Here is a 54,591-nt window from a genome sequence, read left to right on the forward strand (position 1 = left end):
CACCGGGGCCTTCCACCTCAAGGCGAGTCTGAACTATGCACGAGCCACGGCGGGGAAGGCGGCCGAGGCCGAGTTGCAGAAGGCGGAGCGGCTGGCTGCTCAACTGCCCGGGGACCGCAACGACTACCAGTTGCAGTTCGGCCCGACCAATGTCGCCATCTGGTCCGTCTCGCTGCCTGTGGAGATGGGGAAGGGCCGGGATGCGGTGCGCCGCGCGGAGCACATGGCGGGCAAGTTCCCTGCCAAGTACGCGCAGGAGCGGCGCTCGCACCACTACATCGACGTGGGCCGGGCGCGCTACTACAACGGGCAGCACGACCAGGCCCTGGACTCGTTCCTCGAGGCCGAGCGGCTGGCGCCGCAGGCGACGCGGATGCACGCGGGGGTTCGCGAGACCACCAGCACCATGCTGAACACGAATCGCAGTCGGGCGCTACTGGAGTTCGGCATGCGCCTCGGCGTGGTCTGATCGCGGTAGGGACACAAACTGTGTCCCTACCTCTGTTACGGCGCCCTTACGGTCAGTCATCACCTGATAGTCGATGACACCGGGGGCCACCGTGCCGACGAATGCCCAAGCCTTGCCGTGGACACCGCCACCCGCGGTGGACGTAGAGCCGTTACGGGTGGGGAAACACTGGGATGCCGTCCGCGTCTCACCGCCCGTTGCGGAACGCGGCCTCGAGCTCCTGGGCGACGACACCGGGGCCGTCATCCAGGACCAGCGCGGCACCCTTTACTGGCTCGTCGCCATCGGCTCCGCCGCGAGCTGGCACCTCCGTGGCACCCGCGTCCTGTGCGAACTGGCGGACGAGGCGACGTACCTCGGCGTGCCCCCGGCCGACTGGACCGAGCCCTCCCACAAGGGCAACACCCACTGGCGCGTACCGCTCGCCCCCGACCGGTACCTGACCGACACCCGCGCACTGTGGCAGGCACTCGCGGCCGCGGAACAAGCCGAGCTCGGCCCCCGCGTCGAAGGACGCCAGTTGTGCGTCCGCTGCCAGCTGCCCACCGACGAACCGGTCCTCATCGGCGCGGAAGGCGGCAGCCTCGGCGGCGCCGTGTTCGCCTGCCCCCGCCACGCACCGGAGTACCAGCGGCACGACCCGCTGGCGCTGATGGACGCGCTGCGCCGCGGACCGGACGCCTGATGGGCGGCCAGCAGACCACCGCCCTGCCCGCGGCCGAGGAGGAGTGGCGCGCGGCGATCGAGCACGCCGCGGGCTGCCTCGCCTGCCGCACCCCAGGCACCGTGTGCGGGCCCGGCGAGACCCTGCTCGCCGCGTACAACGCGGCCACCCGCCGGGCCCGGGAGGCCACCCCGTAGACCGGGTGGGCCGCTGGGAGCGTCCGGGCTTCCCCCGTACCGGACAGATGTCCCCAGCGGTCCACCCTCCAGACCCCCGCCCCGGTCGCTCGCTGATGGTGAGGACGGCCGGCCGGGGCGGGTCGCAAGACGGCGCGGGGACCGACTCCCCGCAGCACTGCGAAGGGACACACACCATGGCCGGACCGTCGTTCGACTTCGTGAGCACAGCGTTCTGCCGCGACAAGAAGGTGGGCAACTGCCCGCAGGTCGCGTTGAACGTCCCCGGCGTCGTCGCGCTTCGGGAAAGCGCGCGGCCCGGGGAGGTCGTTACCATGACGGCCGATGCCTGGCGGCAGCTGACCGACGCCGTGAAGGCTGGCGAGTACGACCTGAGCGCCTGAGAGCAGGACTCCGTGAAGTGTCCCCGCTGTTCCGATGAGTGCCCTACGGACCCTGAGAGCGGAGTCCCGTGGTGTCCTCGGTGCGGGGCACACTTCGGGCTCACGCCGCCGAAGTGCCGGGGCCTGTGGTCGCACCGTAACGCGGCCACCCGCGCCCCCGTCCAGCGACGGGAGCACTGACTCGGCGGCGGGACACAGACGGCCCCGGGAGCGATGGACGCTCCCGGGGCCGTTGCGCTGCTGGTGGTGAAGGGACCCGCCCACGCGCGCGAGGTAGCTCCGATCTGCGAGGTGTCGGAAATCCGACACCTGCCGACCCGCCCACGCGCGCGAGGTAGCTCCCGGTCGTGTCTACCACGGTAGACACCGGGCTGCCTGCCCCCGCGGACCCGCCCACGCGCGCGAGGTAGCTCCTCTATCTTAAGAAGACAAGCTATTCCGTGACCCGCCCACACGCGCGAGGGCGAGGTCAGGTGAGGAAAATTCCTCACCTGAAGCGGCCAGACCCGCCCACACGCGCGAGGTGCGAGGTTCCTCGCACCTGCACCTGCACCTGCACCCGTCCCGCCCCCGCGCGCGAGGGCGAGGGGACCTCCGTGACGTGGGTCAGACTGACCCACCTGCCCACCCCCCCTCGCCTACGGGTCAGTGGCCGCAGCTGGGCCGGGTCCACCAGCCGCACTTGGCGCAGTACTCATGGCCGTTCATCGCGGGTCCCCCTTCCGCGGCTTCTCGACCCGCTGCACGGGCGGCTGTATGGACCACGCAACCCCTTCTACGATCGGGAAGGGGTGCCACTCTTCACTCTCTTGACCAGCCTCTTCGCCCCCGAGAGGGGTACCGGGGCCCGGTGGGGGAGTGGCGGACGAATCGGACAGTCGCCACGCGGCGACCGCCCACACGACCGGCACAGCGGCGATGAAGTACGGCGCCCGGCCGAGCAGCTGGCCGTAGAACGCCACCCCCACCAACGCCCCTCCGGAGCGGGCGAGGAACCACGCTCCTGAGCTCTCAGGGGCGAGCCAGCCGCCCGCCCCGTGGAGCGCCAGGCCGGTGCCCAGGACGAGCCGCTGCCCGACCGCGCGGGCCGAGGCGATCCCGGCCCGCGCTGCCTCCCGGACGTTCACAGCAGGCCCACCGTCCAGTCACCAGCCGTGGAGACGACCGGCGAGAGGACGAACCCCGCGGCTCCGGCGACACCGGACGACAGGCCCAGCGAGATACCGCAGATCAGGTTGAAGAAGATGTCCCAGCGGAACCCCTTCTTGCGCGTCCACACCGCCACCAGGACAACCGTGGCGATGATGACGACCGCGTGACCGCCATCGCTCAGGACGAGGTTGGAGTGCCGGGTGACGTTCGGGGAATCGCCGCCCACACCGTGCTTGAGCGCGGCATCCCCGATGGCGGAGGAGCCCCACAGACCGATGTCGGCCCCGCCGCCGAGCATGCCGCCGGCGGACAGGATGAGCAGCATCCCGTAGAGCGCGGTGATGGCGAACGGGACGAGGTCCTTGAGCGCGGCGAGGTTGCGCTTCTTGTGGCCGGTCCACCAGCAGGTGATGTTCCAGGCAGCGATGGACAGGCCAACGGTGACGCCGCCGAGGCTGACGACGTTGTGCGTGAAGTTCATGGTGTTCCTCAGTGCGAGAGTGCGGCGAAGCTGGCCGCGGCGAGGGTGAGTACGAGAGCGGTGGTGCCGAGCACGGGCACCAGGGCGCGGCGGTCGACGGCGGCGAGAAGGCCGAGGGCGACCGCCGCACCGCCCGCGAAGAGCGCGAGCAGCACGACGGGTGCCTTCCGTCAGACGGGTGCGAGGGCGGCGCGGCGTACGCGCCGGCCGTAGGAGTCGGACGCGTCGAGTCGCTTGCCGATGGCGGTTCCGGTCAGTTCCGGTTCGGTGGCCAGCCAGCCGCGAGCGGTGTCGACGTGGCGGGCGAATCGGCCCGCCTCGGCGTCCTCGGCAGGTTCCTCGGCGTCCTCGTCGGAACCGCCGGAACCCTGCTCGGTTCCGGCGGTTCCGCCGACCGGTTCCGGTGTCTCGTCCGGCCCTGTATCGGGGTGCGGTTTCGCCTGGTCAGCATCGGTTCCGCCGCTGGTTCCGCCCTGGTTCCGCTCCAGGGCGGCGAGGGCGACGAACGGGCCGAGCACGGGCACCCCCGGGGCCGCTTCCACAGCGGCCGGAACCGGCTCCGGCTTGATCGGTTCCGCCGCTGGTTCCGCCGGAACCGGCGGGACGTAGATCGGTTCCGCTGCCGGTTCCGGCCCCCGCCCGTCGGCAGTCGTTGCGATATCGCTACGACTGGCCCAGGACCGCTCACGCGCCTTGCGGAGGGCGTGCACCCGCCACAGCACGAGCGGAGCCACCGCCGAGACGGCAACCACCAGCCACGGTGACACCGTGAGCATGCCGCCCTGGACGAGGTGCGCGGCCGCGTTGCTGGCGATCATCGCGAGGACCGCGGGGAAGACTTCGCGCCCCACCTCCATCGCGCGGATCGCGTACGCGTCGATCGCGACCGGCACCCCGGCCGCCACGACCGGGTGGTATCCGGCCGCCAGGGCGAGCGACCACTCGCCGTGGGCGGTCACGGAGATGCCGGCCGCCATGGCCAGCCAGCCCAGAAGGTCACGGTCGCGGGTGCTCACTGGCCGCTCCCCTCGGTGAGGAGCGCGGCGAGGTGCCCGGCGAGCGCGTGCAGCTGGGCGCCGTGCCGGATCAGGGACTCGGCGATGTCGTGCAGCTGCGCGGGGTCGGACGGGTAGAAGTCGCCCTCCAAGCCGACGTTGATGAACACGCCGCGGCCCGGGGGCCGCTCGGTGAACGGGCGCTGCTCCAGGAAGGTCGGCATGAGGTAGACGCGGCCGCGGGTGGTGTCGAGGGTGAGGCCGGTCTCGTCGCCCTCGTGGAAGATGTCGATCCGGTAGCCGCCGTTCTGCTCGGCGTGGCGGGTGGTGCACCAGGTCGGGCAGGTGAGGGTGACGGGGCCGTGGTCGCGGGTGTGCACGGTGACCGTGCGCGGGCCGGTCACGGCCGGTTCCCGCTGCCGCGGCAGGTGGTGCAGGTGCGCCAGGTCTGGCGGGTCACACCGCCGTCCCGGGTGGTTTCGGTACGTCCGCCGTCGCCGTCGCAGGCGGTGCAGGGGCGTCGGCTCATCGCCGGACCCCCTCGGCGGCGCGGGCGCGCAGCAGCTCGGCCGCGGGCTCGGGTACGTTCTGCATGGGTCTGGACTCCCTTGATGCGAAGGGTGTTCGGATCAAGGCCCCGACCGGTGGTTGCGTCATCGGTTCGGGGCCGTCCCATGTCTCACGGATTTCTCACAGACTCCGTGTGACTGTGGGGCTTTGGGTGTCCTGACCTGGGCGGGACGTGCTCTCTGTGGACTGTGCGGACCTCACGGACGCCGTTTGGTTCACTACGGATCAAGAGGTTGCAGGTTCGAATCCTGCCGAGCGCGCAGCAGCTCAGAGGCCCCTTCCAGTTGATGGAAGGGGCCTCTTGCGTATGCGGTGACAGCAACGTTGACGGCAACCGCCGTATTGCTCGTCAGACTGCTGCCGGGACTTCGCTCCATCCCCCGTCGTCCTCGCCCGCGTTGTCCATCGCCACGCGGATCGAATGGGCAGGGATGCTCCTCGCATCACTCGCTCTGGTCTTCAACGAAGTGGGGAGTTTCCTCACCCACGGCCACACCAGCGATCAGCTTCCTGCGGAGAGCTCCTCGGCAAGGAACTGTGCCGTGAGTTCGATGCACCGCGTCCGGGCCGCGGAGAAGCCGTAGGGCATCGTGGTGACCGCTTCGAAGGCGCTCATCCGGGCGTCCTCCTCGCCGCTCGCCTCGGCGTCGTAGATCTCGAAGAGCTTCTCCTCGGCCGCGTCCAGTCCGACCGCTTCAATGGCCTGGAGCAGGGCCTTGTGGTGGGCGCAGTGCTGCGCGGCGAGTTCCTCGACCCGCGGGTCGTGGGGGTCGACGGTGTCATCGAGGGCGGCGTCGGCCGCGTCGAGGCGGTCTGCCTCGGCCCGTAGGCCGGGGTGGGTGGCCAGGGTGATGAACGCGCTGGCCTGAATCGCGGCTCCCAGTGGACCGAAGATCCGTTCCGTGACCAGCAGGGCGTCCAGGTCGGAGGGGCGCACTGCGCCAGAGGGCAGGTGGCTGAGCCGGTCCGTGACCAAGGGGGAGAGCAAGCCCAGTGGGCTGCCCACGACCCGCAGGCGCTGGACTGCCGCGCGCTGACGCTTGATGGCGGCCTCCTGGGCGGCCAGGGTCTCCTCCAGCCGGCCCAGGACGTCCTCAATGCCCCGGGCTTCGTCGAAGGCGGCCCGCATGTCGTCCAGGCTGATGCCGGCCTCGGACATCTTGCGGATCCACAGCAGGCGGATCATGTCGTCGTAGCCGTAGCGGCGGCGTCCGTCTCCGCCTCGCCCGGGCTCCGGCAACAGACCGATCTGGTGGTAGTGGCGGATCGCGCGCGGGGTGGTCCCGGCGAAGGCGGCGGCATCACCGATCTTGACCTCGCGGGGAGGCGTGATGGAGGGGTACATCGCAGACGGGGCCTTTCGTGCTGTGGTGCCCTCGACGACACCACATGCCGCTACGGCATGTGCAACTACACACGACCCAGATCCTGACGGGCTATCGGGCGGATGGCGCCCCGAGCGGGGCGGCTCCCGGAGGCTCAGCGCAGGCACTCGAATCCTGCCGAGCGCACGGCAGCTCAGAGGCCCCCTCCAGTTGATGGAAGGGGCCTCTTGCGTATGCGGTGACATCCGAACTGACATCAGCCGTCGAGCGGACGGGCTCGGGCGGGACCGGCGCTTCGCCTCGGGTCCTCGGACGGCTTATGGGAGCGCGAGGCGTCCGATGCCGACCGTGGGTCCTGCCGGTCGGGCGCGGCGCGCCACCCTCCACTTCACGTGCTGAGCGGTGATGAGGGCCCGCGGGGCGGAGGCCTGTCGGCTCTGCAGCAACGCTGCCGGTGATCACGCCGTCGGTAGATGTCGTCGGTTTCCGCCGATCTCATGGGTTTCTACGGGAAGTGGCCCAATAGGTCCTGAAGAACCGCGGGTCCGGAGTTCGGTTTGGCGCCGCCGCTCCGCGTTTGATCCTTGAGCGCAAAGGAGTGGGCCATGCGCGTACGCACCGTTCTCGCGATGACAGCCGCTGGCTGTCCGTTCTCCGTCGACAACTCCCTTGGCTATTAAACCCCTTCAGGTGACGCTGTGTAAGCGGGTAGCGTGCGTGGGGTAGTTGAGCGTGACGCAGGGGGGAAAGAAGTTGAGCCTTCAGCATCAAGCAGGGAACTTCGTGAATGCCTCGTGGTCCATGGTGGGGCTGCGGGACTTAATCTACGAGATGGTCGGCCTTCTCTTCGTCGGCCTCGAGGAGAATGGCGGGATGGCCGGTGATGATGAAGCCGGCCGGGCATTCGCGGCTGTGTATACGCCAGCTGTGAAGACGGTCTTTGAGAAGGCCGGCTTCGCCCATCAGGTCATGGCCACCGGGGCGGGCACGTTGCTGATGGCCGCTGAGGAATTCCTGAAGCAGGACAGCAAAGTCGCCGCGTCCCTCCTCGACCAGAGCCCCGAGGGCCCCGGCATCGGTGCCCAGCCCTCTGGGCCCGACTGCAATCCGCGCGCCAGTCACAATGCCGAGGACCTGCCCGATGTAGTGGGTGAGACGAGCTGGTCGGACCAGTATCTGAAGGGTCGGCGCTTTCACGGCCAACGCGACAAGCTCCGTAAGGTCGCGAAGACCTGGCGTGCGGCGGCCAAGATCCTGGAAGATGCCTACTGGGATTCTGATACCGCTTGGAAGACCGCCACTCTTGACCAGGCCGGAGAGACCGCGGACGCGGCCCACAGCTTCTTCAAGACCTTCGTCGGCAAGACTGCTCCCCCTGCAGTGGTGGGTGAGAGCGAGACGCTCCTGGCCAATCTGCCAGCAGCCTGCACGATGCTCGCCAAGGCGTGTGACGCGTACGCGGACCACATCGACACCGCTCTCGAGAAGATTCCCTGGGATTCTGATCCGCTGTTCGGTGAATCTCTGTTGCCCTGGGAGAAACCCCAGTTCGGTGGCGACGGCCACGATGGGGGCCTTCACGAGCTGATCGCGTCCGACACCCACATCAACAGCCTCGGCAACATTCCTGGGGCGTTGGACAGTTCCAAGGGGCGCGTCCCCATGCCACAGCCGGATGGCGGTGGGTCACTCCCGGGTCTGCCCATTCCCATCGCCCCGCTGATCCGGGTGCCCGTTCTCGTCCCGGTGGGCTACCGGCCACCGAAGGGGCCACGCGTACAGCCGATCCCGCCCCCCGCGCCACCGGATCCCCGCTTCCCGCTCCTCACCCTTGGGCAGCAGCAGAAGTTCCGGACGTGGCTGAACTCGCTGCGCGCGGGCGACGTCTCCGGTGGCAGGCCCGCGGAGGTGGCGTACCAGAAGCGCGTGGCCGGATACCCGGAATACGAAGTGCCCATCCCACCCGGGGTCGGCAACAGTAAGGGGAACACGCTGATGGTCGATGGCTTTCGTGAGAGCGACGGCATGGCCATCGAGGCGAAGTACGTCAACAACGTGAAAAAGCGGTGCTACCGGTCCCTTGATGAGCTTCGCGAGAATCATCAGACGAGCAAGAGGAACTTCCTCTACATCAAGGACCGTGATGAGCTCGCCAAGTACGCGGCTGCCCTCAAAGATCCCAGGAACACCGAGATGCGCGGAGTGGAGACGGTTACCAACCACCCTGACTCGGTGGCCTACTGGCGCGTGATGATGGCTGCGTACGGTGTCAAAGGGTACGCACGCTACGTTCCCTGACCGCATCGAAGCAACGTACTGGAGCCCATCACGTGGACGCGTCCGAACTCGCAGAACTCCGCACCATGTACATCTTCACGCCCGCTGAGGGAGAAACGTGGGGCCTCACCTACCAGAACCTGGAAGCCAAGCTGCGTGAACGGAACCCCAATGAGTTCGTCCGCGTTCAGGACGACCCCGGTGGCCCGGTCCCGGGCACCGACATGCTCTTCGGCATCACTCTGGGCGATGACGAACTCGAGGGAATGGCGCAACTGTCGCCTGAGGGCGTGGCCATCAAGGAGTGCTCCGCGCATTCGGCCGCGGCGTTCGTTAACTGGCTGCGGGAGAACGTCGTGCCCGATGGGATGGCCCTGACGTTCAACACTGAGTGGGGACTGGAGGAGGAGGTGCCTGACGCGCTCGTTCCCGATGTCCCACGCCCGCGCCTGATTGCTGCCTTCTTCGCACACCTCGAGCAGACACTCTGAGCTGGGTGAATGCTTCGTTCAACCTCCTGTTGCCTATGACCGCAAGCAGTCCAGAGGCCCCTTCCGGTGATCGGAAGGGGCCTCCGGGCTGGCGGGTGGAAGCTAGATGCGGCCGAAGAAGAGGCTGCCGGCGGCGTCGGAGTCGGCGGAGAAGAAGTGCTCGCGGGTCGCCCGGACGAACTCCTGGCGCGAGATGACCCCGTCCCCGTCGGTGTCGAGCACCGTGAAGGTCTCCAGCGTGTCCGGCGCGGTGAGCTGCCAGACCTCCTTGAGGTAGTACGCGAACTCTTCCTTGGTGATCTGGTTGTCGCCGTCCGCGTCGACGCAGTCGAAGATGGCGTGGGCGCTGCCGTCGACGATGTTCACCCGGCTGCTGTCCACGCTGGCGAGCCGGCTGGCCTGGACGAACTCCTCCTGGCTGAGCTGTTGGTTCTTGGCGCCGGCGTGGCGGAGCAGTTCCTGCCAGTACATGTGTAAGAACGCCTGGAGGCTGGAGCCGCGCGGGTCGTCCCTGTCGATGCCGAATGCCTGGTGGTAGCGGTCGATGAGGAGCTGACAGTCCTCCCATTCCAGGTAGCCGTCGTTGTTCCGGTCGAGTGCCTGGAACTGCCGTCCGAGCTTTTCGCCGATGAGATCGGCTGCCGCGGTGCTCATACCGTGTCCCCTCCCATGGTTCCGTACCGGTCTGGGCAGCTTTGTTGATCTTGCGGTCGACTCGCTCCGCAATGGCCATGGTTCACCCACTTCGGCGGCTCCCGCAACGGCGCCGAATGCTGGTGGGGCTGGCGTTGGTGGCGTTGTCCAATGGGGTTCGCGGCAGGGGGGATTCCGGTGGTATTTCGCACGTGTGGGCGATTGTGGTCCGTCGGTGGCGGCCACGGGGATTCATTCATTCATTTCATGATCATCTTCCCCGTATGCTGTTGTCCTGTACGCGCCGAGCCCGACCAGGCTCCGTTGTTCCACATGATGGGGGAAGGCCAACGACAAGTTCCGTGGCATGGGATACGGGCGGGTGATGGACGGCGGCGGTATGCGGAAGGTTGACTCCTTCAAGATCGAGACTCGCCTCGAACGGCACAACCGCACCGTGACCAAGCGCGTTTGCGATTACACGCGTGCGGTCAACGCCGGGGACACGAACGCCGACTGCCGTTCGCCGTGGGCTCGTGGTCGGGGTGCCCACACCGGGGACGGCCGCATCTACATCGATGTGGACAGTGACGGCGAGGGTGGCAAGTGGCACACCCTGGTCGACTCCGCTCCGCTCTCCTGACCGGAGGAATCACCGCACTCGGCCGTGGTGCGCGAGGCCCCTTCCCGCCGGGAAGGGGCCTCGCGCGGTTCACCGGGGCCGACGGAGCCGGCGGGGCTTCGGTGTCACAGGAGCGTGTGAGCATGCTGCCATGAGCAATACAACGGGGCGCAGCCTCCGCGAATTCGCGGAGAAAATGGTCGAGTTGGACATCGCGACCGAGGAACAGGCCACGACAGGGCTGGCCGAGGCCGAGTCGTTCGGAATGGACCTCGATGAGAAATACGAGAACCTTGAGGAACTGACCTTCCTCATCGGCGAATGCGGTCTCGGGTTCACGACGCCCGAGAAGGCGGTGGGGGACCTCGAGGAGGGGTACGAGGACCTGTTGCGCGACGCGGCGGCGTGTTCGGGCGGCTCGGTGGTCGTGGACGACGTCGCCCTGGTGAAGGTCGAGGACGGGGCGGAGCGGGAGGAGTATCTGCACTTCCGCCGCAACGGCCGGTCGATCTGGCACCGGACGGAACATCTCTCCGACAGCACCCGCTACATGGACTGGACCACCCTCTTCGACGCCATCGGCGATCTCGTGCCCGGCAACGAGGATCCGCGCGGTTTCCACCAGGTGGACGAGGACTCCTATGACGCCCAGTGGCTGCTGCTCACGTCCGGGCAGGCCGAGGGGCTGAAGGAGTTCGGGCTTTCGGTGCCGGTCGGGCTGGGCAACTGGGTGCGGGACGGGCTGCCCTCGGCGGAGCCCGAGACATCCGCCTGGTACGTCGAGGACGACCGTCTGCATGCGAGCGAGGAGTCCCGCCGCTGTCTGGCGGAGTGGCTGGCCCCCATGGATGACGCCCTGGCCCGGTGGCGATCGGCCCATGTGCCCGCCGGGTTCCCCTTCGACCACTCGCCGGACTCGCTCACGGCGCTGGAGCGGCTGGTGCTGGAGCGGTTCGACGGCCCCGCCGCGCTGGAAGCGGCGGGGGCGGGGGACGCGTTCTTCGAGGGCGCGGTCCGGTACCTCGGGGAGACCGCGCTGCGGCTCTGGCCGTGCCGGTGGACGTACCGGTACTCCGACGACGCCACGTCGGTGTTCGGCAACGAGCCCAGGATCTCCGTCAACGCCCCGGACGGCTTCGGGGGCGGGTTCTCCCCGGACCACGCCCTGCGGACCCTGGTGCGGGAGCGTACGCACGGCGTGGTGCGGGAGTGCGTGGACGACCTGGGCGAGTCGGTGGAGAGCTACCGCGCGGCCCTCCGGGCCCTCGACGCCCACAGCCGGTACTAGGTTCCCAGGCCGTCCTGGTCCCGTCGCTCCGGCTTGCGGGCCAGGAAGCTGGCGACCGTTCTCCTGGCGCCCTCGCCGGGCGCCTGGGTGAGCTGCGCGGTGAGGGCGAACCCGGCCCGGTCCAGGAGGTCGGCGAGGTGGTGCTGCGGGACGAGGTGCGACTCGAAGGAGACGGGGTGGTCGCCGTACGCCTTGGCGGGGCGCAGGATCTCGTGGTCGCCGACGTAGCCGCACAGCATCAGGCGTCCGCCGGGCGCCAGGACGCGATGGAGCTCCGCGTAGACGGTGGGCAGCAGCTCCGGCGGGGTGTGATGGGTGGAGTAGTAGGCGAGGACACCGCCGAGGTGGTCGTCCTCGAGCTCCAGGGCGGTCATGGACCCCACGGTGAAGCGCAGGTCCGGGTGGGCCGCCCGGGCCACCTCGACCATCCTCGGTGACAGGTCGATGCCGAAGGCCGGGACGCCGAGGGCGGCCAGGTGCGCCGTGACCTTGCCGGGGCCGCAGCCCAGGTCGGCGACGGGGCCGAGGCCGGCGGTCCGTACGAGTTCGGCGAACGCGGTCAGCATCGCGCGGGACAGGGGGTCCAGCTCGGCGGGGGACGGGATGCGTTCGGTGTAGGCGTCGGCGACGGTGTCGTACGAGTTCCGTACGGCGGTGAGGTAGGAGGGTTCGGTCACATGCCGACGGTAGGGGAGGGCACCGACGACGGCACCGACGACGGCGCCGACGGCCGGCGGCTCATGAGTCCGTTGAGTCCGCGGGGAGTTCGCGGGCGAAGCGGCGGATGGCGTCGGTGAAGGCGGCGGGGGCGTCGAAGTTCGCGAGGTGGCGGGCGCGTGGGATCAGCTCGATCCGGGCGTTGGGGTGGGCGCGGGCGAACTCGCGCTCACCGGCCCGGAAGAGGGGGTCCCGTTCGCCGTTGAGGATGAGCACGGGGGCGTCGACGTGACGCATCGCGCTCGCGTCGAAACGGCCGAGGACCTCGCCCCACGCGGCCGGGAGGGTGTGGAAGGCGTAGCCGGAACGGATGGTGGCGTCCACCACCTCCGGCGGGTAGAGACGGCGCAGGAACCGGTTGTTCCAGCGGGTCAGCCGGTCGGCCGGGATACGGGGGACGAGCCCGGCCACCCAGCGGTAGGGGGCCGTGAGCGGCCCCCGCGTGGTGGCGCTGGCACCGGCGAGGACCAGTCCGCGCAGCCGCTCGGGGAAGTGCCGTGCGAACTCCAGCGCGACATAGCCGCCCAGCGAGTGCCCGACGACCAGGGCGGGTGCGCCGCCGAGGGAGTCCACGGCGTCCGCCACGATCTTCGTCGCGGCGGTCAGGCTCCAGGGCTCCGCGGAACGTGCGCCGTGACCGGGCAGATCGGGTGCGGCGACCGGGAAGTCGGAGGCAAGGGAACGGAGTTGGCAGCTCCACTGTCCCGCGCTGAAGCGTGTCCCGTGGACGAGGACGATGGGCGTCGATTCCATGGCTCTCAGAGCTCCCCCAGCTCGACACGGCGCGATGATCGCGCGTGAACGGACTCTATAGGCCGGGGTGATGTGGTGTGCGCGAGGTGTCCCATGTGCGGTTCCAAAGCACGGTGCGGAATGCGCGGGGAACGTATACCGGGGTGTTCGGGCTGGTCAACGGGTTGGCGCGGGAGGGACGGCTGAGTGCCGCGCAGGAGCGGTTCCGCCGGCTCAACAACGACTGGTACAACGCCGCGTACCTCGATCCCAGTGACGTCGACCCGAGCGTGTACGACCGCGAGGTGAACCCGGAGGCGGCGGCGTGGTTCAAGTCCTCCGCGCGGCATCTGATCGAGCGGGTGGACGGCTATCTGGAGATCCTCGCCGCACATGGGGTGGGATGCCGCATGGTGCGGGCGGTGGATCCCGGGCGGGTCGTCTATGAGGACGCGGATCAGGTCGTGGTGGTGCCCTACGGGGCGTGCGGGGCCCACGGCGAGCGGTGAACGCGGAGGTGGCCGGTCCCCGGTGGGGGAGCGGCCACCTCGGGTGTGCGGGACGGACGTCAGTCCTTGGTGGCCTTCCAGTAGACCGGGCCCTTGTCGAAGTCGCCGGTGTAGGAGACGAGGGACGGGGCCTCGCCCTTGGGGAGCAGGAAGATCTTGCAGATGGTGGCGTCGTCCCCGGGGGCGAAGGTGTCCGGGTCCTTGCTCGGGCAGGACTGCACGGCGTCGTCCGAGGTGATGAGGGTCTTGGCCGGGTTGCCCTTGCTGTCACGGACGTTGGTGGGGGTGTTGAGGAAGGGGTACTTGACGGACTTGTCGCCGATGTTCTTGAAGGCCATCGTGACGTAGTACGGCTGGAGCGCCTTGGCGTCGGATTCCAGGCGCAGCCCGGAGAGGTCCGACTGCGAGCCCTTGGCCACGCTCCGGGCGGTGACCTCGAGGGTGGCCACCTTCTTGGAGCGCTTGTAGGTCAGGGCGGACTTCTGGCCGAGGGGGATGGTCTTGTTGGCGTCGGCGTCGACGCCCTTGCCGCCGGAGCCGCCGGACCCCTGGTCGTTGCCGGCGCCGCCGGTGTCCTGTCCCTTGCCCGCCGGGTCGGTCGGCTTCTTGTCCTTGGCGGCGGGGCTCTCGCTGCTGCCCGTGTCCTGGGCGGCGTCCTCGTTGCAGGCGGTGGCGCCCAGGGCGAGACCGGCGGCGCAGAGGAGGGCGGCGGCGGTGCGGCGCGTACGGCGTGCGGATCGGTTGCGCATGGTTCGGGTCCCCGTTGTGAAGAGCTCGGTAGGTGTGAGCCAAGTCGTGATGAGGGTGTTGCGGTAGTGACGGGTGGTGCTCCGCATCAGCATGACCGTGACAAACGCGCCGGTCGGCCGGGGGGATCCGTTCGCAGCGGGGCTGGGACGAGCACGTTGCAAAGTAACCGGCCGTCCTCAATGGATTTCCCTGAACGGAAACAATGACGTAGTGTTGCTTTCACCGACGCGGGGTGGAGCAGCTCGGTAGCTCGCTGGGCTCATAACCCAGAGGTCGCAGGTTCAAATCCTGTCCCCGCTACTGAAAACCGAGGGCCCGGCACAGTCTCTGTGCCGGGCCCTCGGTCTGTGTGGTGCGCCCCCCGGCCCACGGTGAGCGCACCGGGGCCGCGGGGCCGTGGGGCAAGGGGGCGTCAGCCCGTCGCCCGGGTCCTGCCGGTGCCGCCCGCCACATCCGTGGCCCGTTTCACATCCGCCCTGCCCGTGCCGTCCCGCTCCGCGACCTTCCACCGGACCGGCCGCTCCGGCGCGCCACCTGTGCCGTACGTCACGGCCGCGGGCTCCATCCCGTTCGGCACCAGGAACACCTTGCACAGGGTGATCCGCGCGCCCACCGCGAAGTCGTCCGGGTCCTTCCCCGGGCACGCCGCCACCTCGTCGTCGGTGACCAGCGGCTGGTCATCGGCGCCGCTGCTGTCCTGGAGCCCGGTCGGGGCGTTGAGGAAGGGGTAGTGGAGGGAGTGGTCGCCGGTGTTCTCGAAGCGCATGGTGACGTAGTACGGCCGCGCCGTCTGCGTCCGCGTCCCGGACCGCTGCCCCGCCGTCCGCGGACCGGCCGACGTGCCATTCCGCACGCTCACCGCCGTCACCTCCAGGGTGCCGCGCTGATGGTCGGAACCGCGCTTGTAGGTGACGTGGGTGGGGGTTCCGAGGGAGAGCGTCCGGCCGCCGTCGGCCGCCTGGTGTGCGGAGCCCGGGGACCGTGCCGCCCCCTTCGCGCCGTCGTCGGCGCAGCCGGTGGCCAGGAGGGCGACGCCGAGGGCGCCGATCGCGCAGGCGACTGCGGTTGCGGTGCGCATGCGGACCGGTATGTGGTGCATCGGTGTCCCCCGTTGAGGTCGGTTCGGCTGTACTGCCCCCGGGCGGCGGGCCGTTGGGCGACGCGGCACCGGGCGGTGGTGGCGGTGGCGCCTCGGTCGGTGGCGCGGGTCGGCGCCTACCCAGGGATCCGGCCAGGATCCCGCACTCCCGTGATCTTCTGTCCGACTCCATCATGCGGGTGACAAAATCCCCGTTCCCGTATGTCATCAAGCCACAGCGTGGCTGCTACGCCGCTGTAGCGCGCCGGGGGCCGGACGCGAGGGGTGGGACACACGGTCGTACGGTGACCCGTATGAGCGACCCAGGCGTGACCGACGCGGACGCGGTGGCGGTGCGACGGTTCTGGCAGGACCTCGGACTGCCCGGACTCATCGACGTGCACACGCATTTCATGCCCCAGCGGGTACTCGACAAGGTCTGGGCCTACTTCGACGCCGTCGAACCGCTGGTCGGCATCCCCTGGCCCGTCAAGTACCGCGACGAGGAGGACGAACGGCTCGCGGTGCTGCGCGGCTTCGGGGTACGGGCCTTCACCTCGATGCTCTACCCGCACAAGCCGGACATGGCGGTGTGGCTCAACCAGTGGGCGGTCGGGTTCGCGGAGCGCACGCCCGACTGTCTGCACACCGCGACCTTCTTCCCCGAGCCGGGCGCCGAGGGCTATGTGCGCGAGGCGCTGGCGAACGGCGCCCGCGTCTTCAAGGCGCATGTGCAGGTGGGCGGTTACGACCCGGCGGATCCGCTGCTCGACCCGGTGTGGGGGCTGCTCGCCGAGACCGGTACGCCCATCGTCGTGCACTGCGGTTCGGGCCCGGCGCCGGGCACGTACACCGGCCCGGGACCGGTGGCCGCGGTGCTCGCCCGCCATCCCCGGCTGCGGCTGATCATCGCGCATATGGGGCTGCCGGAGTACGCGGAGTTCATGACGCTGGCCGAGCGGTACGACGAGGTGCACCTGGACACCACCATGGTGTTCACGGACTTCATCGAGAAGCGCTGGCCCTTCGCCCCGGCGGACCACGGGCGGCTCGCGGCACTGGGCGACCGGGTGCTCTTCGGCAGCGACTTCCCCAACATCCCGTATCCCTATGGGCACGCGCTGGAGGTCCTGACCCGGATCGGCCAGGACGAGGACTGGCTGCGCGCGGTCTGCTACGGCAACGCGGCCCGGCTGTTCGGGATCTGAGGCCACCGGCGGAGACGCAGGGGCCGCCCGCACCCGGGTGCGGACGGCCCCATGACGCGCCCTCCGCCTCAGCTCATCCGCGCAGCGGCAGCGCCTCGGCCAGCGTGCGCCATGCCTCCAGCGGGATGTCCTCGAAGGTGTTCGCCGTCACCACCTGGACGGCCAGGTGGTCCGCGCCCGCGGCGAGGAACTCGTCCACCCGGCGCCGGACCGCCTCCGCGTCGCCCAGGGCGAAGACGGATCCGATGAGGCGGTCGCTGCCGCCGTCCTTGAAGTCCTCCTCGGCGAAGCCCAGCCGCAGCAGGTTGTTGGTGTAGTTGGGCAGCCCCAGGTAGAAGGAGAGATAGTCGCGGGCGGTGGCGCGGGCGCGCTCCAGGTCCGTGTCCAGTACGACCTTGAGCTCGGGGGCGAGCAGGGCCTCGCTCCCCAGGGTCTCCCGGGCCGAGGCGGTGAACTCGGGGGTGACGAGGTACGGATGTGCGCCGGCGGCGCGGTCGCGCGACAGCTCCAGCATCTTCGGGCCGAGGGCGGCCAGGACGCGGCGGGAGGCGGGCACCGGGGTCGGCGCCGAGTCCAGCGCGGTCAGATAGTCCCGCATCGCGGAGTACGGGCGTGCGTACCGCTCGACCATCGTCCCGTGGCTCACCCCGAGTCCCAGCAGGAAGCGGCCCTCATGGCGGGCGTCGATCGCGGCGTAGCGCTCGGCCACGTAGCCGGGCTCGTGGTCCCAGATGCTGAGGATGCCGGTGGCCACGGTGAGGCGGGAGGTCGCGTCCAGCAGGAACGCGGCCTCGTCGGGGCCGGGGCTGCCGCCGAGCCAGAGCGCGCCGTAGCCGAGCTCGTCCACTTCCGCCGCCGCCTCCCGGACCCGTGGGTGATTCGCGGGGTCGGTGGAGTGCAGTGCGCCGGTCCAGACGCCGATGGTGCCGAGTGCGGGATGAGATGCCATGCCCGGGGAACCTGATGATCCTTTCGAGAAATTCCCCCTGTGGTCCGTTCGGACCACGCGGGGCGGGCCAGGGGCATCCCGGGACCCTCTTCTCAGCCTCCTCTTTCTCAGGCTCCTCACAGAATGCCGAAAGGGATCTCTCAGACGGGTCCCACAAGCTGTGGGCCATGATGGCGACCCCGCCCGCTGGGCGTACCGAGCTGCTGCGTCCCGACGGGAGCCCCGTGCGGGTGCTGGTGGTGGACGATGAATCGGCCCTCGCCGATCTGCTGTCGATGGCCCTGCGCTACGAGGGCTGGGAGGTGCGCACCGCGAGCGACGGCGCCGAGGCGGTGCGGACCACCCGCGAGCTGCGGCCCGACGCGGTGGTCCTGGACATCATGCTGCCGGACATGGACGGGCTGGCGGTGCTGGGACGGCTGCGCAGGGAGCTGCCGGAGGTCCCGGTGCTGTTCCTGACCGCCCGGGACGCGGTCGAGGACCGGATCGCCGGGCTGACGGCGGGCGGCGACGACTACGTGACCAAGCCGTTCAGCCTGGAGGAGGTCGTCGCCCGGCTGCGCGGTCTGCTGCGCCGGTCGGGGGCAGCCGCGGCGCGCGCGGAGTCGGTGCTCGCCGTCGGTGACCTGGTGTTGGACGAGGACAGTCACGAGGTGTCGCGCGGGGGCCAGGAGATCCACCTCACCGCGACCGAGTTCGAGCTGCTGCGCTATCTGATGCGCAACCCCCGGCGGGTGCTCAGCAAGGCGCAGATCCTCGACCGGGTCTGGAGCTATGACTTCGGCGGTCAGGCCAATGTCGTCGAGCTGTACATCTCCTATCTGCGGCGGAAGATCGACGCGGGACGGAGCCCGATGATCCACACCCGGCGGGGAGCCGGGTACCTGCTCAAGCCGGGGGAGTAGGGACGTGGTGCGCCCCGGTCCAGCGGCCGGTACGGACGGCCCGGCCCGCTCGCGGGACCGCTGTCGTCGCTGGTCGCTGCGGACCCGTCTGGTGGTCTCGTCCGTCGTGCTGATCGCGGTCGTCTGCGCGGTGATCGGCACGGTCACCACGATCGTTCTGCGGTCCTACCTCCAGGGCCAGGTGGACGATGAACTGCGCGCCTCGGTCGGGCGCTTCATGAACCGGCCCGGTCAGCACGCCCCTGACGACCTGCTGTTCATCGCCTCCCCCGGTCAGCCCATCGGCACCGTCGGCGGGCGCTACGACGACCGGGGCGCCATCGTCCAGGCGGGCCGGAGCAATGACACACCGATCACCGCGGACCTCGACCCCAGCAGCAGGGTGGACGCGCTGTCCGGCGGACAGACGCGCGCGCTCGGGACCGTGGCGCGGGACGGACGCGTGCACACCGTCGCACTGCCCGGCCTCGGCGACTACCGCGTGATCGCCCAGCCGGAGGATGTGCGGGACGGGTTCGTGCTGGCCTTCCCGATGCGCCAGACGCAGCAGACCGTCAACACCCTCATCCTGGTGGAGGTCTGTGTGACCGCCGCCGGACTGGTCGCGGCCGGGATCGCCGGTGCCGCGACCGTCGGCATATCGCTGCGCCCGCTGCGCCGGGTGGCCGCGACCGCGACCCGGGTCTCCGAACTCCCGCTGCACAGCGGTGAGGTCGCGCTGCGCGAACGGGTGTCGCCCTCCGAGGCCGATCCGCGGACCGAGGTCGGACAGGTGGGCGCGGCGCTCAACCGCATGCTCGGACATGTGGAGTCGGCGCTCGCGGCGCGGCAGGAGAGCGAGACCCGGGTCCGGCAGTTCGTCGCCGACGCCAGTCATGAGCTGCGGACACCGCTCGCCTCGATCCGCGGCTACGCCGAGCTGACCAGGCGCGGCCGGGAGGAGATCGGACCGGACACCCGGCACGCCCTCGGCCGGGTGGAGTCGGAGGCCGGGCGGATGACCCTCCTCGTCGAGGATCTGCTGCTGCTCGCCCGGCTCGACGCGGGACGTCCGCTGGAGTGCGCGGAGACCGATCTCTCGCCCCTGGTGGTGGACGCTGTGAGCGACGCCCGCGCGGCTGGTGCCGACCATGCGTGGCGGCTGGAGCTGCCCGATGAACCGGCGGTCGTCCACGGTGACGGCCCCCGGCTGCACCAGGTGCTCGTCAACCTGCTCGGCAACGCCCGTACGCACACCCCGGCCGGGACGACGGTCACGGCACGGGTGCTGCCGCGCGGCGTCGGTACGGCGGATACGGCCTCCGCGGCCCGGCCCCCGTACGTCTCACTGGAGATCGAGGACAACGGACCGGGTATCCCGCCCGATTTGCTGCCGCATGTCTTCGAACGGTTCGCGCGCGGTGACGCCTCGCGTTCGAGGTCGGCGGGCAGTACGGGGCTGGGGCTGGCCATCGTGCAGGCGGTGGTGACGGCGCACGGCGGCACGGTGACGGTGACGAGCGTCCCGGGGCGCACGGTGTTCGGCATCCATCTGCCCGTGCTCCCGTCCCCGCGGCGGATCGCTCTCCAGGGCTCTGACCAGCGGTCCGGTTAGGTACGGCCGAGGGCTCGCGGACTCACAGGCGGTCCACAGGGCGACCACACGGCCGTGACAGCGCCGCTGGCGAATGTCGAACCATGCGAACCGACACCTCTCCCTTCCCGCCCGGCCCTCCCGGGCCCCCGGGACCGTCCGGGTACTCGGGACCGTCCGGGCCCTCCGGATCTCCCGGGCTTCCGGGGGCGACGTCCGGAACCCCTCTCGCCACCCTGCCCGCCCGTGGCCCGGTGGCGGTCGCCGGGGACCGGCCGGTGCTCGACGTCGTCGTTCCCGTCTACAACGAGGAGGCGGATCTCGAGCGCTGTATCTGGCGGCTCTGCGACCACCTGGTGCGCACCTTCCCCTACCGCTTCCGGATCACCATCGCTGACAACGCCAGTACGGACCGCACCCCCGAGATCGCGGCCCGCCTCGACGACACGCTCGACGAGGTCACGGCGGTCCGGCTGGAGCAGAAGGGGCGGGGGAGGGCGCTGCGCACCGTGTGGTCGCTGTCCGACGCGCCCGTACTGGCCTATATGGACGTCGATCTGTCGACCGACCTCAACGCGCTGCTGCCGCTGGTCGCCCCGCTGATCTCCGGCCACTCCGACCTGGCGATCGGGTCGCGGCTGGCGCGCAGTTCGCGCGTGGTGCGCGGGCCCAAGCGGGAGTTCATCTCGCGGGCGTACAACCTGATCCTGCGCGGCAGTCTGGCCGCCCGCTTCTCGGACGCGCAGTGCGGGTTCAAGGCGATCCGCAAGGACGTCGCGGAGCGGCTGCTGCCGCTGGTCGAGGACTCCGGCTGGTTCTTCGACACCGAGATGCTGGTGCTGGCCGAACGGGCCGGACTGCGGATCCACGAGGTGCCGGTGGACTGGGTCGACGACCCCGACAGCACCGTGCACCTGGTGCGCACCGCCACCGATGACCTCAAGGGCGTCTGGCGGGTGGGGCGTGCGCTGGCGACGGGCGCGCTGCCGCTGGACCGGGTGCGCCGTCCCTTCGGGGACGATCCGCGCGACCGCGAACTGAGCGGCGTGCCGGGCGGACTGCCCCGTCAGCTCGTCGGGTTCTGTGTGGTGGGTGTGCTCAGCACACTGGTCTACCTGCTGCTGTACTCCGCCTTCCGGCTCGGCGCCGGTCCGCAGACGGCCAACGCGCTGGCACTGCTGGTATCCGCGCTCGGCAATACCGCAGCCAACCGGAGGCTCACCTTCGGGGTGCGCGGACGGGACCGGGCGGTGCGCCACCAGGCGCAGGGGCTGGTGGTGTTCGGCATCGGACTCGCGCTGACCAGTGGTTCGCTGGCGGCGCTCGCGGCCGCGCCCGGCACCCCCGCGCACGGCACCGAACTGGCCGTGCTGATCGCGGCGAACCTCGCCGCGACCGTGCTGCGCTTCCTGCTCTTCCGGGCCTGGGTCTTCCCGTCGGACCGCGAACGCGAACGGGACCGAGACCGCGAGCGCGACCGCGACCGCGACCGCGATCGGGACCGGGACCGGGACCGGGACCGTGTGAGCGCCGCCGGCCACACCCACCCGGGGGACCACCGATGACCACCTCCTACGACCAGCGACAGATCGGTCCCGCCATGCCACCCCCCGAAGCCACCCCCGAAGCCACCCCTGATGCCGCCACGCCCCGTACGGACGACCCGCGGTGGGCGCGCCCCGCGCTGTGGGCCCTGCTGGCGGTGACCGCCGCGCTCTACCTGTGGAGCCTGGGCGCCTCCGGCTACGCCAACCAGTTCTACTCGGCGGCCGCCCAGGCGGGCGGTGAGAGCTGGAAGGCGTTCTTCTTCGGCTCGTCCGACGCGGCGAACTCCATCACTGTCGACAAGCCCCCGGCCGCGCTGTGGCCGATGGCGCTCTCGGTGCGGCTCTTCGGGCTGAGTTCCTGGGCGATCCTCGTCCCCGAGGCGCTGATGGGCGTGGCCACGGTCGGGGTGCTGTACGCGGCCGTCCGGCGCAGGTCCGGTGCGGTCGCCGGGCTCATCGCGGGTGCGGTGCTGGCGGTCACCCCGGTTGCGGCGCTGATGTTCCGCTTCAACGACCCCGACGCGCTGCTGTGTCTGCTGATGGTCACGGCGGTGTGGTGCGTGCTGCGCGCGCTGGAGGACGCGCGGACCAAGTGGCTGGTGCTGGCCGGGGTCTGCTTCGGTCTCGGCTTCCTGACCAAGACGCTCCAGGCGTGGCTGATCCTGCCGCCGCTGGCGCTGGTGTACCTGGTGTGCGCGCCGACCGGGCTCGGCCGCCGGATCCGGCAACTGCTGCTGTCCGGGGCCGCGATGGTGGCCGCCGGCGGATGGTGGGTCGCGATCGTCGAGCTGTGGCCCGCGTCCTCGCGCCCGTACATCGGCGGCTCGCAGGACAACAGCTTCCTGGAGCTGACCTTCGGCTACAACGGCCTGGGGCGGATCAACGGCAACGAGACCGGAAGCGTCGGCGGCGGCGGACGCGGTCCTGGTGGCGGTGGCGGGGGCGGTATGTGGGGCGAGACCGGTATCGACCGGCTCTTCGGCTCCGATATGGGCGGTCAGATCGCCTGGCTGCTGCCCGCGGCGTTCATCCTGCTGGTGGCGGGGGTCTGGCTGACCCGGCGGGCCGCGCGGACCGACGTGTGGCGGTCGGCGTTCCTGGTGTGGGGCGGAGCGCTGCTGATGACGTTCGTCATCTTCAGCTTCATGTCCGGGATCTTCCACCAGTACTACAACGTGGCGCTCGCGCCGTACATCGCGGCGATCGTCGGCATGGGGGCGGCCCTGCTGTGGGAGCGGCGGTCCTCCGGGGCACTGGCTCCGGCGGTGCTCGCGGTCACGGTGGCGGTGACGGCCGTCTGGTCGTACGTCCTGCTGGGGCGGTCCGCGGACTGGTACCCGTGGCTGCGCTGGGTGGTGCTGGCCGGTGGTCTGGTGGCCGCGGTCGGGCTGCTGTGGACGACCCGGCTGGGGCGCGGTGCGGCGCTGGGCGTGGCCGGACTCGGTCTCGCCGTGGCGCTGGCCGGACCGGTGGCCTACACGCTGCAGACGGTGGACACCCCGCACAACGGCTCGATCGTGACGGCCGGTCCCGCGGTGTCGGGCGGCCGGGGCGGACCCGGCTTCGGGCCCGGCGGCGGCCGTCCCGGGGGCGGCTTCCCGGGCGGTCCGCCGGGGATGGCGGGCGGTCAGCAGGGCCAGAACCAGGGCGGCCAGGGCCAGCCGGGTCAGGGCGGCCAGAACGGCGGGATGCCAGGCGGCGGCTTCCCCGGCGGTACGCCCCCGCAGAACGGCAACGGCAACGGCAACGCCAACGGCAGCACCCCGGGCGCGAACGGGCAGCAGGGCGGCCCGGGTATGCAGCGCGGCGGCGGCAAGACCGGTGGCCGGGGCGGCGGTATGGGCGGCGGCATGGGCGGACTGCTCAACGGCAGCCAGGTCAGTGCGAAGGCCAAGGCCGCGCTGGTGAAGGACGCCGACGACTACACCTGGGCCGCGGCGGCGATCGGCTCGCAGAACGCCGCCGGCTACCAACTGGCGACCGAGAAGCCGGTGATGGCCATCGGCGGCTTCAACGGCAGCGATCCCTCGCCGACCCTCGCCCGGTTCAAGGAGTATGTGAAGCAGGGGAAGATCCACTACTTCATCACCTCCGGCACCGGGAGGGGCGGTGGCCCCGGTGGCCCCGGCGGTCGCAGCTCGGGTACCTCCTCGCAGATCACCTCATGGGTCGAGAGCACCTTCAGGAAGGTCACCGTCGGTGGCAGCACCCTCTATGACCTGACCTCGCCCCGGACCTAATTCCCTGTACGACGTAGAGCGTCGCTTGTACGGTGTATGGCAAGCCCTGCCATGCACCGTACAAGCACGTCCCCGGGAGAACCCCATGACGGCCTCGACCGCCGATACCGCCCCCGCCGCCCCGCCGGACAGACCGGTCGGTGGTCATCCGCGGCGCTGGCTGATCCTCGGCGTCATCTGTCTGGCCCAGCTGACCGTGCTGCTGGACAACACCATCCTCAATGTCGCGGTCCCCTCCCTCACCGAGGAGATGCACGCCTCCACCGCAGACATCCAGTGGATGATCAACGCCTATTCGCTGGTGCAGTCCGGGCTGCTGCTCACCGCGGGCAGCGCTGCCGACCGCTACGGACGTAAGAAGATGCTGGTCACCGGGCTGGCGCTCTTCGGTGTGGGGTCGCTGTGCGCGTCCCTGGCACAGGGGCCGGGAGAGCTGATCGCCGCCCGCGCGGGAATGGGCATCGGCGGGGCGCTGCTGATGACCACCACCCTGGCCGTGGTGGTGCAGGTCTTCGACGAGGAGGAGCGCACCAAGGCGATCGGGATCTGGGGCGCGGTGAGTTCGCTGGGCTTCGCCACCGGACCACTGATCGGCGGCTCCCTGCTGGAGCACTTCTGGTGGGGCTCGATCTTCCTCATCAACCTCCCCGTGGCGCTGCTCGGACTGGCCGCCGTGGTGCGGCTGGTGCCCGAGTCCCGTAACCCCACCGGAGACCGGCCCGATCTGCTCGGCGCGCTGCTCTCCACGATCGGGATGACCGGTCTGGTCTTCGGGATCATCTCCGGTCCGGAACACGGCTGGACCTCGATCCGGGTGCTCTGCTCGGCCTTCATCGGCGTGAGTGTGCTGACCGGGTTCGCGCTGTGGGAGCGTCATATCCCCCATCCCATGCTGGATATGCACTTCTTCCGTGACCGCCGCTTCGTGGGCGCCGTCGCCGGGGGCGTTCTCGTGGCCTTCGGGATGGGCGGTTCGCTCTTCCTGCTCACCCAGCATCTGCAATTCGTACTCGGCTACGACGCGTTGGACGCGGGACTGCGCACCGCGCCGCTGGCGCTCGCGGTGGTGCTGGTCAACCTCTCCGGTCTGGGCGCCCGGCTGCTGCCCAGGCTCGGCACCCCGCTGACCGTCATTCTCGGCATGGGTCTGCTGGCCACGGGTCTCGCCGCCGTCGCGGTGTTCGGCTCGGACGGCTACGGCGGGATGCTCCTCGGCCTGGTGGTGATGGGCCTCGGTATCGCCGTGGCCATGCCCGCGATGGCCACGGCGATCATGTCGGCCATCCCGCCGGAGAAGGCGGGGGTGGGTGCCGGGGTCAACGGCACCCTCACCGAATGCGGCAACGGTCTCGGTGTGGCGGTACTCGGTGCCGTGCTGAACTCGCGCTTCGCCGCACTGCTGCCCGCCGTGGCCACCGGTGCGGGGTCGCTTCCGGCCGCCGTGGCGGCCGCCCGGACCCCCGAGGAGCGGGCGTCGGTGACCGATGCCTTCGCCTCCGGCGTCGAGACCAGCCAGCTGGTCGGGGCGGCGGCGGTGCTGGCGGGCGGACTGCTGGCCGCACTGCTGCTCGGACGGGCCGAACGATCTTCACGGAACGCCGTGGCGGCATAGCATCGGACATGTATGACCCGCTGCCCGCCCGGGGGTCCCGGACGGGTGGCGACAGCGCATCGAAGAAGGAGAGCGCGCCATGGCAACCGGCAGCCGTGCCATCAGTCCGCGGTCCAGTGTCTGGCTCTCCGAACCCAAGACACCGAGGCGCAAGGGAGCTCAGCAGCCGGTCGGTCTCGACCGTTTGAAGATCGTCGCGGCGACGGTCCGGCTGCTGGACGCCGAGGGGCTCACGGGGTTCTCGATGCGACGTCTGGCGGCGGAGCTCGGTGTCACCGCCATGTCCGTCTACTGGTACGTGGACACCAAGGACCAACTTCTTGAGCTCGCCCTCGATGCCGCCATGGGCGAGATCGTGCTCCCCATCGAGGCTGTCGACCCGGGGCGGGTGCCCCCTTCGGCGGCGGAGGCGGCGGAGGCACCGGCCGCGGAAGGACCGGCGGGGGCGGCACCGGCGGCGGGCGTCGAGGGCCGTCTCCCCGCCGAGCCACGTGACTGGCGTGATCAACTGCGCCAACTCGCCACGGAGTGCCGGAAGGTACTGGTCCGCCACCCCTGGCTCTCCCCGCTGATGGGCGAGTTCCTCAATATGGGGCCCAACTCGATGGCGTTCAGCAACGCCGCACAGGCTGTGGTGCGCAACAGCGGGCTGCCGCTGGAGAAGGTGTCCAGCGCCCTCGCACTGGTCACCCAGTTCGTCTATGGCTTCAGCACCATCGAGGGCCGGTTCGCCGTCCGCTGCCGTGAGGAGGGCATCGCCCAGGACGAGTTGTTCGACGAGGTGATGACCACGGTCAAGGACCGTCCCGACTTCGACGGCACCCGGGAGATGTTCGCCGCCCAGGGCGATGTCAGCGTCGATGAGATGCGGAACCGGGACTTCACCTTCGCCCTGGACATCGCGATCGCCGGTATCGAGGCCCTGCGCGACACGACACTGCGCGACTCGGCCCTGCGCGACACGGCTTCGCCCACCCGCGAGAGCTGACCCCTCGGTCCGGCACCGGCCGCCCGTGCCGCGCCCGCCGCAGCGGCTCCGGCCCGGGCCGCCGTCCCGTCCCGCCGCCCCCTTACGCCACCGGCAGCTCCTCCCCCTGCACCGCCTGGATGTCCAGCTCCACCCGCAGCGTGGTGCCGATCGCCGCGATACCCGCCGCGACCACCTGGTTGTAGTTCATCGCGAAGTCCTCCCGGCGCAGCTCCGCCGTGGCCCGGAAGGCCGCCCGCACCCCGCCCCAGGGGTCAGGACCGGTGCCCAGATAGGTCAGATCGAGATCCACTTCCCGGATGACACCGTGCATCGACAGCTCACCGTGCACGGTCCAGCGGTCCGGCCCCGCCGCGCTCAGATGGGCGCCCCGGTACGTCAGCATCGGGTACTGCTCCACGTTCAGGAAGTCGGGCGACTTCAGATGGCCGTCCCGCATTCCGTTCCCGGTGTCGATGCTGGCCGCCTGGATCACCGCCTCCACGGTGGACTTCTCGATGTCCTTGGCTATCCCGATCCGCCCGCCGAAGTCGGTGAACCGGCCGTGCACACTGGATATCCCCAGGTGCTGGGCCGTGGCGGCCACGGTGGAATGCGCCGGATCCAGCGTCCACGCCCCCGGCGGCGGCAGCTCCACCCCGCCCTGCCGCGCCAGCACCACCGTGCCCAGATCGGCCCGGCCGGAGCCGGTGACGATGGCCGTCGAGGCGATGGGCGCATAGCCGACGGCGGTGGCGATGACCGTGTACGGACCCGCCGCGAGCGGCTCCTCCGTACGCACCGAACCGTCCTCCGCGGCCTGGGCGCGCAGCACCTGCGCACCCGTCATATCCGTGACGGTCAGCACCGCGTGCTGCACCGCCCAGCCGTCCCGTGTGCGGATCCGGGCCCGCAGCCCCGCTGCCCCGCCCGTGCCCGCTTCCGTGGTCGTCATGCCGCCTCTCGCTCCCGCTCCCGTGTGACTGGTCTTCGTGCGCCGGATCCAGGCGCCGGTGTGAGGCCGTCCCCTGCCTCTAGTACACCGCCGCCCGGATCCGGGTTCCGGGTCACGGCGGACGATTCCGCCGTCCCGGTCCGGGCCGGGGCGTGTCTCCGCTCGTCACGCCCCGGCCCGGAGTCTCAGTCGCCCGGGTGGGCGAGGTCGACGTCGTGTCCGTCGACCCCCTCCCCGGAGACCGTCAGCGCGCCCGCGACCGGCGGATAGCCGCTCGCGATCACGGTGTAGTCGCCCGCGTCCAGGTCGGTGAAGGCGTAGGCGCCGTCCGTCCCGGTGGTGGCGGTGGCGATCACGTTCCCGGCGGCGTCCACCAGGGTGACCCGGGCGTCCGCGAGCGGCCGCTGACCGGAACCGGCCCGTACGGTGCCCTGCACCCGGGCGCCCGCCTGGAGGGGTATCTCCACCCGGGTCAGCCCCTGGGCGCCGACCTCGACCGGCAGCGCGGCGGGGCGGAACCCGGCGGCGTTCACCGCGATGGTGAAGGTCCCGGCGATCAGCTCCTCGAAGCCGAAGTCGCCCTGCTCACCGGTCTTTCCGGTGGCCAGCACCTCACCGCGGACATCGGTGACCACGACCATCGCACCGTCCACCGGGCGGCCGTCGGCGGCGCCGCGTACGGAGCCCACCAGTCCGCTGGTGGCCGACAGCACGATGTCGAAGCCGAGCGGTTCATCACCGATCATCACGGTGGACGCCTGTGGCTGGTGACCGTCGGCCGCCGCGATCAGGACGTAGGAGCCGGAGCCCGGCGCGTCCAGGGCGTACGAGCCGTCGCCGTGCGCCACCGAGCGGCCCAACTGCCGTCCGGCCAGCGAGATCAGGGTGACCGCGGCACGCGGCACCGCGCCGCCGTCCCCGTTGCGCACGAAACCGTGCACACCCTGCCGGGGCGGCTGGTCCGCGCCGCCGCCTTCGGCGGAGGCGAACGCCGCCAGGCGGTGCGGTGCGGCCTGGGCGGCCGGCGCACCGTCGGAACGCGGTTCGGGCACCGCGGCGGAGGGCGCGCCCACCAGCGCGGGCTCGAGGTCCGCGAGCTGGGCGGCGGCGGCCGCCTCGGTCTCGGCCCCGGACTCGGCCTGGGCCTCGGTCACCGCCGGAGCGGTGTCCGCCGGGACGTCACCGGACGCGGTCGGGGCGTGCCCACCGGCCTCCTGGGAGCCCGAACTGGTCTTCAGCGCGACCTCCTTGATGAACAGGGTCAGCAGGAAGGCGAGCAGCGCGGACGGCGCGGCGTAGAGGAAGACATCGCCGATGCCGTGGCCGTAGGCGCTCTCCATGACCGTCCGCAGCGGCTGCGGCATCGTGTCCAGGTCGGGGATGCCCCCGCCGCCGGTGCCCGCGTGGCCCAGCGCCGCGCCCTTGGGGCCGAGGTCGGCCAGGCCGTCCTTGACGTAGTGGGTGACCCGGTTGGCGAGCACCGCGCCCAGCGCGGAGACACCGACCGCACCGCCCAGGGAGCGGAAGAAGGTGACGACGGCGCTGGCCGCGCCGAGGTCCTGCGGGGCCACCTGGTTCTGGGTGGCCAGCACCAGGTTCTGCATCATCATGCCGATGCCCAGGCCCAGGAGCGCCATGTAGACGGCCAGGTGCCAGTACGGGGTGTCGTAGCGGATGGTGCCGAGCAGCCCGAGGCCCGCGGTCACCAGCACACCACCGCTGACCAGCCATGCCTTCCAGCGACCGGTCTTGGTGATGATCTGGCCGGAGATGGTCGAGGAGACGAACAGTCCGCCGATCATCGGGATCGTCATGACACCGGACATGGTCGGCGACTCACCGCGCGCCAGCTGGAAGTACTGGCTGAAGAAGACGGTGCCGGCGAACATCGCGATACCCACGAAGAGCGACGCCAGCGCGGTGAGGGTGATCGTCTTGTTGCGGAACAGCCGCAGCGGGATGATCGGTTCGCTCGCCCGCGACTCGATGAGGATGAAGATCAGCGCCAGGACGAGCGAGCCGCCCACCATCGCGTAGGTCTGCCAGGAGATCCAGTCGTACTTGTCGCCGCCGAAGGTCACCCAGATCAGCAGCAGGGAGACCGCGGCGCTGACGAACAGGGCGCCGGCCCAGTCGACCTTGACGTCCCGCTTCACGACCGGGAGCTTCAGGGTCTTCTGGAGCACGATCAGCGCGATGATCGCGAACGGGACGCCGACGTAGAAGCACCAGCGCCAGCCGAGCCAGTCGGTGTCGGTGATCACGCCGCCGAGCAGCGGACCGCCGACGGTCGCGACGGCGAAGGTGGCGCCCAGGTAGCCGCTGTAACGGCCGCGCTCACGCGGGGAGATCATCGCCGCCATGACGATCTGGGCGAGGGCGGACAGACCGCCGACACCGATGCCCTGGACCACCCGGCAGGCGATCAGCATGCTGGTGTTCTGCGACAGACCGGCGACCACCGAGCCCGCGACGTAGATCAGCAGCGCCGACTGGACCAGCAGCTTCTTGCTGAACAGATCGGAGAGCTTGCCCCACAGCGGGGTGGCGGCCGTCATGGACAGCAGGGCGGCGGTGACCACCCAGGTGTAGGAGGACTGGCTGCCGTGGAGGTCCGAGATGATCTCGGGGAGCGCGTTCGAGACGATCGTGGACGACAGGATCGCCACGAACATTCCGAGCAGCAGCCCGGACAGGGCCTCCATGATCTGGCGGTGGGTCATCGGCTCCGAGGAGTCGGAACCGTGGCCGTGATGGGCCCGGTGACCTCCTCCCGCGTGCTTGGCGTGGGCGGGGTGCCCCGCGGGTCCCCGCACACCGCCGTCCGGTGTGGTCGTAGCCATGGATGTCCTTATCGTTGCGAAGGTGTACGGGTTATTGCCTCGCCCTGGTGGGCCGGGGGCCGACAGCGGGTGTCGCCGAAGCCGGTCCGCAACCGGGCGAGAAGTTCATTGAGACGGCCGACGTCATCGTCGGACCAGTCGCTCAGACAGCGGGCGAGCGCTTCGGTATAGCGCTCGGAGACCTCTCTGAGCAGCTCTTTTCCATCGGCGTTAATGCTCAGCAGCCGCGATCGCCGGTCCAGCGGATCGGGTGTGCGGTCCACCCAGCCGCGGTCGGCGATATGCGCCACATGGCGGCTGGTCACCGACATATCGATGTCGAGCAGCTCGGCGAGTTTGCTCATGCGCATCTCGCCGTAGCGGTCGAGCAGCATCAGGACCACGGCCGAACCCGAGGGGCAGTCGGGCGGCAGCACCCGGCCCAGACCCCGTTTGACGGCGCCGATGGCGCTGAGCTGCCGGGCCAGCTCCTCGTACTGGCTCTGTGTGGCCACGGCACCTCCCGGATGGTGATCAGTTGCTTGAGGCAACCATAGAAGGAGTTGGTTGCTACAGGCAAATGAAAGGGCGATCTGGGCGGTAAACAGCCGTTAAAGAGTCGGGCAGGTTGTTAAAACACGCTGGTGAGGGCGCCGCTCGGCCGTGATGGATGGGGTGGCCGGAGCGCGGGATGCGTGACGGGGACCGCAGGGCCCCGGGGGTGGGCGGGATTACGCTCGTTCGCTAAGGTCGGGGGCCATGGCGAACAACCCCCAGGGCCCCAACGGCAACCACGACCCGGCCGGTTCCACACAGATGTTCCGCGCCTTCGTCGACGACGGCGGCCGACAGCCGCAGCCGACCACCGCGCCGAGCGGTGGATCGCGTATCGGCGTGATCGTCGGCGTGATCGTCGCGATCGCCGTCATCGCCGGGGTGGCCTGGCTGGCGCTTTCCTGAGCGAGGCCGGCCGGCGCCTTCCCGGGGGCGGGTCGTGCGGTGCCCGGCTCATGCCGGGCGGTCGGTGTTGTCGGCTACGGCCGGGGCGATGAGGTCTCCCGCTCCGGCTTCCAGCTGACCGAGACGTCCCGCGTCTCGATGTGCATACCCAGCGGCACCCGCCAGGCGTCCACGCACACCGTCCAGGTCTTCTCCTTCTTCTGACCCGCGCCGATCGGCACCGGCAGTTCTTCCTTCGACTCCCGGGTCGCCCAGTCGATGCCGATCGAGTCGATGATGTGCGTCGCGAAGGTGACGGTGCCCGAGGTCACCGGCTCACCGCCGGTGTTGCGGAACCGTACGGTCACCTTCTCGCACCAGCGTTGGTCCGCCGCCGCCCGCTCCGGGTCGCCGACCACTTCGAGCGCCGCCGGTCCGGGTGGTTCCGGGGGTGTCGTCGGGGGATCGGGAGGCCGGGGTGTGGAGGGGCCGGGAGCCGGGGAGCCGGAGCCGCCCGGCGAATCCGGGCCTGAGCCGGAGCCGGAGCCCGAACCGGAACCCGAACCGGATCCATGGCCGGGGGTGGAGCCGCCGCCCGGCCGTCCGTGGCCGCCGGAGCCGCCCCCTTCCGTCCCGCTGCCCGCCGGGTCCGACCCGTCCGGGCCGTGGGATCCGCCGTTCCGCGTGCGCTCGCCGGGAGCCGCGGAGGAGGGCGTACCGTCCCGGTCCGCCGTCCCCTCGCCGCGTCCGCCCGCGCCATCGCGGTCGTCGCCGTCGCGATCCCGCCCGTCGCGTGCGCCGTCCTGGTCCAGCGGCGTCAGCTTCACGCCGCCCTTCGGCGGTACGGCCCTGGCCGTCCGCTCACCGTCGGGTCCGGCCGCTCCGGCCGCGACATAGCCGTCGCCGCCGCTGCCGCAGCCGCTGAGCAGTGCCCCCAGGCACAGCGCGACCGCCGAGGCGGCGATCGCCTTGCCCCGGCGGTCCGTTGTCCGGCTCGCTGCGTATCGCATCGGGTCAGTGTGGCTGACGACCCGTCAGGTGTACAGATATGTGCCGACCGCCGTATGACGGCGATCGGCACATATCCGCGACGGATCGGTGGCCTGTCGGTGGCCGGGGGACTCAGTCCGCGATGAGTCCCTCGCGCAGCTGGGCCAGGGTCCGGGTCAGCAGCCGGGACACATGCATCTGGGAGATGCCGACCTCTTCCCCGATTTGCGACTGCGTCATATTGGCGAAGAAGCGGAGCATGATGATCTGCCGCTCGCGCGGGGGCAGTTTGGCGAGCAGCGGCTTGAGCGACTCGCGGTACTCCACGCCCTCCAGCGCGCTGTCCTCGTAACCGAGCCGGTCCGCGAGGGAGCCCTCGCCGCCGTCGTCCTCGGGGGAGGGGGAGTCCAGCGAGCTCGCCGTGTAGGCGTTGCCCACCGCAAGCCCGTCGACCACGTCCTCCTCCGAGACGCCGAGCGCCGTGGCGAGTTCGGGAACGGTCGGGGAGCGGTCCAGCTTCTGTGACAGCTCGTCACTTGTCTTCGTCAGCGCCAGCCGCAGCTCCTGGAGCCGCCGCGGAACCCGCACCGACCAGCTGGTGTCCCGGAAGAAGCGCTTGATCTCACCGACGACGGTGGGCATCGCGAAGGTCGGGAACTCCACGCCGCGTTCGCAGTCGAACCGGTCGATCGCCTTGATCAGGCCGATGGTCCCGACCTGGACGATGTCCTCCATCGGCTCGTTCCGGCTGCGGAACCGGGCGGCCGCGTAACGGACCAGAGGGAGGTTCAGCTCGATGAGGGTGTCGCGTACGTAGGTGGCCTCCACGCTGTCCCGGTCGAGTGCGGCGAGCCGCAGGAACAGGGAGCGGGAGAGGGTGCGGGTGTCGATGGTGTCGCAGTCGTCGAGCGCGTGCGGTGCGTCATTGGTGAGCACCTTCGAGCTGCCCAGTTCTACGGACATGCCACCCCCTTGAGGTCGCGGACGGATCCCAGCTGCGCGCGGCGCGCATGCAACGCAGCTTCCCCCTGAATACCGGAGGTCGAGCCGCGGCAAACGCGGTTCCAGCAGAATGTCACATGTCGGCAACACGCTGTAGCGCCAAGTCGACATTAATGCCCCGATCCACCGGGGCGGGCATCGCCCGTCGTGATTAGGACTCGATCCGATTTGCGGATCTGAGCCTGGCGAAGCTCCGGGACAGCAGGCGGGAGACGTGCATCTGGGAGACGCCGAGCTCCGCGCTGATCTGAGACTGAGTCAAGTTGCTGTAGTAACGGAGCAAAAGGATGCGTTGTTCCCGCTCGGGCAGCTGGACGAGCAGATGGCGCACCAGGTCACGGTGTTCCACCCCGGCCAGCGCCGGGTCCTCGTAGCCGAGCCGGTCGACCAGCCCCGGGAGCCCATCTCCCTCCTGGGCCGCCTCCAGTGATGTGGCGTGATACGAGCGGCCCGCCTCGATACAGGCAAGCACCTCTTCCTCGCTGAGCTTCAGCCGCTCGGCGATCTCGGCCGTGGTGGGGGAGCGGCCGTGCAGCACCGTCAGATCCTCGGTCGCCCCGTTGACCTGGACCCACAGCTCGTGGAGACGCCGCGGTACGTGGACGGTGCGGACGTTGTCGCGGAAGTAGCGCTTGATCTCGCCGACGACGGTGGGCATCGCGAAGGTCGGGAACTGCACCCCGCGTTCCGGGTCGAACCGGTCGATCGCGTTGATCAGGCCGATGGTGCCGACCTGGATCACGTCCTCCATCGGCTCGTTGCGGCTGCGGAAGCGGGCGGCGGCGTAGCGGACCAGTGGGAGGTTGGCTTCGATGAGCGCGGCACGCACCCGGGCATGCTCGGCGCTTCCGGGGACGAGGCCGGAGAGCTCGGTGAAGAGCACCTGGGTGAGCGCTCTGGCGTCAGCCCCCCGGCTTCTGCCGCTCTCGCTGCCGCCATCGCCCTGGGGAGGGGTTCTGGGCGCGGTTCGGGCCGACACGGTCACGCCACCCCTTCACGATGTACTCACCCGGCAAAGCGGTCATAGCATCACAAGACATGTGCACTGTGTGCAAGCACCGCTTTACTACGTGTTGATGGCGAAATTGCCACGTAGTGGGGCAAATCTGATCGTGAAGGTGTTCGGAAGCGGTCCGGAACAGGATCAGAAGGCGCTGCGGGGGCGCTCAGAAGGTGCCCGGCGCGCGATCAGTAGGGGTGCGGACCAAAACCAGAAAGAGGCGGGAACGTGATCAGAAGGGGTAGTCCGCGATCACCCAGGTGGCGAACTCCCGCCACTGACCGGCTGCCGCCTGATGGGCCGGGTGCTCGATGTAGCGCTTCAGGGCGTCGACGTCGGCCACCGCGGAGTTGATCGCGTAGTCATAGGCGATCGGCCGGTCCGTGATGTTCCAGGCGCACTCCCAGTGCTCCAGCTCGGGAATGACGCCGCTGAGCTCCTCGAACGCCCGGACGCCGGCCTGGACCCGCGGCTCGTCGCGCGTCACACCGTCGTTGAGCTTGAAAAGGACCAGGTGGCGAATCACGGTGCCTCCACGGGCGGGGCTGTCAGCGGGGTGTCACTGGACCAGTTCAGTCATGAACTCGCCAACGCTCTTGGCGGCGTCCGATATGCCCTCGAACCCTATCTGGACCAGGTCGGCAGCGCGTGCCGGGGTCTTGATGATCGTGTAGAGCACGAAGACGATGAGCATGTAGAGCGCGATCTTCTTCGCCTGTGCCATCGCGTGCTGCCCTCCCCGGCGGTCCCCTGTGGCGTCGCGAGAGTCTATCCACACCCCTGGAACATCAGTCGTACCAGTCCGATCATCGGGGTTTCGTCCTGTGTGCCGTGCCCGCCGAGGTGGGCGTCCCCAGGGAAATGGGTGGATTCTGGGAGGTGGGAGGGGAGACCACAGCGCCCGGCGGAGGAGCGTCCGGAGGAGCGCCGGGAGGAGTGCCCGGAGAAGCGTCCTGAGGAGGAGGGAGCGGAGATGCGTGTCGGTGTCCTGACCGGCGGAGGCGACTGCCCCGGCCTCAACGCGGCCATCCGCGCCATCGTCCGCAAGGGCGCGGAGGTGCACGGCTTCGACTTCGTCGGGGTGCGGGACGGTTGGCGCGGTGCGCTCGACGGCAGCATCGTGCCGCTGGACGTCCAGGCCGTACGCGGCATCCTGCCGCGCGGTGGAACGATCCTCGGCTCCTCCCGCACCAACCCCCTGGCCAGCGAGGACGGGGTCGACCGGATCCGGCGCACGCTCGCCGAGAACGCGGTGGACGCGCTGATCGCGATCGGCGGCGAGGACACCCTCGGCGTCGCCGCCAAACTCTCCGACCAGGGGATCGGCGTGGTCGGTGTCCCCAAGACCATCGACAACGACGTCGCGGGGACGGACTACACCTTCGGCTTCGACACCGCCGTCAACATCGCCACCGAGGCCATCGACCGGCTGCACACCACCGCCGAGTCCCACACCCGCACCCTGGTCGTCGAGGTGATGGGCCGCCACGCGGGCTGGATCGCCGTGCACTCGGGCATCGCGGGCGGCGCCAACGTCATCCTCATCCCCGAGCAGCCCTTCGACGTCGGCCAGGTCTGCGGCTGGGTGGAGAACCGCTTCAAGATCAGATACGCGCCGATCGTGGTGGTCGCGGAGGGAGCGGTCCCCAAGGCCGGGCAGATGGTGGTCAAGGACTCCACGCTCGACGAGTTCGGCCATGTGCGGCTGTCCGGTATCGGGGAGTGGCTGGCCCGTGAGATCTCCGACCGCACCGGCAAGGAGGCCCGCACCACGGTCCTCGGCCACATCCAGCGCGGCGGCACGCCCAGCGCCTTCGACCGCTGGCTGGCCACCCGGTTCGGACTGCGCGCCATCGACACCGTGAAGGACCGGGACTTCGGGACGATGGTGGCGCTGCGCGGCACCGACATCGTGCGGATCCCGCTCGCCGAAGCGGCGGCGGGCACCAGGACCGTGGATCCGGCGCTCTACGCCGAGTTCGGGGTGTTCTTCGGCTGAGGTGCGGTGGTTGCGCGGGGCGGGGCGGGGCCGCCGGTCGTGGCGGACAGGGTGTGCGCGGCGGCTGCGGCGGTCCCGGTCGCGTCCTGCGTACGGCCCCGTGGTGGGCCGGGCGCCACCAGGGCGGTAGCGGCCCGGGCCGCGTGCCACGGTGGTGGCGGCTCGGGGTGTGTACGTAAACGTCGCCGTGGCGGGCGCGGTGGGCCAGGCCGTGTGCGATGGCCGGGTTGCTCATGACGGGCCTCGGCGGCCCGGGCCGCGTGCGACGGCTTCGGTGGGACGGACGCCGTCATGGCTGCGGTGGCCCGGGGTGTGTACGACGCCGTGGCGGGGTGGTGTCACCACTGCCGCAGTGGGCCAGGCTGGTGCGATGGCCGCCTGGCCCGGATCGGCGGCCATCGCGGCTGCGTACGACGGTCGCGTCGGCCCGGGCCGCGTACGACGGCTGCTTCGGGCCGACGCCGTCATGGCTGCGGTGGGTCCGGTCGCGTACGCCGTCGTGAAGGTCACGGCAGCCCGGGCCGCGTAGCGACGGGTGCCCACGCCCCGGCACTCGCGGCCGCCGCCGGGCCGGCGGGCGTGCGGCGGGGCTCATTCGGGGTGCGGCACGACCGCGACCGGGCAGCGGGCGTGGTGCAGCACGGCGTGGGCCACCGGGCCCAGCCGGCGTTCCGCCACCCGGGGCCCGGTACGGCGGCCGAGGACCAGCAGCCGGGCCCGTCCCGACGTTCTGACCAGCGCTTGCGCCGGGTTGAGCAGCACCACGTCGGGCAGTACCGAGACCTGGGGGTACCGCTCCCGCCAGCCCCGCAGCGCGTCCGAGACCACCTGGCTCTCCTGGTCCTCCCACCGCCCGCGGTCCTCCTCCAGCACGCTCAGCATCCAGGCGGACGGGGACGCCGGGGGCAGCGCCCACGCGTGCACCACCCGCAGCAGGGCGTCCCGTTCCGAGGCGGCGCGGAAGGCGAAGTCGGCCGTGGTGCCGGCGGGGGCGTGGGCGTTGAAGCCGAGCTGTACCTCCCGGACGCCGCCGCGGGCCGGATCCGCCCGCCGGGGCTCGCCGGGCACGGTCACCACCGGGCAGTCGGCGGCCGCCGCCACCCGCAGTGCCACCGATCCGACCGCGAGCCCGTCGAACCCGCCCCAGCCCCGCGCCCCCACGACCAGCAGCCCCGCCGCGGAAGCGGCGGTGAGCAGCGCCTGGTCGGGTTCGTCGTCGGTGTGGCGGCCGGTGACCTCCAGCTCCGGGTGGCGGGCGGCGAACCCGGCCACGGCCTGGTCCAGCATCTGCGTGCCCACGTGCTGCCAGGCGTCCACCCCGGGGACCGGGGAGACCCGGCGGGGCAGCGGGGGACACGCGTGCACCAGCAGCAGTCCGACCCCGCGGTGCACCGCCTCCCGGGCGGCCCACTCCGCCGCCGCGAGGCTGCGCCGCGATCCGTCGACCCCCGCCACGACAGGGCCGCTCATCGGGTCCTCCTCTGCTGCGTCCGGTACTGCGTCCCGCTCGGCCGCCGGAGGGTGTTTCCGTCCGTTCAGTGTAGGTACGCGCGGCTCTCCCGGCCGGGCGGGAACGGGGGCGTCCCGGTTCGACGCGCGCGAGTGGGCCATCCGTGGTGCACTGGATGAACCGGGGGGAAGCGAACGACCCGCCGGATCCGTCCCCTCATCGACCTCCCCGCCGGTCCCAGGACCGGCGCACCAGACCGCGAGGGGCGGCGACCGCCCCCGGACCGAGAGATCGGTCCGGGGGCGGTTCTGCGTTTCCGGACGGGCACGGTCCGCGGCGGGCCACGACAGGGCCCGCGCGGGTACGTTCCGGCACCCAACTCCCCCGAAGGTGGGGTGGGATGTCAAAAATTCGGGGGACGCGGGGGCGTGGCGTGCGGGCGCAGCATGGGGCCGAGGAACGGAAGGAGTGGGAAATGCGCTCGAGCACATGGCATCTCACCTCGCGCCGCTCAGCTCTATTCATCGGACTCGTCGCCGTGGTGGCCGCCGTGGTGGTCGTCGGGATGGTCTCCCCTTCCGGAAAGGCGTCCGGCAGGGCCGCGGCGGCCGAGTTCCGCCGGGAGCCGATCGGCAAGACCTCGGTTCCGGCGTTCACCCGGGCCGTGGGCCAGGACCGGACCGATCTGGAGTCACCCTCCAACGGCGGCCGGGCCTTCCTCGGCAACACCCCGGGGCTGTACGCCGGGGCGCCCGACCGGCAGTCCTGCGACCGCGGGGAGCTGATCCGCGGCCTCCAGGCCGACCCGAAGAAGGCCGCCACCTGGAGCCGTCTCCAGCACCTCGGCTCGGCCGACGCCATCCCGGACTACGTCGGCCGGCTGACCGGCGCCGTTCTGCGGTCCGACACCTACGCCAAGGTCTACGGCTCCCGCGCCGGCGCGAAGCCCTCGTCCGCCGTCCTCCAGGCGGGCACGGCGGTCTTCGTGAACCAGCGCGGGGTGCCCGTGGTGAAGTGCAACTGCGGCAGCCCGGTGCGGATGGCGGCTCCGCCGCAGGACGCCCGCCCGACGTTCACCGGCCCCGAGTGGACCGGTTTCTCCAAGAGCACGGTCACCGAGATCCAGGCCGCCCCGAACGCCGTCAAGCGGGTCGTGATGCTGGAAGCGGGCGGTAAGTCCGATCTCTTCAAGCGTCCGCTGGGGGACGGCGGCAAGGGCGGGGACGACAGCCGGTCCGCCGACACGGTGCTGGCGAAGGCCGACTACCCGCCCTACCTGGCGATGCCGGGTGAACAGGGCGCGCCGGACCTGCCGGAGGCGCCGAAGCCGGGCGAGAACCCGTCCGAGGTGGTTCCGCCTCTGGAGACCAAGCGGCCGTCCGGTTCGCCGTCCGGCGGGATGCCGGAGGCGCAGACCTCCGACCAGCCCACCGACCCCAACCAGCAGCCGACGGACCCGGCGCAGCAGACGCAGCCCTCGGATCCGAACCAGCAGCCGTCCGACCCCGCGCAGCAGAGCCAGCCGCCCTCGCAGCCGCAGCCGGACCCGAACCAGACCCAGCAGCAGCCCCCGCCCAACCAACCGCCTCCCAACCAGCCCCCGCCGAACCAGCCTCCCCCCAACCAGCCGCCGCCGGACCAGAACCAGCAGCCGCAGCCGGACCCCAACCAGACCCAGCCCCCGCCGCAGCCGCCGCCGTCCGGCCCGTGAGGCACTGAGGCGAGCCCGAGGCGAAGTGCTCGCTGCCCGACCGGCGTCCGTCCGGTGCACCGTTCGGTGCAATCCGCGGGCGCCGGCCGCGCGCCCCGGCCCCTCCCGGGCCGCCCCGGACGGCAGCATGGTGGCCATGGTCCTGCCCGGATTCCTGACCAGGACGATCAAGCTGCTGCTCGGCCGCGAGGACCGGCCGCTGCACACCCAGGCCGCCGCCGTGGCCACGCTCGGCCTCGCGGCGGTCATGCTGCTGGGCTCGTACGCCGTGGTGGCGGCCGAGCGCGACGCTCCCTCCGCCAACCTCACCAGCTACCCCAAGGCCCTGTGGTGGTCGGCCGAGACGGCGACCACCGTCGGCTACGGCGACTTCTATCCGGTCACCCTGTGGGGACGGCTGATCGCCTGTGTGGTGATGTTCGTGGGCATCACGACCTACGGCATGATCACCGCGGCCATCGCCGCCTGGTTCGTCGGCCGCGAACAGAAGCGCCAGCACCGGCTGACCGAGGCGGTCCACGACCGCATCCTCGGCGGGGAACGCCGTCTGTCCGCCGACGCCGAGGCCCTCTACGAGCGCTTCGACCGCCTAGAGTGCCTGATCGCCACCACCGGCCCCCACCACCCCCACGACGACAACCCCACCCCCTGAGCCCCGTTCCCTGTGCTTCGTCCTCTGAGGGGTGCCCCAACCACCGCTGGGGACCGACCCGTTGGGAAGCATGACGAAGGGCCCGGCTCCTGGGAGCCGGGCCCTTCGTCTACGCGCGGTAGCGGTGGGATTTGAACCCACGGAGGAGTTGCCCCCTCACACGCTTTCGAGGCGTGCTCCTTAGGCCGCTCGGACACGCTACCGAGGGAGAGCCTAGCGGACGGGTGGCCGGGAACCGAAATCGGTTCCGGGTGGGGTGGGGACGAGGGGGGTCAGGAGGCGCGGAAGAAGGCGGTGAGCGGGGCCGCGCAGTCGGCGGGGAGGACCCCGGCGATCACCTCGGGGCGGTGGTTGAGGCGGCGGTCGCGGACGACGTCCCAGAGGGAGCCGACCGCACCGGCCTTCTCGTCCGCCGCGCCGTAGACCAGGCGGTCCACGCGGGACAGGACGATCGCGCCCGCGCACATGGTGCACGGTTCCAGGGTCACCACCAGGGTGCAGCCGGTCAGCCGCCAGCCGCCGAGGCGGCGGGCGGCGGCGCGGAGGGCAAGGACCTCGGCGTGGGCCGTGGGGTCTCCGTGGGCCTCGCGCTCGTTGCGGCCGTGGCCGAGCACCGAGCCGTCCGGGCCCAGCACGACGGCGCCGACCGGCACGTCCCCCGTTTCCGGGGCCCGTACGGCCTCCTCCAGCGCGAGGCGCATCGGGGCGCGCCAGGGTTCGCGCAGGGGGTCGGGGTCGGGACCCGGTGGGCTGCCGGTCAGCGGATCGGTCATGACACCAGTGTGGGCGACCGGACGGGACGGGCGGGGAGCGCGGTCAGCGCACCGCCTCCAGCCCCTCCATGCTGCAGCCCAGCATGTCGGCGATCGATTCGAGCGCGTCCCCCTCCAGGGCCTTCAGCTCCTTCTCCTCCATACCGAGGTCGGCCAGGATGTCGCCGTCGCCGAGCGGGCCCACCGGGGCGGGCGCGTCGGAGTCGGCGTCTTCGTCGTCCCGGTCCGGCTCGCCGTCCTCGGTGCCGTCGAGGTCGACGAGGCTGTCCAGGTCGTCATCGGGGTCACGGCCGAGCAGCTCGTCGGTGAGCATCGAACCGTACGAGGTGCGGGCGGCCGCGGCCGCGTCGGATACATAGATGTGCGGGTCGTCCTCGCCGTCCACGCGGACGACGCCGAACCACGCGTCTTCGTGCTCGAGGAAGGCCAGAACCGTGTCGTCGTCCTTGGAGGCTCCACGGGCCAGCTCGATCAGATCGGTCAGGGTCTCCACATCATCGAGCTCTGTGTCGCTCGCTTCCCACCCTTCTGCGGTGCGCGCGAGCAATGCGGCGAAGTACACCGTGACTCTCCCACTGGTCATAGGCGTGCCGGGGCGGGCGGGACAGTGTCCCGCCCCAATCGGAATCGTGGCAGAAACCATCGCTTCGCGAGAGGTCTTCCGCGCTGCGTCGTGCACCAGTCCAAAGAGATGTCGCTCACGCGGGCCGGGGGTGGACCGGCCCGGAGGCCGCCTCCGGCGGGGCGCGAGCGGTCATCCCGGCTTCACCAGCCGAAGGTCCGCATATGTATCGCCTGGCGCATGCGGGCCGAGCGGGTCCGCTGCGGGCGGACCCGGTTCCTTATCGCCCGGGCCTCGTTGAGCGCCCGCAGGAAGCGGTCGCGGCGGCGGCGCCGTTCGGCGGCGCTCTCGTTTTCCCGGTCTGCCATGGGTTCAGATCACCCCTCGGGCCGAGTCGTCGTCCGGATGGCAACCGGACGCTCCTGCCCACTTTCCCCCGAATCAGCGGTTTGATGCCTCCGAAGCGACACACCGCCCACGCGACGACCTTCCGCCGAGGGCGATCGGAACGGTCGCCGGGGGCGGCGCGGGCCCGCGGCTCGGTTAATGTCGATGCCATGCGGATCCATGTCGTCGACCACCCGCTGGTGGCGCACAAACTCACCACGCTGCGCGACAAGCGCACCGATTCCCCCACCTTCCGGCGGCTCGCCGACGAGCTGGTGACCCTGCTCGCGTACGAGGGCACGCGCGATGTGCGCATCGAGCCGGTGGACATCGAGACCCCGGTGACACCGACGACCGGGGTGAAGCTGTCCCATCCGCGCCCGCTGGTGGTGCCGATCCTGCGGGCCGGTCTGGGCATGCTCGACGGCATGATGCGGCTGCTGCCGACGGCCGAGGTCGGCTTCCTCGGGATGGTCCGGGACGAGGAGACGCTCACGGCGTCCACCTACTCCACCCGGATGCCCAGTGACCTCTCCGGCCGTCAGGTCTACGTCGTGGACCCGATGCTCGCCACGGGCGGGACCCTGGTCGCGGCGATCAAGGAACTGATGTCGCGGGGCGCGGACGACGTGACCGCGCTGTGTCTGCTGGCCGCGCCGGAGGGCGTGAAGGTCATGGAGCGCGAGCTGGCGGGCGCGCCGGTGCGGGTGGTCACCTCGTCCCTCGACGAGGGGCTCAACGAGAACGGCTACATCGTCCCGGGGCTCGGCGACGCGGGCGACCGGATGTACGGGTCCGCGGGCTAGGACGGTCTCGCGGGCCAGAAGGCGCCGCGGGCGGCCGGAGCCGCCCCGCCGTCAGCCGCAGGGTGAACCCGAGGGCGCCGGTTCGGGCTTGGCCAGTGCGGCCAGGGCCTTGTCGGCGTCCTTCTGCTTCACCAGGTCCTTGAAACCGGAGCCGATGATCAGGTCGACGTCCTTGCCCTTGCGTGCGTCGTTCTTGGTCTCGGTCCCGGTCAGCTGGGTGCCGAGCACGCTGAACGCGCCCTTGGCGGCGCCCGGGGCGCCGAGCAGCATCCCGGGGGACTTGACCTTCTTGTCGTACTCGGACGGGGCGTTGCCCACCTTGCCGATCTTGAAGCCGCGCTTCTTCAGCTCGTCCGCGGTGTCCTTGGCGAGCCCGGAGCGCTTGGTGGCGTTGTAGACGTTGACGGTGATGTCGGCGGGCTTCGGCGGCGCCGCGGCGGTACGGCCGGTCCGCGGGTTCTCGTCGTGACGCTGGTCGCGCTTGCAGTCCGCGGTGCCCTTCGCGGTGCGCACGGTGGTGTCGTCGCCGCCCGAGAAGACATCGATGAGCTGGAGCGTTCCCCAGCCGACCAGACTGAGTACCACCACCGAGCCCAGGGCGGCGAACACCAGCCGCCGACGGCCGCGCGGTCGCCTCATACGCGGGTAGCGGTCGCCCGTGATGCGGTACTTGCCGCCCATCCCGGGTGGGGTCAGCATGCTCATGTGCGCAGCGTAGTGCGGCCTGGTGGCAATGCCTACTAAATGATCAATGGTTGGTACCCAGGCCAACCCGAAAGGGCCAACAGGGGGCGCGGCGGAAGGCGGCGGGGCGGGGTCAGCCCAGCTCGAGGACGCGCGCGTGCAGGACCTGGCGCTGCTGGAGGGCGGCGCGGACCGCGCGGTGCAGCCCGTCCTCCAGATAGAGGTCGCCTTCCCACTTCACGACATGGGCGAAGAGGTCGCCGTAGAAGGTCGAGTCCTCCGCGAGCAGCGTCTCCAGGTCGAGCTGCTGCTTCGTCGTGACCAGTTGGTCAAGGCGTACCGGGCGTGGGGCGACATCCGCCCACTGGCGGGTGCTTTCCCGGCCGTGGTCGGGGTAGGGCCGACCGTTTCCGATGCGCTTGAAGATCACACGGAAAGCCTACCGGGCGAGCGGCTCCCGGCGCAGCCAAGGCGCCGGAGTGCCGGGGTGCGGCCCGTTCCCGCCGGAGAGGAAAACGGGAGAAAATATCTCCAAAAGGGCCTTTGCAGTCAGGGGGGTCAGGAGTAACGTGAATATCAGCCTGCGGGGCGAGCGAGGGAGCTCGACCGGAGAGACGTTCAGGACAGAGGACCTTGGTTCTCCGGAACGTCTTCTAGATGGTCTGGCTGAGAGGCCTGAAGGTCGGGGAGACCGGAAGGCGACCTCCACTACCTGATACGGACAATGCCGCCGAAGGAAGCCCACCTCGCAGGTTCCGTCATGCCCGGCCCCGGACGCGCCCGCCGTGTCCGCTTGCGCCGGGCTTCGCCACGTCCAAGCATGGCCGCATGCGCTGTCTGGTCACCGGAGCCACCGGCTACATCGGCGGACGGCTGGTGCCCGAGCTGCTGGCCGCCGGTCATGAGGTGCGCTGTCTCGCCCGCTCGCCCGAGAAGCTGCGGGACCATCCGTGGACCCCTGAGGTGGAGACCGTCCGTGGTGACGTCACCGACGGGGCGTCGCTGGACGCGGCCATGGAGGGCGTGGACATCGCCTACTACCTGGTGCACGCGCTCGGCACCGGCTCCGGATTCGAGGAGACCGACCGCCGCGCGGCCCGGACCTTCGGGACCCGGGCCCGTGCCGCCGGGGTCCGGCGGATCGTCTACCTCGGCGGGCTGACCCCGGTCGGGGTGCCCGAGCGGGAGCTCTCCCCGCATCTGCGCTCCCGCGCCGAGGTGGGGCGGGTGCTGCTGGACTCCGGGGTGCCGACCGCCGTGCTGCGCGCCGGGGTGATCATCGGCTCCGGTTCGGCCTCCTTCGAGATGCTGCGCTACCTCTCCGAACGGCTGCCGGTGATGGTGACCCCGAGCTGGGTGCGCACCCGCACCCAGCCGATCGCCGTCCGCGATGTGCTGCGGCTGCTCGTGGGGTGCGCGGCGCTGCCGCAGGAGGTGCACCGCACCTTCGACATCGGCGGTCCCGAGGTGCTCACCTACCGGGACATGATGCTGCGGTACGCGGCCGTCGCCGGGCTGCGCCGGCGGATCATCCTGCCGGTCCCGGTGCTCACCCCCCGGCTCTCCAGCCTGTGGGTCGGCCTGGTCACACCGGTGCCCAACGCCATCGCACGCCCCCTGGTGGAGTCGCTGCGGCACGAAGTGGTCTGCACGGAGCGGGACATCGCGCGGTACGTCCCCGACCGGCCGGGCGGCCGGATCGGACTGGACCGGGCGCTGGAACTGGCGCTGCGCCGGATCCGTGACGCGGATGTGGCCACCCGCTGGTCCTCCGCCGCCACCCCGGGCGCGCCCAGCGATCCGCTGCCGACCGACCCGGACTGGGCGGGCGGCAGCCTCTACACCGACGACCGCGCCCGGCCGGTGGCCGCCACCCCGCAGAACGTGTGGCGCGTGGTGGAGGGCATCGGCGGGGAGAACGGCTGGTACTCGCTGCCGGTGGCCTGGGCCCTGCGCGGCTGGATCGACACGCTGATGGGCGGGGTCGGACTGCGCCGGGGCCGCCGGGACGCGACCCGGCTGCGGGTCGGCGACAGCCTCGACTTCTGGCGGGTGGAGGAGGTCCGGCCGCCGCGGCTGCTCAGGCTGCGGGCCGAGATGCGGCTGCCGGGGCTGGCCTGGCTGGAGATGCGGGTGGACCGGGGGCCGGCGGGCGGCGCGGTCTACCGGCAGCGTGCGTTGTTCCACCCGCGCGGGCTGGCCGGGCATCTGTACTGGTGGGGCGTCTGGCCCTGGCATGCGCTGGTCTTCGGCGGCATGGCCCGCAACATTGCCGCCAAGGCGGAAGCGGACGGGAACGGCGGGAACGGGGACGGCACGGCCCCGGGCCGCTGACACCAGGCCCCGGCGGGTACCGGGCCGGTACGGCCGCCCGCCGTACGTCCGGCCGGGGCGCGCCCGTTGACGTGCGCCCGACTCCGGCGGGCCCGCGTCCCACTCCTCGGCCGACGGCCGTCCGCCGCACCCGGCGTCCGCCGCACCCGGCGTCCGCCGCACCCGGCGTGCGCCGTCACCCGCCGTCCGGTGGGTGGTCGCTTCGTCAGGCGTCCCTGCCGCGGAGGCCGTCGAAGGCCACCGGGAGGTGGCGGGGGCCGCGCAGGACCGCGTTGCGGCGGTACTCCGGGGGGTCCGCCAGCAGACGGGGGTTGTCCAGGCGGCGGGCCAGTTCGGTCAGCGCGAGCTGGGCCTCGAGCCGGGCCAGCGGGGCGCCGAAGCAGCTATGGATACCGCTGCCGAAGCCCAGATGCTGGTTGTCCTTGCGCCGCGGATCGAACCGGTCCGGCTCCATGAAGCGCTGCGGGTCGCGGTTGCCGGAGGCCAGGACGAGCCAGACCGAGGCCCCCTTGGGGATGGTGACGCCCGCGATGTCGATGTCGGCGAGCGGGGTGCGCTGGGGCAGGAGCTGTACCGGGGGTTCGTACCGCAGCAGCTCCTCCACCAGCGGAACGGCCAGATGGGGGCGTTCGCGCAACTGCTTGAGGACATCGGGGTTGCGCAGCAGCGTCAGCATCCCGTTGGTGATCAGGTTGACCGTGGTCTCGTGGCCCGCGACCAGCAGCAGCGCCGCGGTGCTCAGCAGCTCCGCCTGGGTCATCTGCCCCTCCGGACCGTGTCCGGCGGCCAGCGCGGAGAGCATGTCGTCGCCGGGGGCGCGGCGGCGCTCCTCGATCAGTTCGGCGAGGTAGAGCCCGAGTTCGCTGCGGGCCTGCTGGGTGACGCGGCGGCGTTCGGCGGCGTCCTCGTCCGGGTCGGGGTCCAGACTGGCCGCGAGGGTCTCGGCCCAGTGGTGGAAGCGTGGCTCGTCCTCGCGCGGTACGCCGAGCAGGCGGCAGATCACGGTGACCGGGAAGGGGTACGAGAAGTCGTCGACCAGGTCGATCCGGTCGCGGTCGGCGAACTCGTCGACCAGTTCGCCGATGATGCGGGAGAGCTCCCCGCGCATCGCGTGGATCCGGCGCGGGGTGTGCGGCGGGCCGAAGGGGGTCATCGCCAGCCGCCGCAGCCGGTCGTGCTCGGGCGGGTCGAGCCGGAGGAAGGCGGGCGGCAGCGCGGGGTCCTCCTCGTCGGCGAGGTTCTCGACGGCCTGCGGGCCCAGGTTGCGCGCGTCGGAGCTGAGCCGCGGATCGTGCAGCAGACCGTGGATCTCCCAGTAGGTGCTGACGATGTACGGGCCCTCCTCGTCGTGCAGCACCGGCGTCTTGCGCAGCTCGGCGTAGACGGGGTACGGATCGGCGCGGTTGGCGTAGTCGGTGATCTTCCGCAGCATCGAGCCTTGCGTCATGGCTGAGGTCCTTCGATCATCGGGCTCGGGTCAGGCCCGCGCGGGAGTGAAGGTGATCCGTCGGTCGGTGGGCGAGTAGCCGCTGAGCGTGACGGTCGGCCCGTGGGTGGGCAACGAGGGGTCGGGGAAGTCGGCCGGGACCGGGCGGAGCCCTTCGGCGCGGCGGTCCACGGTGGTCCCCGGCGGCGGGAAGGGGGCCGCGGTCTCGATCAGCCCCTGGTAGTGCTCCAGCCACTTGGTCTGGTCGAAGGTGACCGCGGCGATGACCCGGCCCTGGTAGCCGTAGACACCGGTGAAGCGGTGTTCGGCGAGCGAGCCCTGGGCGATCAGGACCTCGTCGCCGAGGGACGGCACCCCGACCGATTTGATGCTCACCCCGAACTGTGAGGACCAGAAGGCCGGGACCCATACGTGGGGCCGCCGGTCGGCGCTGGCGTTGATCATGTTGTGGGCGGCGGTCTCGGCCTGGGCGACCGCGTTGCCCCAGTGCTCCAGCGACAGGAACTGGTAGTTGAAGAGCGGATGCGGTGACCGGGCCACGTCCCCGGCCACGAAGATGTCGTCGGTGACGATGCCCCGGATGTCGAACGCGCGGCAGCCCGCGTCACAGGCGATGCCCCGGGGCCCGGCGCCCAGCCCGGACCCGGCCAGCCACTCGGTGTTGCGGGTGGCGCCGAGCGAGACCACCGCCACGTCCACGTCCAGGGTGGTGCCGTCGGACAGATGGGCCCGGCGTAGCCGTCCCGCCGAGTCGCCCTCCAGACCGGTGACCATCACCCCGCAGCGCAGATCCACCCCGTGGGCGCGCTGGAGGTCGGCGGCGACCTGGGCGACCACCCCGCCGAGCGCGCCGACCAGCGGCGCCGGGCCGCGTTCGGCGACGGTCACCTCCAGCCCCAGCTCACGGCAGGCGGAGGCGATCTCCGAACCGGTGAACCCCGCCCCGATGACCAGCACCCGCCGCGGCACCGCCGTCAGCCGCCGGTTGAGCGCGACGGCGTCCTGGCGGGTGCGGAGCACGAACACACCGTCGAGTTCGGCCTCCAGTGGATGCGGCCAGGGCCGGGCCCGCACTCCGGTGGTGATCATCAGCCGGTCGTAGGGCACCTCGGTGCCGTCGGCCAGCCGCACCCGGCGGGCCGTCATATCGAGACCGGTGGCGGCCACTCCGAGGCGCCACTCGGCGTCCAGCTCACGGTGGCGGGGCAGTGCCGTGCGGTCCGCGTCGGCCTTGCCCAGCAGCACCTGCTTGGACAGCGGCGGCCGGTCGTAGGGCTCATGGGGCTCGTCGCCGATCAGCGTGAGGGAGCCGGTGAACCCCTCCTCGCGCAGGGCCTCCGCGGCGCGCAGTCCGGCCAGCGAGGCGCCCACGATCACGATCCGCCCCGAGCGGCGCAGCGCCTCCAGCGACCCGTTACCGGACACCGGTCGTCACCGTCCGCGCGGAGAGCCCGTCCACACCGTCGACGTCCAGCCCCTCGGCCATGATGGCCTGCACCGGACATGCCGCCACCGCGCGCGCGACGTTCTCCCGCTGGGTGTCGTCGGCGTACGGGTTGTAGAGCAGCGCCTCGTCGCCGTGCATGGTGAACACATCGGGAGCGAGGAAGGCGCACTGCGCGTATCCCTGACAGCGGTTGAGATCGACGACAATCCTCATCCGGGCCCTGCCCTTCCCACAGCTCGGGCCGTCGGCGCCGTCCCGCGTCCCCTCGGCGGTCGGCCCCGGCAGCGGGACGCCCCCCTGCGGCTCAGCATGGGCGACCGGGCGGGGGCCCGCGCGCACAGCCGGGCCAAAGGGGTGGGTGCGGGCCCGGTGGGGCCGGTGAGCGCTCAGTACGATGTATCGCCGCCCGGCGGGGTGGCGGGCGGCACGGCGCCGCGGGAAGGAGACGGTGTGACGGACCAGGACCGGACCGGTGGACCCGGCTGGCCCCGGCGCCCCCGTCGACGCGGCCAGGGCGAGCTGGAGGCGCAGGTGCTCGGGGCGCTGCGCCGGGCGCCCGGGCCGGTGACCGCCGCCTGGGTGCAGGAGCGGCTGGAGGGCGGACTCGCCTACACCACGGTGATGACCATCCTGTCCCGGCTGCACACCAAGCAGGCCGTGACGCGGGAGCGCGCGGGCCGGTCGTTCGTCTGGCGGGCCGCCTCGGACGAGGCGGGGCTCGCGGCGCTGCGGATGCGGCGGGTGCTGGACGGCCAGGACGACCGCGGGGCGGTGCTCGCCAGCTTCGTGACGGGACTGAGCGACGACGACGAGCGGCTGCTGCGCGATCTGCTGAACGACGCCGCGGAGGAGCCGGAGGAGGGCTGAGCGATGGGCGTCTTCGTCTTCCTCCCGCTGGTCCTGCCGCTGTCGGCGCTGCCGATCGCCCGGCTGGCCGAACAGCATCTCCACCCGCGCACCGCCACCCGGCTGCTGTCCCTGGTGGGCGCCGTACTGGCGGTGTGCTCCACGCTCTGCCTGGGGCTGCTGGTGGTCGTCGGCACCGCCCAGCTACCGGGCAACCCACTGCCGGACGGCTGGTCGGACCCCGAGGTCCGGGCCGCGGTGCCCTGTGACGAGGTGGCGGGCAAGGCGGCCATCGGCGCGCTGGCCGTGGTGGCCGTCGGCTGCGCGGCCACCGTGCTGCGTCATACGCGGGTGCGGCGGCGGTCCAGGCGGGCCCTGGCCGGGCTGCCGGACGGTCCCGTCGCGGTGCTGCCCGACGGCGCGGCGTACGCGTACGCGCTGCCCGGGGGGAGGGCCGGGGCGCCGGACGGTGCGCGGAGCCCGGACCGGATCGTGGTCTCCACCGGGATGCTGGCCTGTCTGGACGTCCGGGAGCGGCGGGCCCTGCTCGCCCATGAGCGGGCCCATCTGACCGCCCGCCACCACCGCTTCCTGCTCGCCGCCGAGCTCTCGGCGCGGGCCAATCCGCTGCTGCGCCCGCTGCGGCCCGCGGTGGGCTACTGCGCCGAGCGCTGGGCGGACGAGGAGGCCGCCCGGGAGGTCGGGGACCGCCGGGTGACGGCGCGCGCGGTCGGCAAGGCCGCGCTGGTCTCCCGGGGCACCCCGGATCCGGCGCTCGCCGGGTTCGCCACCCCCGGACCGGTGCCGCGCCGGGTCGCGGCGCTGCTGGGTCCGGTGCCACCGGCCCGGCGCTGGCCGCCGGTGCGGACGGCGGCGGGTCTGGCGCTGTGGATCGCGGCCGTGGGCACCGCCGCGTCCGCGCTGTCCTCGGCGAACGCGGCGGTCGCGCTGTTCCTCGTGCTGCACGCGGCGACCCCGCTGTAGGAGCGATCCGCCGGCGGCTCCCGACGCCGGGGAGGGCTAAGGCCGTTACAGGTCGAACTCGGCCGGGGGCAGGTCCAGGGCGAAGCACGCCTCGCGGACCACGGCCTGCTCGGTCTTGTCGAAGTCGCCGTCGGCGCCGCCGATGACGATGCCGATCTGGACGACGGCGCGGGCCTCGGCGGGCTTCTTCCGCGCCTTGGCGACCTCCTGGAGCACACTGACCTTGCCGAAGTCGAAGTCGGCGACCAGCTTGTCCAGATATTCGTCGAAGCGCCGCTGGAGGTCGTCGGCGGGGAAGTTCTGGAGCACCTCGTTGGTGGCGATGAGCTGGGCCACGCGCTGCCGTTCGGCCGGGTCGACCGAACCGTCCGCCGCGGCCACCAGCGCGCACATCGCCATGCTGGCGTCGCGGAACGCTCCGCTCTTCAAGTCGTTCTTCTTGGCGAGCAGCTGAGTCTGCATCGTCTGGGCGGAGTCCTTGATGCGGTCCCACAGGGCCATAACCACTCCATCGGAGGTCGTCGGTCGGACGTCAGTATCTACAGTTCTGTAGATCTACAGCACTGTAGAAGCTAACAGACCGGCAGACACCGGAACGCCGCCGCGCAAGCCGGTACGCAAGAGGTGAGCCATTCCGGTCGCGGCCGGAACGCGCCACTAGGGTCCGTGGAATGGCTCACTCCGCATCTTTACGGTCCGGACGCCGAGACCGTGACGCGTTCTTCGACAACGCCAAGTACGCCGCGATCGTGCTGGTGGCGATGGGACACGCATGGGAGCCGCTGCGGAGCGGCAGCAGAGCCGCGGCCGCGCTCTACCTCACCGTCTACGCCTTCCACATGCCCGCCTTCATCCTCATCTCCGGCTACTTCTCACGGAGTTTCGACGCCCGTCCGGACCGGCTGCGGCGCCTGATCACCGGGGTCGCCGTGCCGTACGTCCTCTTCGAGGCCGCGTACAGCCTCTTCAAGCGCTGGGCGGACGGTGATCCGGCCCATCCGGTCAGCCTGGTCGACCCCTGGTACCTGACCTGGTTCCTGATCGCGCTGTTCGTCTGGCGGCTGACCACCCCGCTGTGGCGGATCGCCCGCCATCCGCTGCCCCTGGCCCTCCTCGTGGCCGTACTCGCCGCCTGTTCCCCGGCCATCGGTGATGATCTCGACCTCCAACGCGTGCTCCAGTTCCTGCCGTTCTTCGTGCTCGGACTCCAACTGGAGCCGCGGCACTTCCGGATGGTGCGGCGGCGCGCGGTGCGGTGGCTGTCGCTGCCGGTGCTCGCCGGTGCGGTGGTCTTCGCCTACTGGGCGGCGCCGCGGATGAACCCGGCCTGGCTCTACCGCCGTGACAGCGCCCAGGAACTCGGCGCGCCCTGGTGGAGCGGTGCGGTGATGACCCTCGCGCTCTTCGGCTGCTCGCTCCTGCTGACCGTGTGCTTCCTGGCCTGGGTGCCCGGCCGCCGGATGTGGTGCACCGCGCTGGGCGCGGGGACGCTGTACGGCTATCTGCTGCACGGATTCCTGGCCAAGGGCTCCCGTTTCTGGGGCTGGTACGAGCACCCCTGGGTGCAGCGTCCGCTGGGCGCGGTGGCGGTGACGGCGCTGGCGGCGGCCGTGGTGACGGCGCTGTGCGCACCGCCGGTGCGGTGGCTGTTCCGGTGTGCGATGGAGCCGCGGATGGAGTGGGCCTTCCGGTCCGCCGCCCCGGAGAAGCCACCTGCGCTGGAGGCGCCGCCCGCCCATGCGCGGAACGGGACAACAGGCCGAAAACCACCGGCCGTTCATGTGACTAATGAGGCTGTCGGATAGCCGGTCGGGGCCCCGGGTAGGGCGCAGCCGTTCCACCCGGGCCCCGTACGGTCCCGGACATCCCCGCACGGAGAGGTGCCGGCCCCGCAGTGACACAGCCCTTTCGACTCCCCGACTTCTACCTGCCGTACCCGGCGCGGCTGAACCCCCATGTGCGGGAGGCACGGGAGCACTCCACCCGGTGGGCCCGCGAGATGGGCATGCTGGAGGGCTCCGGCGTCTGGGAGCAGCGGGACCTCGACGCGCATGACTACGCCCTGTTGTGCGCCTACACCCACCCCGACTGCTCGGCCGCGGACCTGTCCCTGGTGACCGACTGGTACGTGTGGGTCTTCTTCTTCGACGACCACTTCCTGGAGACCTTCAAGCGCTCCCAGGACCGTGCGGGCGGCAAGGCATACCTGGACCGGCTGCCCGCCTTCATGCCGATGGACGCGGGCGCGGACACCCCCGAGCCCGTGAACCCGGTCGAGGCGGGCCTCGCCGACCTGTGGGCGCGCACGGTGCCCGCCATGTCGCGGGAGTGGCGGGCGCGGTTCCGGGAGTCGACGGAGAACCTGCTCGATGAATCGCTCTGGGAGCTGTCCAACATCAACGCGGACCGGATCCCCAATCCGGTCGAGTACATCGAGATGCGCCGCAAGGTCGGCGGCGCGCCCTGGTCGGCCGGTCTCGTGGAGTACGCGGCGCGCGCCGAGGTCCCCGCGGCCGTCGCGGGGACGCGGCCGCTGCGGGTGCTGCGGGACGCCTTCTCCGACGGTGTGCACCTGCGCAACGACCTCTTCTCCTACCAGCGGGAGATCGAGGACGAGGGTGAGCTGAGCAATGGCGTGCTGGTGCTGGAGACCTTCCTCGGCTGTTCCACCCAGCAGGCCGCCGACGCCGTCAACGATCTGCTGACGTCACGGCTCCAGCAGTTCGAGCACACCGCGCTCACCGAACTCGGCCCGCTCTTCGCCGCACACGGGGTGGACGCGGAGGGCCGCTCGCGCGTCCTGGCCTATGTGAAGGGGCTCCAGGACTGGCAGTCCGGCGGCCATGAATGGCATCTGCGCTCCAGCCGCTACATGAACGGCGGCGGGGCGGGACCGGTGTCCGCGGCCCGTGTCCCGTTCGGGCTGAGCGGGATCGGCGGCGGTGGTCTGGGGACCTCGGCGGCCGATCTGCGGCTGACCACCGGGCGGGCCGAGGCGGCGCGCGGCCGCGGCTTCGCCCACGTCCCGTTCCAGAAGGTCGGACCGTCCCGGATCCCCGACCTCCCCATGCCGTTCACCCTGCGGCTCAGTCCGCATCTGAACGCTGCGCGTTGCCAACTGACCGCATGGGCGCACCGGATGGGCATCCTCCAGCCGCAGCCCGGGATCCCCGGGTCGTACGTCTGGGACGAGCACCGCCTGCTCGCCGCCGACCTCCCGCTGTGCGCGGCGGGGATCCATCCGGACGGTTCGCCCGAGGAGGTCGCCCTCGCCTCCCTCTGGCTGGCCTGGGGCACCTACGCGGACGACTACTACCCGGCGGTCTTCGGCCGCACCCGTGACCTCGCCGGGGCGAAGGTGTGCAACGAGCGGCTGGGCGCCTGCATGCCGCTGGGCGCGGAGGCCGCCCCGGCCCCGGCGAACGCGCTGGAGCGGGCGCTGGCGGACCTGTGGGGCCGTACCGCCGGTCCGATGACGCGGACCGCGCGCCGCGCGTTCCGCGAGGCGGTCGAGGACATGACCGAAAGCTGGCTGTGGGAGCTGGCCGACCAGGCGCAGAACCGTATCCCTGATCCGGTGGACTACATCGAGATGCGGCGGCGCACCTTCGGGGCGGACCTCTCGATGAGCCTGTGCCGCCTGGTCCAGGGGCACCGGCTGCCGGACGAGGTCCACCGCAGCGGACCGGTCCGGTCCCTGGAGAACGCGGCCGTCGACTACGCGACCCTGCTCAATGACGTCTTCTCCTACCAGAAGGAGATCGAGGCCGAGGGCGAGGTGCACAACGGCGTCCTGGTGGTGCAGAACTTCTTCGACTGCGACTACCCGGCCGGGCTCACCATCGTCGAGGATCTGCTGGCCTCCCGGATGCGGCAGTTCCAGCACGTCGTGGCCCGCGAACTGCCGGTGCTGTGCCAGGACTTCGGTCTGGGTCCGGAGGCCCGCACGGCCCTGGACGGCTATGTCCGGGACCTGCGCCACTGGATGACCGGGATCTTCAACTGGCACCAGGAGGTTCCGCGCTACCGGGACGAGGAACTGCGCCACCGGCTGGCCCCTCCGGCCGGGGGCGTGGTGGTGGCCCCGCCCCGCTGGCGCGGTCCGACGGGACTGGGCACCGCGGCCGCGCGGATCCCGCTGGCGGCGGGAGCGCGTCCGTAGTTCCGGCGTCCCGGCCGCCACGCCCGCGGTGCGTCCCGGCCGCCACGCCCGCGGTGCGGCCGGGATCCGGTGGCGGAGGCCCTTGCCTGCCCGGGGCGAGGGGCGCAAGCTGGGGATATGGGTGCTCAGGCGGGCCCTACGCTCATCACCTCCGTACAGCGAGCCTTCCGCTTGATGGAAGCCGTGGGCGCACATGAGGGCGGTGCGCCGGCGAAACAGCTGGCACGTGAAGTGGGGCTGCCGCTGGCCACCACCTACCACCTGCTGCGGACCCTGGTGCACGACGGCTACGTCAACCGGCTGGA

Annotated in this window: 58 protein-coding genes and 2 tRNA genes (2 of these 60 cut by a window edge); 29 read left to right on the plus strand and 31 right to left on the minus strand. The window is 71.2% G+C overall.

Annotated features, from left to right (window positions below; translation table 11 throughout):
• The 4 genes from NMK44_RS23230 to NMK44_RS23245 form a co-directional block, all read left to right on the plus strand.
• Positions 1–469, plus strand: the 3' end of a protein-coding gene (locus NMK44_RS23230) for a helix-turn-helix domain-containing protein (RefSeq protein WP_254746095.1). The gene continues 767 nt to the left of window position 1, outside the view; 469 of the gene's 1,236 nt are visible here — the last part of the coding sequence; its start codon lies beyond the left edge, outside the window; the stop codon is at positions 467–469.
• A 157-nt stretch (positions 470–626) separates the two neighbouring features.
• Positions 627–1,154: a hypothetical protein gene (locus NMK44_RS23235; protein ID WP_308358489.1), complete on the plus strand. Its 528-nt coding sequence runs from the start codon at positions 627–629 to the stop codon at positions 1,152–1,154.
• Positions 1,154–1,330: a hypothetical protein gene (locus tag NMK44_RS23240; protein ID WP_254746098.1), complete on the plus strand. Its 177-nt coding sequence runs from the start codon at positions 1,154–1,156 to the stop codon at positions 1,328–1,330. The genes NMK44_RS23235 and NMK44_RS23240 overlap by 1 nt, the downstream gene beginning before the upstream one ends.
• 176 nt (positions 1,331–1,506) lie before the next feature.
• Entirely contained in the window at positions 1,507–1,713 is a 207-nt protein-coding gene (locus NMK44_RS23245) for a DUF397 domain-containing protein (RefSeq protein ID WP_254746099.1), read from the plus strand.
• Positions 1,714–2,836: 1,123 nt separating this feature from the next.
• On the opposite strand, the gene NMK44_RS23250 is transcribed toward NMK44_RS23245, so the two are convergent.
• From NMK44_RS23250 to NMK44_RS23270, 6 genes are all read right to left on the minus strand, one after another.
• On the minus strand, positions 2,837–3,346 hold the full coding sequence (locus tag NMK44_RS23250) for a hypothetical protein (protein ID WP_254746101.1): 510 nt from the start codon (positions 3,344–3,346) through the stop codon (positions 2,837–2,839).
• Between the two features lie 8 nt (positions 3,347–3,354).
• Complete coding sequence (locus tag NMK44_RS23255; protein WP_254746103.1) at positions 3,355–3,501, minus strand: hypothetical protein; 147 nt, start codon at positions 3,499–3,501, stop codon at positions 3,355–3,357.
• A 15-nt stretch (positions 3,502–3,516) separates the two neighbouring features.
• Positions 3,517–4,362: a hypothetical protein gene (locus tag NMK44_RS23260; RefSeq protein WP_254746105.1), complete on the minus strand. Its 846-nt coding sequence runs from the start codon at positions 4,360–4,362 to the stop codon at positions 3,517–3,519.
• Entirely contained in the window at positions 4,359–4,745 is a 387-nt protein-coding gene (locus tag NMK44_RS23265) for a DUF6907 domain-containing protein (protein ID WP_254746107.1), read from the minus strand. The genes NMK44_RS23260 and NMK44_RS23265 overlap by 4 nt, the downstream gene beginning before the upstream one ends.
• Complete coding sequence (locus NMK44_RS42100; RefSeq protein ID WP_302888518.1) at positions 4,742–4,870, minus strand: hypothetical protein; 129 nt, start codon at positions 4,868–4,870, stop codon at positions 4,742–4,744. Before NMK44_RS42100 ends, NMK44_RS23265 begins: the two co-directional genes overlap by 4 nt.
• A 543-nt stretch (positions 4,871–5,413) precedes the next feature.
• Entirely contained in the window at positions 5,414–6,256 is an 843-nt protein-coding gene (locus tag NMK44_RS23270) for a MerR family transcriptional regulator (protein WP_254746109.1), read from the minus strand.
• Between the two features lie 712 nt (positions 6,257–6,968).
• Here NMK44_RS23270 and NMK44_RS23275 point away from each other — a divergent pair.
• Together NMK44_RS23275 and NMK44_RS23280 are read left to right on the plus strand one after the other, a co-directional pair.
• Positions 6,969–8,534, plus strand: a complete 1,566-nt coding sequence (locus NMK44_RS23275) for a restriction endonuclease fold toxin-2 domain-containing protein (RefSeq protein WP_254746227.1) — start codon at positions 6,969–6,971, stop codon at positions 8,532–8,534.
• Between the two features lie 32 nt (positions 8,535–8,566).
• The gene (locus NMK44_RS23280; protein WP_254746111.1) at positions 8,567–9,004 is read left to right on the plus strand and encodes a hypothetical protein; all 438 of its coding nucleotides are present in this window, start codon (positions 8,567–8,569) and stop codon (positions 9,002–9,004) included.
• A 102-nt stretch (positions 9,005–9,106) separates the two neighbouring features.
• Here the strand turns inward: NMK44_RS23280 and NMK44_RS23285 are convergent, their stop codons facing one another.
• Positions 9,107–9,658 carry an EF-hand domain-containing protein gene (locus tag NMK44_RS23285; RefSeq protein WP_254746113.1) on the minus strand — a complete coding sequence of 184 codons (552 nt, stop codon included), beginning with the start codon at positions 9,656–9,658 and terminating at the stop codon, positions 9,107–9,109.
• Positions 9,659–10,037: 379 nt separating this feature from the next.
• Between NMK44_RS23285 and NMK44_RS23290 the strand changes: the two genes are divergently transcribed.
• A complete protein-coding gene (locus NMK44_RS23290; protein WP_254746115.1) occupies positions 10,038–10,280 on the plus strand; it encodes a hypothetical protein in 243 nt (80 codons plus the stop codon).
• 130 nt (positions 10,281–10,410) lie between these two features.
• A complete protein-coding gene (locus NMK44_RS23295) occupies positions 10,411–11,547 on the plus strand; it encodes a hypothetical protein (protein WP_254746117.1) in 1,137 nt (378 codons plus the stop codon).
• Here the strand turns inward: NMK44_RS23295 and NMK44_RS23300 are convergent.
• Both NMK44_RS23300 and NMK44_RS23305 read right to left on the minus strand, forming a co-directional pair.
• On the minus strand, positions 11,544–12,224 hold the full coding sequence (locus NMK44_RS23300) for a class I SAM-dependent methyltransferase (protein WP_254746119.1): 681 nt from the start codon (positions 12,222–12,224) through the stop codon (positions 11,544–11,546). The genes NMK44_RS23295 and NMK44_RS23300 overlap by 4 nt on opposite strands.
• A 61-nt stretch (positions 12,225–12,285) precedes the next feature.
• Positions 12,286–13,017 (minus strand): alpha/beta fold hydrolase, encoded by a 732-nt coding sequence (locus NMK44_RS23305; protein WP_254746121.1) that lies wholly within the window; start codon positions 13,015–13,017, stop codon positions 12,286–12,288.
• A gap of 77 nt (positions 13,018–13,094) precedes the next feature.
• On the opposite strand from NMK44_RS23305, the gene NMK44_RS23310 reads away from it, so the two are divergent.
• Positions 13,095–13,505 carry a hypothetical protein gene (locus tag NMK44_RS23310; RefSeq protein ID WP_254746122.1) on the plus strand — a complete coding sequence of 137 codons (411 nt, stop codon included), beginning with the start codon at positions 13,095–13,097 and terminating at the stop codon, positions 13,503–13,505.
• Positions 13,506–13,564: 59 nt separating this feature from the next.
• Here the strand turns inward: NMK44_RS23310 and NMK44_RS23315 are convergent, their stop codons facing one another.
• Positions 13,565–14,254: a hypothetical protein gene (locus NMK44_RS23315; protein ID WP_254746124.1), complete on the minus strand. Its 690-nt coding sequence runs from the start codon at positions 14,252–14,254 to the stop codon at positions 13,565–13,567.
• 227 nt (positions 14,255–14,481) lie between these two features.
• Between NMK44_RS23315 and NMK44_RS23320 the strand changes: the two genes are divergently transcribed.
• A tRNA-Met gene (locus NMK44_RS23320) sits at positions 14,482–14,555 on the plus strand.
• A 112-nt stretch (positions 14,556–14,667) separates the two neighbouring features.
• On the opposite strand, the gene NMK44_RS23325 is transcribed toward NMK44_RS23320, so the two are convergent.
• A complete protein-coding gene (locus NMK44_RS23325; protein WP_254746126.1) occupies positions 14,668–15,333 on the minus strand; it encodes a hypothetical protein in 666 nt (221 codons plus the stop codon).
• A 314-nt stretch (positions 15,334–15,647) separates the two neighbouring features.
• On the opposite strand from NMK44_RS23325, the gene NMK44_RS23330 reads away from it, so the two are divergent.
• On the plus strand, positions 15,648–16,541 hold the full coding sequence (locus NMK44_RS23330) for an amidohydrolase family protein (RefSeq protein WP_254746128.1): 894 nt from the start codon (positions 15,648–15,650) through the stop codon (positions 16,539–16,541).
• A gap of 73 nt (positions 16,542–16,614) precedes the next feature.
• Here the strand turns inward: NMK44_RS23330 and NMK44_RS23335 are convergent, their stop codons facing one another.
• On the minus strand, positions 16,615–17,490 hold the full coding sequence (locus tag NMK44_RS23335; protein ID WP_254746130.1) for an LLM class F420-dependent oxidoreductase: 876 nt from the start codon (positions 17,488–17,490) through the stop codon (positions 16,615–16,617).
• Between the two features lie 167 nt (positions 17,491–17,657).
• On the opposite strand from NMK44_RS23335, the gene NMK44_RS23340 reads away from it, so the two are divergent.
• The 6 genes from NMK44_RS23340 to NMK44_RS23365 all read left to right on the plus strand — a co-directional run bounded on the left by NMK44_RS23340 (position 17,658) and on the right by NMK44_RS23365 (position 26,355).
• The gene (locus NMK44_RS23340; protein ID WP_254746132.1) at positions 17,658–18,395 is read left to right on the plus strand and encodes a response regulator transcription factor; all 738 of its coding nucleotides are present in this window, start codon (positions 17,658–17,660) and stop codon (positions 18,393–18,395) included.
• A gap of 7 nt (positions 18,396–18,402) precedes the next feature.
• Positions 18,403–19,989 (plus strand): sensor histidine kinase, encoded by a 1,587-nt coding sequence (locus NMK44_RS23345; RefSeq protein WP_254746134.1) that lies wholly within the window; start codon positions 18,403–18,405, stop codon positions 19,987–19,989.
• Positions 19,990–20,072: 83 nt separating this feature from the next.
• Positions 20,073–21,533 (plus strand): bifunctional glycosyltransferase family 2/GtrA family protein, encoded by a 1,461-nt coding sequence (locus tag NMK44_RS23350; RefSeq protein WP_374215327.1) that lies wholly within the window; start codon positions 20,073–20,075, stop codon positions 21,531–21,533.
• Positions 21,530–23,755 carry a glycosyltransferase family 39 protein gene (locus NMK44_RS23355; protein WP_374215328.1) on the plus strand — a complete coding sequence of 742 codons (2,226 nt, stop codon included), beginning with the start codon at positions 21,530–21,532 and terminating at the stop codon, positions 23,753–23,755. The genes NMK44_RS23350 and NMK44_RS23355 overlap by 4 nt, the downstream gene beginning before the upstream one ends.
• An 85-nt stretch (positions 23,756–23,840) precedes the next feature.
• Complete coding sequence (locus tag NMK44_RS23360; RefSeq protein WP_254746136.1) at positions 23,841–25,367, plus strand: MFS transporter; 1,527 nt, start codon at positions 23,841–23,843, stop codon at positions 25,365–25,367.
• Positions 25,368–25,446: 79 nt separating this feature from the next.
• The gene (locus NMK44_RS23365) at positions 25,447–26,355 is read left to right on the plus strand and encodes a TetR/AcrR family transcriptional regulator (protein WP_254746138.1); all 909 of its coding nucleotides are present in this window, start codon (positions 25,447–25,449) and stop codon (positions 26,353–26,355) included.
• Between the two features lie 82 nt (positions 26,356–26,437).
• On the opposite strand, the gene NMK44_RS23370 is transcribed toward NMK44_RS23365, so the two are convergent.
• The 3 genes from NMK44_RS23370 to NMK44_RS23380 all read right to left on the minus strand — a co-directional run bounded on the left by NMK44_RS23370 (position 26,438) and on the right by NMK44_RS23380 (position 30,626).
• On the minus strand, positions 26,438–27,289 hold the full coding sequence (locus tag NMK44_RS23370; RefSeq protein WP_254746140.1) for a YceI family protein: 852 nt from the start codon (positions 27,287–27,289) through the stop codon (positions 26,438–26,440).
• 185 nt (positions 27,290–27,474) lie between these two features.
• Positions 27,475–30,012 (minus strand): MFS transporter, encoded by a 2,538-nt coding sequence (locus NMK44_RS23375; protein ID WP_489660296.1) that lies wholly within the window; start codon positions 30,010–30,012, stop codon positions 27,475–27,477.
• A 128-nt stretch (positions 30,013–30,140) separates the two neighbouring features.
• Positions 30,141–30,626 (minus strand): MarR family winged helix-turn-helix transcriptional regulator, encoded by a 486-nt coding sequence (locus NMK44_RS23380; RefSeq protein WP_254746144.1) that lies wholly within the window; start codon positions 30,624–30,626, stop codon positions 30,141–30,143.
• Positions 30,627–30,870: 244 nt separating this feature from the next.
• Between NMK44_RS23380 and NMK44_RS23385 the strand changes: the two genes are divergently transcribed.
• Positions 30,871–31,071: a hypothetical protein gene (locus tag NMK44_RS23385; protein WP_254746146.1), complete on the plus strand. Its 201-nt coding sequence runs from the start codon at positions 30,871–30,873 to the stop codon at positions 31,069–31,071.
• A 74-nt stretch (positions 31,072–31,145) separates the two neighbouring features.
• On the opposite strand, the gene NMK44_RS23390 is transcribed toward NMK44_RS23385, so the two are convergent.
• The 5 genes from NMK44_RS23390 to NMK44_RS23410 form a co-directional block, all read right to left on the minus strand.
• On the minus strand, positions 31,146–32,060 hold the full coding sequence (locus NMK44_RS23390) for a hypothetical protein (protein ID WP_254746148.1): 915 nt from the start codon (positions 32,058–32,060) through the stop codon (positions 31,146–31,148).
• 112 nt (positions 32,061–32,172) lie between these two features.
• The gene (locus NMK44_RS23395) at positions 32,173–33,003 is read right to left on the minus strand and encodes an RNA polymerase sigma factor SigF (RefSeq protein ID WP_254746150.1); all 831 of its coding nucleotides are present in this window, start codon (positions 33,001–33,003) and stop codon (positions 32,173–32,175) included.
• A 190-nt stretch (positions 33,004–33,193) separates the two neighbouring features.
• Complete coding sequence (locus NMK44_RS23400; RefSeq protein ID WP_254746152.1) at positions 33,194–34,027, minus strand: RNA polymerase sigma factor SigF; 834 nt, start codon at positions 34,025–34,027, stop codon at positions 33,194–33,196.
• Between the two features lie 247 nt (positions 34,028–34,274).
• Positions 34,275–34,568, minus strand: a complete 294-nt coding sequence (locus NMK44_RS23405; RefSeq protein ID WP_254746154.1) for a Dabb family protein — start codon at positions 34,566–34,568, stop codon at positions 34,275–34,277.
• 33 nt (positions 34,569–34,601) lie between these two features.
• Positions 34,602–34,820 (minus strand): hypothetical protein, encoded by a 219-nt coding sequence (locus NMK44_RS23410; protein ID WP_254746241.1) that lies wholly within the window; start codon positions 34,818–34,820, stop codon positions 34,602–34,604.
• Between the two features lie 195 nt (positions 34,821–35,015).
• On the opposite strand from NMK44_RS23410, the gene NMK44_RS23415 reads away from it, so the two are divergent.
• Complete coding sequence (locus NMK44_RS23415; protein WP_254746156.1) at positions 35,016–36,041, plus strand: 6-phosphofructokinase; 1,026 nt, start codon at positions 35,016–35,018, stop codon at positions 36,039–36,041.
• 370 nt (positions 36,042–36,411) lie between these two features.
• Complete coding sequence (locus NMK44_RS23420) at positions 36,412–36,570, plus strand: hypothetical protein (RefSeq protein WP_254746158.1); 159 nt, start codon at positions 36,412–36,414, stop codon at positions 36,568–36,570.
• Between the two features lie 62 nt (positions 36,571–36,632).
• On the opposite strand, the gene NMK44_RS23425 is transcribed toward NMK44_RS23420, so the two are convergent.
• Complete coding sequence (locus NMK44_RS23425; protein ID WP_254746160.1) at positions 36,633–37,511, minus strand: universal stress protein; 879 nt, start codon at positions 37,509–37,511, stop codon at positions 36,633–36,635.
• Positions 37,512–37,966: 455 nt separating this feature from the next.
• On the opposite strand from NMK44_RS23425, the gene NMK44_RS23430 reads away from it, so the two are divergent.
• A complete protein-coding gene (locus tag NMK44_RS23430; RefSeq protein WP_254746161.1) occupies positions 37,967–39,202 on the plus strand; it encodes a DUF6777 domain-containing protein in 1,236 nt (411 codons plus the stop codon).
• A 136-nt stretch (positions 39,203–39,338) separates the two neighbouring features.
• Positions 39,339–39,854, plus strand: coding sequence for an ion channel (locus NMK44_RS23435; RefSeq protein WP_302888520.1), 516 nt, complete (start codon positions 39,339–39,341; stop codon positions 39,852–39,854).
• Positions 39,855–39,970: 116 nt separating this feature from the next.
• On the opposite strand, the gene NMK44_RS23440 is transcribed toward NMK44_RS23435, so the two are convergent.
• The 4 genes from NMK44_RS23440 to NMK44_RS23455 all read right to left on the minus strand — a co-directional run bounded on the left by NMK44_RS23440 (position 39,971) and on the right by NMK44_RS23455 (position 41,557).
• Positions 39,971–40,057, minus strand: a tRNA-Ser gene (locus NMK44_RS23440).
• A gap of 69 nt (positions 40,058–40,126) precedes the next feature.
• A complete protein-coding gene (gene tadA, locus NMK44_RS23445) occupies positions 40,127–40,627 on the minus strand; it encodes a tRNA adenosine(34) deaminase TadA (protein ID WP_254746163.1) in 501 nt (166 codons plus the stop codon).
• Between the two features lie 43 nt (positions 40,628–40,670).
• Positions 40,671–41,189 (minus strand): tRNA adenosine deaminase-associated protein, encoded by a 519-nt coding sequence (locus tag NMK44_RS23450; protein ID WP_254746165.1) that lies wholly within the window; start codon positions 41,187–41,189, stop codon positions 40,671–40,673.
• A gap of 203 nt (positions 41,190–41,392) precedes the next feature.
• On the minus strand, positions 41,393–41,557 hold the full coding sequence (locus NMK44_RS23455; protein WP_254746167.1) for a hypothetical protein: 165 nt from the start codon (positions 41,555–41,557) through the stop codon (positions 41,393–41,395).
• Between the two features lie 189 nt (positions 41,558–41,746).
• On the opposite strand from NMK44_RS23455, the gene upp reads away from it, so the two are divergent.
• A complete protein-coding gene (gene upp, locus NMK44_RS23460) occupies positions 41,747–42,382 on the plus strand; it encodes a uracil phosphoribosyltransferase (RefSeq protein ID WP_254746169.1) in 636 nt (211 codons plus the stop codon).
• 51 nt (positions 42,383–42,433) lie between these two features.
• Here the strand turns inward: upp and NMK44_RS23465 are convergent, their stop codons facing one another.
• Both NMK44_RS23465 and NMK44_RS23470 read right to left on the minus strand, forming a co-directional pair.
• A complete protein-coding gene (locus NMK44_RS23465) occupies positions 42,434–43,087 on the minus strand; it encodes a LytR C-terminal domain-containing protein (RefSeq protein WP_254746171.1) in 654 nt (217 codons plus the stop codon).
• A gap of 112 nt (positions 43,088–43,199) precedes the next feature.
• Positions 43,200–43,496 carry a type II toxin-antitoxin system VapB family antitoxin gene (locus NMK44_RS23470; protein WP_030084955.1) on the minus strand — a complete coding sequence of 99 codons (297 nt, stop codon included), beginning with the start codon at positions 43,494–43,496 and terminating at the stop codon, positions 43,200–43,202.
• Between the two features lie 398 nt (positions 43,497–43,894).
• Between NMK44_RS23470 and NMK44_RS23475 the strand changes: the two genes are divergently transcribed.
• The gene (locus NMK44_RS23475; RefSeq protein ID WP_254746173.1) at positions 43,895–45,400 is read left to right on the plus strand and encodes an SDR family oxidoreductase; all 1,506 of its coding nucleotides are present in this window, start codon (positions 43,895–43,897) and stop codon (positions 45,398–45,400) included.
• Between the two features lie 205 nt (positions 45,401–45,605).
• Here NMK44_RS23475 and NMK44_RS23480 read toward each other — a convergent pair whose 3' ends face one another.
• The 3 genes from NMK44_RS23480 to NMK44_RS23490 are packed head-to-tail and all read right to left on the minus strand — an operon-like array spanning position 45,606 to position 48,507.
• Positions 45,606–46,847, minus strand: a complete 1,242-nt coding sequence (locus tag NMK44_RS23480) for a cytochrome P450 (RefSeq protein ID WP_254746175.1) — start codon at positions 46,845–46,847, stop codon at positions 45,606–45,608.
• Between the two features lie 30 nt (positions 46,848–46,877).
• Positions 46,878–48,272, minus strand: a complete 1,395-nt coding sequence (locus NMK44_RS23485) for an NAD(P)/FAD-dependent oxidoreductase (protein WP_254746177.1) — start codon at positions 48,270–48,272, stop codon at positions 46,878–46,880.
• Complete coding sequence (locus tag NMK44_RS23490) at positions 48,262–48,507, minus strand: ferredoxin (RefSeq protein ID WP_254746179.1); 246 nt, start codon at positions 48,505–48,507, stop codon at positions 48,262–48,264. The genes NMK44_RS23485 and NMK44_RS23490 overlap by 11 nt, the downstream gene beginning before the upstream one ends.
• A 237-nt stretch (positions 48,508–48,744) precedes the next feature.
• Between NMK44_RS23490 and NMK44_RS23495 the strand changes: the two genes are divergently transcribed.
• Together NMK44_RS23495 and NMK44_RS23500 are read left to right on the plus strand one after the other, a co-directional pair.
• On the plus strand, positions 48,745–49,161 hold the full coding sequence (locus tag NMK44_RS23495; protein WP_254746181.1) for a BlaI/MecI/CopY family transcriptional regulator: 417 nt from the start codon (positions 48,745–48,747) through the stop codon (positions 49,159–49,161).
• A gap of 3 nt (positions 49,162–49,164) precedes the next feature.
• On the plus strand, positions 49,165–50,124 hold the full coding sequence (locus NMK44_RS23500) for a M56 family metallopeptidase (protein WP_254746183.1): 960 nt from the start codon (positions 49,165–49,167) through the stop codon (positions 50,122–50,124).
• A gap of 45 nt (positions 50,125–50,169) precedes the next feature.
• Here NMK44_RS23500 and NMK44_RS23505 read toward each other — a convergent pair whose 3' ends face one another.
• Positions 50,170–50,625, minus strand: coding sequence for a tellurite resistance TerB family protein (locus NMK44_RS23505; protein WP_254746185.1), 456 nt, complete (start codon positions 50,623–50,625; stop codon positions 50,170–50,172).
• Positions 50,626–50,795: 170 nt separating this feature from the next.
• On the opposite strand from NMK44_RS23505, the gene NMK44_RS23510 reads away from it, so the two are divergent.
• The 3 genes from NMK44_RS23510 to NMK44_RS23520 form a co-directional block, all read left to right on the plus strand.
• Positions 50,796–51,929 (plus strand): acyltransferase family protein, encoded by a 1,134-nt coding sequence (locus tag NMK44_RS23510; protein ID WP_254746187.1) that lies wholly within the window; start codon positions 50,796–50,798, stop codon positions 51,927–51,929.
• A gap of 89 nt (positions 51,930–52,018) precedes the next feature.
• On the plus strand, positions 52,019–54,286 hold the full coding sequence (locus tag NMK44_RS23515; RefSeq protein ID WP_254746189.1) for a terpene synthase family protein: 2,268 nt from the start codon (positions 52,019–52,021) through the stop codon (positions 54,284–54,286).
• A gap of 117 nt (positions 54,287–54,403) precedes the next feature.
• A protein-coding gene (locus tag NMK44_RS23520; RefSeq protein WP_254746191.1) for an IclR family transcriptional regulator crosses the window boundary here: on the plus strand, positions 54,404–54,591 show its start. Its footprint extends 595 nt past the window's final position; only the first 188 of its 783 coding nucleotides appear in the window; the start codon lies at positions 54,404–54,406; its stop codon lies beyond the right edge, outside the window.

This window comes from Streptomyces cucumeris, assembly GCF_024295805.1.
Classification (GTDB): Bacteria; Actinomycetota; Actinomycetes; order Streptomycetales; family Streptomycetaceae; genus Streptomyces; species Streptomyces cucumeris.

Excerpts from the sequence above, each read along its gene's own strand:
- NMK44_RS23335 (WP_254746130.1), bottom strand. The coding sequence starts at position 17,490 with ATGGCATCTCATCCCGCACTCGGCACCATCGGCGTCTGGACCGGCGCA.
- tadA (WP_254746163.1), bottom strand. The coding sequence starts at position 40,627 with ATGACCGATCCGCTGACCGGCAGCCCACCGGGTCCCGACCCCGACCCC.
- NMK44_RS23390 (WP_254746148.1), bottom strand. The coding sequence starts at position 32,060 with ATGCGATACGCAGCGAGCCGGACAACGGACCGCCGGGGCAAGGCGATC.
- NMK44_RS23290 (WP_254746115.1), top strand. The coding sequence starts at position 10,038 with ATGCGGAAGGTTGACTCCTTCAAGATCGAGACTCGCCTCGAACGGCAC.
- NMK44_RS42100 (WP_302888518.1), bottom strand. The coding sequence starts at position 4,870 with ATGAGCCGACGCCCCTGCACCGCCTGCGACGGCGACGGCGGACGTACC.
- NMK44_RS23385 (WP_254746146.1), top strand. The coding sequence starts at position 30,871 with ATGGCGAACAACCCCCAGGGCCCCAACGGCAACCACGACCCGGCCGGT.
- NMK44_RS23420 (WP_254746158.1), top strand. The coding sequence starts at position 36,412 with ATGGCCGCCTGGCCCGGATCGGCGGCCATCGCGGCTGCGTACGACGGT.
- NMK44_RS23245 (WP_254746099.1), top strand. The coding sequence starts at position 1,507 with ATGGCCGGACCGTCGTTCGACTTCGTGAGCACAGCGTTCTGCCGCGAC.
- NMK44_RS23465 (WP_254746171.1), bottom strand. The coding sequence starts at position 43,087 with ATGAGCATGCTGACCCCACCCGGGATGGGCGGCAAGTACCGCATCACG.
- NMK44_RS23455 (WP_254746167.1), bottom strand. The coding sequence starts at position 41,557 with ATGGCAGACCGGGAAAACGAGAGCGCCGCCGAACGGCGCCGCCGCCGC.
- NMK44_RS23270 (WP_254746109.1), bottom strand. The coding sequence starts at position 6,256 with ATGTACCCCTCCATCACGCCTCCCCGCGAGGTCAAGATCGGTGATGCC.
- upp (WP_254746169.1), top strand. The coding sequence starts at position 41,747 with ATGCGGATCCATGTCGTCGACCACCCGCTGGTGGCGCACAAACTCACC.
- NMK44_RS23370 (WP_254746140.1), bottom strand. The coding sequence starts at position 27,289 with ATGACGACCACGGAAGCGGGCACGGGCGGGGCAGCGGGGCTGCGGGCC.
- NMK44_RS23325 (WP_254746126.1), bottom strand. The coding sequence starts at position 15,333 with ATGCGCACCGCAACCGCAGTCGCCTGCGCGATCGGCGCCCTCGGCGTC.
- NMK44_RS23285 (WP_254746113.1), bottom strand. The coding sequence starts at position 9,658 with ATGAGCACCGCGGCAGCCGATCTCATCGGCGAAAAGCTCGGACGGCAG.
- NMK44_RS23295 (WP_254746117.1), top strand. The coding sequence starts at position 10,411 with ATGAGCAATACAACGGGGCGCAGCCTCCGCGAATTCGCGGAGAAAATG.
- NMK44_RS23240 (WP_254746098.1), top strand. The coding sequence starts at position 1,154 with ATGGGCGGCCAGCAGACCACCGCCCTGCCCGCGGCCGAGGAGGAGTGG.
- NMK44_RS23505 (WP_254746185.1), bottom strand. The coding sequence starts at position 50,625 with ATGGCCCTGTGGGACCGCATCAAGGACTCCGCCCAGACGATGCAGACT.
- NMK44_RS23510 (WP_254746187.1), top strand. The coding sequence starts at position 50,796 with ATGGCTCACTCCGCATCTTTACGGTCCGGACGCCGAGACCGTGACGCG.
- NMK44_RS23250 (WP_254746101.1), bottom strand. The coding sequence starts at position 3,346 with ATGAACTTCACGCACAACGTCGTCAGCCTCGGCGGCGTCACCGTTGGC.
- NMK44_RS23340 (WP_254746132.1), top strand. The coding sequence starts at position 17,658 with ATGATGGCGACCCCGCCCGCTGGGCGTACCGAGCTGCTGCGTCCCGAC.
- NMK44_RS23425 (WP_254746160.1), bottom strand. The coding sequence starts at position 37,511 with ATGAGCGGCCCTGTCGTGGCGGGGGTCGACGGATCGCGGCGCAGCCTC.
- NMK44_RS23330 (WP_254746128.1), top strand. The coding sequence starts at position 15,648 with ATGAGCGACCCAGGCGTGACCGACGCGGACGCGGTGGCGGTGCGACGG.
- NMK44_RS23430 (WP_254746161.1), top strand. The coding sequence starts at position 37,967 with ATGCGCTCGAGCACATGGCATCTCACCTCGCGCCGCTCAGCTCTATTC.
- NMK44_RS23480 (WP_254746175.1), bottom strand. The coding sequence starts at position 46,847 with ATGACGCAAGGCTCGATGCTGCGGAAGATCACCGACTACGCCAACCGC.
- NMK44_RS23475 (WP_254746173.1), top strand. The coding sequence starts at position 43,895 with ATGCGCTGTCTGGTCACCGGAGCCACCGGCTACATCGGCGGACGGCTG.
- NMK44_RS23375 (WP_489660296.1), bottom strand. The coding sequence starts at position 30,012 with ATGACCCACCGCCAGATCATGGAGGCCCTGTCCGGGCTGCTGCTCGGA.
- NMK44_RS23435 (WP_302888520.1), top strand. The coding sequence starts at position 39,339 with ATGGTCCTGCCCGGATTCCTGACCAGGACGATCAAGCTGCTGCTCGGC.
- NMK44_RS23415 (WP_254746156.1), top strand. The coding sequence starts at position 35,016 with ATGCGTGTCGGTGTCCTGACCGGCGGAGGCGACTGCCCCGGCCTCAAC.
- NMK44_RS23350 (WP_374215327.1), top strand. The coding sequence starts at position 20,073 with ATGCGAACCGACACCTCTCCCTTCCCGCCCGGCCCTCCCGGGCCCCCG.
- NMK44_RS23500 (WP_254746183.1), top strand. The coding sequence starts at position 49,165 with ATGGGCGTCTTCGTCTTCCTCCCGCTGGTCCTGCCGCTGTCGGCGCTG.
- NMK44_RS23395 (WP_254746150.1), bottom strand. The coding sequence starts at position 33,003 with ATGTCCGTAGAACTGGGCAGCTCGAAGGTGCTCACCAATGACGCACCG.
- NMK44_RS23355 (WP_374215328.1), top strand. The coding sequence starts at position 21,530 with ATGACCACCTCCTACGACCAGCGACAGATCGGTCCCGCCATGCCACCC.
- NMK44_RS23360 (WP_254746136.1), top strand. The coding sequence starts at position 23,841 with ATGACGGCCTCGACCGCCGATACCGCCCCCGCCGCCCCGCCGGACAGA.
- NMK44_RS23315 (WP_254746124.1), bottom strand. The coding sequence starts at position 14,254 with ATGCGCAACCGATCCGCACGCCGTACGCGCCGCACCGCCGCCGCCCTC.
- NMK44_RS23365 (WP_254746138.1), top strand. The coding sequence starts at position 25,447 with ATGGCAACCGGCAGCCGTGCCATCAGTCCGCGGTCCAGTGTCTGGCTC.
- NMK44_RS23490 (WP_254746179.1), bottom strand. The coding sequence starts at position 48,507 with ATGAGGATTGTCGTCGATCTCAACCGCTGTCAGGGATACGCGCAGTGC.
- NMK44_RS23305 (WP_254746121.1), bottom strand. The coding sequence starts at position 13,017 with ATGGAATCGACGCCCATCGTCCTCGTCCACGGGACACGCTTCAGCGCG.